At 60.6% G+C, this 53,573-nt stretch carries 48 protein-coding genes, 2 tRNA genes and 1 pseudogene; 24 read left to right on the top strand and 27 right to left on the bottom strand.

From position 1 onward, the window contains the following. Positions 1-458 precede the first annotated feature (458 nt). The 4 genes from PQR40_RS36455 to PQR40_RS36440 all read left to right on the top strand — a co-directional run bounded on the left by PQR40_RS36455 (position 459) and on the right by PQR40_RS36440 (position 2,736). Positions 459-1,397, top strand: coding sequence for a Rossmann-like and DUF2520 domain-containing protein (locus PQR40_RS36455; protein WP_408222551.1), 939 nt, complete (start codon positions 459-461; stop codon positions 1,395-1,397). Positions 1,398-1,474: 77 nt separating this feature from the next. Further along, positions 1,475-1,795 (top strand): EthD family reductase, encoded by a 321-nt coding sequence (locus PQR40_RS36450; protein ID WP_408333726.1) that lies wholly within the window; start codon positions 1,475-1,477, stop codon positions 1,793-1,795. A 218-nt stretch (positions 1,796-2,013) separates the two neighbouring features. Continuing rightward, complete coding sequence (locus PQR40_RS36445) at positions 2,014-2,577, top strand: YggT family protein (protein ID WP_408222555.1); 564 nt, start codon at positions 2,014-2,016, stop codon at positions 2,575-2,577. A gap of 85 nt (positions 2,578-2,662) precedes the next feature. Then, positions 2,663-2,736 (top strand) — tRNA-Gly (locus PQR40_RS36440). Positions 2,737-3,055: 319 nt separating this feature from the next. On the opposite strand, the gene PQR40_RS36435 is transcribed toward PQR40_RS36440, so the two are convergent. Then, the gene (locus PQR40_RS36435; protein WP_408511071.1) at positions 3,056-3,439 is read right to left on the bottom strand and encodes a hypothetical protein; all 384 of its coding nucleotides are present in this window, start codon (positions 3,437-3,439) and stop codon (positions 3,056-3,058) included. 384 nt (positions 3,440-3,823) lie between these two features. Between PQR40_RS36435 and trmB the strand changes: the two genes are divergently transcribed. Continuing rightward, a complete protein-coding gene (gene trmB, locus PQR40_RS36430) occupies positions 3,824-4,612 on the top strand; it encodes a tRNA (guanosine(46)-N7)-methyltransferase TrmB (RefSeq protein ID WP_408222559.1) in 789 nt (262 codons plus the stop codon). 85 nt (positions 4,613-4,697) lie between these two features. Here the strand turns inward: trmB and PQR40_RS36425 are convergent, their stop codons facing one another. The 3 genes from PQR40_RS36425 to PQR40_RS36415 all read right to left on the bottom strand — a co-directional run bounded on the left by PQR40_RS36425 (position 4,698) and on the right by PQR40_RS36415 (position 6,669). Then, on the bottom strand, positions 4,698-5,534 hold the full coding sequence (locus tag PQR40_RS36425; protein ID WP_408222561.1) for an undecaprenyl-diphosphate phosphatase: 837 nt from the start codon (positions 5,532-5,534) through the stop codon (positions 4,698-4,700). Positions 5,535-5,615: 81 nt separating this feature from the next. Then, positions 5,616-6,209 (bottom strand): DUF1439 domain-containing protein, encoded by a 594-nt coding sequence (locus PQR40_RS36420; RefSeq protein WP_408222563.1) that lies wholly within the window; start codon positions 6,207-6,209, stop codon positions 5,616-5,618. Positions 6,210-6,303: 94 nt separating this feature from the next. Next, on the bottom strand, positions 6,304-6,669 hold the full coding sequence (locus PQR40_RS36415) for a YkgJ family cysteine cluster protein (RefSeq protein WP_408511070.1): 366 nt from the start codon (positions 6,667-6,669) through the stop codon (positions 6,304-6,306). Positions 6,670-6,855: 186 nt separating this feature from the next. Between PQR40_RS36415 and hemN the strand changes: the two genes are divergently transcribed. The 9 genes and pseudogenes from hemN (at position 6,856) to PQR40_RS36370 (ending at position 16,530) form a co-directional block, all read left to right on the top strand. Then, positions 6,856-8,241: an oxygen-independent coproporphyrinogen III oxidase gene (gene hemN / locus PQR40_RS36410; RefSeq protein WP_408222567.1), complete on the top strand. Its 1,386-nt coding sequence runs from the start codon at positions 6,856-6,858 to the stop codon at positions 8,239-8,241. 106 nt (positions 8,242-8,347) lie between these two features. Further along, positions 8,348-8,432, top strand: a tRNA-Leu gene (locus PQR40_RS36405). 242 nt (positions 8,433-8,674) lie between these two features. Continuing rightward, positions 8,675-9,310, top strand: a pseudogene (locus PQR40_RS36400) (tyrosine-type recombinase/integrase); the annotation flags it as partial. A gap of 293 nt (positions 9,311-9,603) precedes the next feature. Then, positions 9,604-12,141 (top strand): type VI secretion system Vgr family protein, encoded by a 2,538-nt coding sequence (gene tssI, locus PQR40_RS36395; protein ID WP_408511072.1) that lies wholly within the window; start codon positions 9,604-9,606, stop codon positions 12,139-12,141. 185 nt (positions 12,142-12,326) lie between these two features. Next, positions 12,327-13,229, top strand: a complete 903-nt coding sequence (locus PQR40_RS36390) for a DUF4123 domain-containing protein (RefSeq protein ID WP_408511069.1) — start codon at positions 12,327-12,329, stop codon at positions 13,227-13,229. A 79-nt stretch (positions 13,230-13,308) separates the two neighbouring features. Beyond that, positions 13,309-13,758, top strand: coding sequence for a DUF3304 domain-containing protein (locus tag PQR40_RS36385; RefSeq protein WP_408222577.1), 450 nt, complete (start codon positions 13,309-13,311; stop codon positions 13,756-13,758). Further along, positions 13,758-15,254 (top strand): T6SS phospholipase effector Tle1-like catalytic domain-containing protein, encoded by a 1,497-nt coding sequence (locus PQR40_RS36380; protein ID WP_408511068.1) that lies wholly within the window; start codon positions 13,758-13,760, stop codon positions 15,252-15,254. The genes PQR40_RS36385 and PQR40_RS36380 overlap by 1 nt, the downstream gene beginning before the upstream one ends. A 27-nt stretch (positions 15,255-15,281) precedes the next feature. Then, on the top strand, positions 15,282-15,569 hold the full coding sequence (locus tag PQR40_RS36375; protein ID WP_408511067.1) for a PAAR domain-containing protein: 288 nt from the start codon (positions 15,282-15,284) through the stop codon (positions 15,567-15,569). A 250-nt stretch (positions 15,570-15,819) separates the two neighbouring features. Continuing rightward, complete coding sequence (locus PQR40_RS36370) at positions 15,820-16,530, top strand: hypothetical protein (RefSeq protein ID WP_408511066.1); 711 nt, start codon at positions 15,820-15,822, stop codon at positions 16,528-16,530. Between the two features lie 423 nt (positions 16,531-16,953). On the opposite strand, the gene PQR40_RS36365 is transcribed toward PQR40_RS36370, so the two are convergent. After that, positions 16,954-18,327, bottom strand: coding sequence for an amino acid permease (locus PQR40_RS36365; RefSeq protein WP_408337545.1), 1,374 nt, complete (start codon positions 18,325-18,327; stop codon positions 16,954-16,956). A 214-nt stretch (positions 18,328-18,541) separates the two neighbouring features. Here PQR40_RS36365 and PQR40_RS36360 point away from each other — a divergent pair, with 214 nt between their 5' ends. Further along, entirely contained in the window at positions 18,542-19,489 is a 948-nt protein-coding gene (locus tag PQR40_RS36360; RefSeq protein WP_408222587.1) for an alpha/beta fold hydrolase, read from the top strand. Positions 19,490-19,645: 156 nt separating this feature from the next. Here PQR40_RS36360 and poxB read toward each other — a convergent pair whose 3' ends face one another. The 10 genes from poxB to PQR40_RS36310 all read right to left on the bottom strand — a co-directional run bounded on the left by poxB (position 19,646) and on the right by PQR40_RS36310 (position 32,425). Continuing rightward, positions 19,646-21,370: a ubiquinone-dependent pyruvate dehydrogenase gene (gene poxB / locus PQR40_RS36355; RefSeq protein ID WP_408222589.1), complete on the bottom strand. Its 1,725-nt coding sequence runs from the start codon at positions 21,368-21,370 to the stop codon at positions 19,646-19,648. Positions 21,371-21,522: 152 nt separating this feature from the next. Next, the gene (locus PQR40_RS36350; protein ID WP_408222591.1) at positions 21,523-22,356 is read right to left on the bottom strand and encodes a M55 family metallopeptidase; all 834 of its coding nucleotides are present in this window, start codon (positions 22,354-22,356) and stop codon (positions 21,523-21,525) included. Between the two features lie 9 nt (positions 22,357-22,365). Then, positions 22,366-23,427, bottom strand: coding sequence for a DmpA family aminopeptidase (locus PQR40_RS36345; RefSeq protein WP_408222593.1), 1,062 nt, complete (start codon positions 23,425-23,427; stop codon positions 22,366-22,368). Beyond that, the gene (gene gsiD / locus PQR40_RS36340) at positions 23,424-24,329 is read right to left on the bottom strand and encodes a glutathione ABC transporter permease GsiD (protein ID WP_408222595.1); all 906 of its coding nucleotides are present in this window, start codon (positions 24,327-24,329) and stop codon (positions 23,424-23,426) included. Before gsiD ends, PQR40_RS36345 begins: the two co-directional genes overlap by 4 nt. A gap of 7 nt (positions 24,330-24,336) precedes the next feature. Continuing rightward, positions 24,337-25,257 carry a glutathione ABC transporter permease GsiC gene (gsiC, locus tag PQR40_RS36335; protein WP_408511065.1) on the bottom strand — a complete coding sequence of 307 codons (921 nt, stop codon included), beginning with the start codon at positions 25,255-25,257 and terminating at the stop codon, positions 24,337-24,339. A 101-nt stretch (positions 25,258-25,358) separates the two neighbouring features. Then, positions 25,359-26,921 carry a glutathione ABC transporter substrate-binding protein GsiB gene (gsiB, locus tag PQR40_RS36330; RefSeq protein ID WP_408222599.1) on the bottom strand — a complete coding sequence of 521 codons (1,563 nt, stop codon included), beginning with the start codon at positions 26,919-26,921 and terminating at the stop codon, positions 25,359-25,361. Between the two features lie 116 nt (positions 26,922-27,037). After that, positions 27,038-28,960 (bottom strand): dipeptide ABC transporter ATP-binding protein, encoded by a 1,923-nt coding sequence (locus PQR40_RS36325; RefSeq protein ID WP_408511064.1) that lies wholly within the window; start codon positions 28,958-28,960, stop codon positions 27,038-27,040. Between the two features lie 87 nt (positions 28,961-29,047). Next, positions 29,048-30,028, bottom strand: a complete 981-nt coding sequence (locus tag PQR40_RS36320) for an isoaspartyl peptidase/L-asparaginase family protein (RefSeq protein ID WP_408222603.1) — start codon at positions 30,026-30,028, stop codon at positions 29,048-29,050. After that, positions 30,025-31,002 carry a MurR/RpiR family transcriptional regulator gene (locus PQR40_RS36315; RefSeq protein WP_408394329.1) on the bottom strand — a complete coding sequence of 326 codons (978 nt, stop codon included), beginning with the start codon at positions 31,000-31,002 and terminating at the stop codon, positions 30,025-30,027. Before PQR40_RS36315 ends, PQR40_RS36320 begins: the two co-directional genes overlap by 4 nt. 163 nt (positions 31,003-31,165) lie before the next feature. Continuing rightward, entirely contained in the window at positions 31,166-32,425 is a 1,260-nt protein-coding gene (locus PQR40_RS36310; protein WP_408337532.1) for an MFS transporter, read from the bottom strand. 94 nt (positions 32,426-32,519) lie between these two features. On the opposite strand from PQR40_RS36310, the gene PQR40_RS36305 reads away from it, so the two are divergent. Continuing rightward, on the top strand, positions 32,520-33,230 hold the full coding sequence (locus PQR40_RS36305) for a pseudouridine synthase (protein ID WP_408511063.1): 711 nt from the start codon (positions 32,520-32,522) through the stop codon (positions 33,228-33,230). A gap of 168 nt (positions 33,231-33,398) precedes the next feature. Beyond that, positions 33,399-33,587, top strand: a complete 189-nt coding sequence (locus tag PQR40_RS36300; RefSeq protein ID WP_408206516.1) for a hypothetical protein — start codon at positions 33,399-33,401, stop codon at positions 33,585-33,587. On the opposite strand, the gene PQR40_RS36295 is transcribed toward PQR40_RS36300, so the two are convergent. Continuing rightward, on the bottom strand, positions 33,584-34,621 hold the full coding sequence (locus tag PQR40_RS36295; protein ID WP_408222611.1) for a Rossmann-fold NAD(P)-binding domain-containing protein: 1,038 nt from the start codon (positions 34,619-34,621) through the stop codon (positions 33,584-33,586). The genes PQR40_RS36300 and PQR40_RS36295 overlap by 4 nt on opposite strands. Positions 34,622-34,715: 94 nt before the next feature. Between PQR40_RS36295 and PQR40_RS36290 the strand changes: the two genes are divergently transcribed. The 3 genes from PQR40_RS36290 (at position 34,716) to PQR40_RS36280 (ending at position 37,770) form a co-directional block, all read left to right on the top strand. Beyond that, positions 34,716-35,747, top strand: a complete 1,032-nt coding sequence (locus PQR40_RS36290) for a CDP-6-deoxy-delta-3,4-glucoseen reductase (RefSeq protein WP_408394332.1) — start codon at positions 34,716-34,718, stop codon at positions 35,745-35,747. 352 nt (positions 35,748-36,099) lie between these two features. Further along, positions 36,100-37,284 carry an acetylornithine transaminase gene (locus PQR40_RS36285; RefSeq protein ID WP_408222615.1) on the top strand — a complete coding sequence of 395 codons (1,185 nt, stop codon included), beginning with the start codon at positions 36,100-36,102 and terminating at the stop codon, positions 37,282-37,284. An 18-nt stretch (positions 37,285-37,302) separates the two neighbouring features. Continuing rightward, entirely contained in the window at positions 37,303-37,770 is a 468-nt protein-coding gene (locus PQR40_RS36280; RefSeq protein WP_408222617.1) for a GNAT family acetyltransferase, read from the top strand. A 138-nt stretch (positions 37,771-37,908) separates the two neighbouring features. On the opposite strand, the gene PQR40_RS36275 is transcribed toward PQR40_RS36280, so the two are convergent. The 7 genes from PQR40_RS36275 to PQR40_RS36245 form a co-directional block, all read right to left on the bottom strand. After that, positions 37,909-38,625 carry an ABC transporter ATP-binding protein gene (locus PQR40_RS36275; protein WP_408511062.1) on the bottom strand — a complete coding sequence of 239 codons (717 nt, stop codon included), beginning with the start codon at positions 38,623-38,625 and terminating at the stop codon, positions 37,909-37,911. Beyond that, a complete protein-coding gene (locus tag PQR40_RS36270) occupies positions 38,625-39,425 on the bottom strand; it encodes an ABC transporter ATP-binding protein (protein ID WP_408192355.1) in 801 nt (266 codons plus the stop codon). Before PQR40_RS36270 ends, PQR40_RS36275 begins: the two co-directional genes overlap by 1 nt. Positions 39,426-39,443: 18 nt before the next feature. Continuing rightward, positions 39,444-40,613: an ABC transporter permease subunit gene (locus PQR40_RS36265; RefSeq protein ID WP_408222621.1), complete on the bottom strand. Its 1,170-nt coding sequence runs from the start codon at positions 40,611-40,613 to the stop codon at positions 39,444-39,446. A gap of 19 nt (positions 40,614-40,632) precedes the next feature. Then, entirely contained in the window at positions 40,633-41,583 is a 951-nt protein-coding gene (locus PQR40_RS36260; RefSeq protein WP_074282431.1) for a branched-chain amino acid ABC transporter permease, read from the bottom strand. Positions 41,584-41,813: 230 nt separating this feature from the next. Beyond that, a complete protein-coding gene (locus PQR40_RS36255; RefSeq protein WP_408222624.1) occupies positions 41,814-43,013 on the bottom strand; it encodes a branched-chain amino acid ABC transporter substrate-binding protein in 1,200 nt (399 codons plus the stop codon). Between the two features lie 542 nt (positions 43,014-43,555). Then, positions 43,556-44,515: a 4-hydroxy-3-methylbut-2-enyl diphosphate reductase gene (gene ispH, locus PQR40_RS36250; protein WP_408222626.1), complete on the bottom strand. Its 960-nt coding sequence runs from the start codon at positions 44,513-44,515 to the stop codon at positions 43,556-43,558. Positions 44,516-44,517: 2 nt separating this feature from the next. After that, entirely contained in the window at positions 44,518-44,973 is a 456-nt protein-coding gene (locus tag PQR40_RS36245; protein ID WP_408222628.1) for an FKBP-type peptidyl-prolyl cis-trans isomerase, read from the bottom strand. Between the two features lie 201 nt (positions 44,974-45,174). Here PQR40_RS36245 and radC point away from each other — a divergent pair, with 201 nt between their 5' ends. From radC to nadB, 4 genes are all read left to right on the top strand, one after another. Next, positions 45,175-46,041 carry a RadC family protein gene (gene radC, locus PQR40_RS36240; protein WP_408222630.1) on the top strand — a complete coding sequence of 289 codons (867 nt, stop codon included), beginning with the start codon at positions 45,175-45,177 and terminating at the stop codon, positions 46,039-46,041. Positions 46,042-46,280: 239 nt separating this feature from the next. Continuing rightward, complete coding sequence (gene rpmB / locus PQR40_RS36235) at positions 46,281-46,514, top strand: 50S ribosomal protein L28 (RefSeq protein ID WP_408206534.1); 234 nt, start codon at positions 46,281-46,283, stop codon at positions 46,512-46,514. Between the two features lie 10 nt (positions 46,515-46,524). Further along, a complete protein-coding gene (gene rpmG, locus PQR40_RS36230) occupies positions 46,525-46,692 on the top strand; it encodes a 50S ribosomal protein L33 (protein ID WP_006050116.1) in 168 nt (55 codons plus the stop codon). A 237-nt stretch (positions 46,693-46,929) separates the two neighbouring features. Beyond that, positions 46,930-48,528: an L-aspartate oxidase gene (nadB, locus tag PQR40_RS36225; RefSeq protein WP_408222632.1), complete on the top strand. Its 1,599-nt coding sequence runs from the start codon at positions 46,930-46,932 to the stop codon at positions 48,526-48,528. Positions 48,529-48,619: 91 nt separating this feature from the next. On the opposite strand, the gene nadC is transcribed toward nadB, so the two are convergent. From nadC to PQR40_RS36205, 4 genes are all read right to left on the bottom strand, one after another. Beyond that, complete coding sequence (gene nadC / locus PQR40_RS36220) at positions 48,620-49,519, bottom strand: carboxylating nicotinate-nucleotide diphosphorylase (protein ID WP_408222634.1); 900 nt, start codon at positions 49,517-49,519, stop codon at positions 48,620-48,622. Further along, entirely contained in the window at positions 49,519-50,658 is a 1,140-nt protein-coding gene (gene nadA, locus PQR40_RS36215) for a quinolinate synthase NadA (protein ID WP_408511061.1), read from the bottom strand. Before nadA ends, nadC begins: the two co-directional genes overlap by 1 nt. Before the next feature lie 143 nt (positions 50,659-50,801). After that, complete coding sequence (locus tag PQR40_RS36210; RefSeq protein WP_408222638.1) at positions 50,802-51,998, bottom strand: DesA family fatty acid desaturase; 1,197 nt, start codon at positions 51,996-51,998, stop codon at positions 50,802-50,804. Between the two features lie 203 nt (positions 51,999-52,201). Continuing rightward, positions 52,202-53,557: a mechanosensitive ion channel family protein gene (locus PQR40_RS36205; RefSeq protein WP_408394335.1), complete on the bottom strand. Its 1,356-nt coding sequence runs from the start codon at positions 53,555-53,557 to the stop codon at positions 52,202-52,204. Positions 53,558-53,573: the final 16 nt, after the last annotated feature.

The following is a 53,573-nucleotide window of genomic DNA, read 5'->3' as shown; positions in this document are numbered from 1 at the left end:
GAAAAATGCCCGGCGCGATCACGCCGGGCATCTCTTACTCGCGAGCAGACGGTATTTTCAGCCTACCTTCACGTAGGCGAATTCTCTGGAGACGTTGGGCGGGACATACGCGCCGCTGATGCGCACGCGTGGCTTCAAACGCTTCTTCTGCTCCCACCAGCGACGGCGCTGTGAATGAGTCAAGAACCGCAAGTGCTTTCGGTAAGAAAAAATATTCATCGTTACCTCCCGAATCTGACTGCGAGACGAAAAACCCAGAACAGCAACTGCCAAACCGACCCCTAGAGAAATTGTGAGCAGTTTTCGGACCCGCGGGGCGCGCGCGACCGGATAACCGACCGGACGCGCCATATCGTGCGCGAACTGATCAGAGGAATGCCGGTGCCGAGACGCGCCACTGCCGGGCGGATGCGATACTTCTGTTTCCTGTTCAAGTGTCCAGTCTGGAGCACGCAACCATGTCCCAGCCCTCTCTGCCGCGCCTCGGCTTCATCGGTGCGGGGCGGCTCGCGCGCTGTCTCGCGCTGAGCTTTTCACGCGCCGGCTATCCGGTCACGGCGGTGGCGAGCCGCACGGCGGCCTCGGCCAGCCGGCTCGCCAGTCAAATCGAGCATTGCGCGACATTCAACGACCCACAACAGGTCGTCGACGCCGCCGATATGGTCTTTTTAGCCGTTCCCGATGACAGCATCGGTACGACAGCGCACACACTGCGGTACGCGGCGGGCTCAGCGAGCGGCCCACAAGGCAAAGCACTCGTGCATTGCAGCGGCGCCTCGCCGGTCGATCTGCTGGCCCCGGCGCGCGACCAGGGCGCCTCGATCGGCGGCTTTCACCCACTTTACCTCTTTAGCGGCGATCTCGCCGACGTCGAACGGATCGCCGGTTGCTCGGTGACGATCGAGGCGGATGGTGCGCTCAAAGACGTGTTGACGGCGCTGGCTGTTGCCTTGCGCTGCCATCCGCTGTCGATTCCAGCGGGCGGCCGCATGCTGTATCACGCCGCCGCGCATTACGCCGCCAGCTTCGCACTGTGCAGCCTCGCCGAATGCGTAGCCTTGTGGCGCACTTTGGGCTTTGCTGAGGACGATGCGCTGCGCGCGCTGCTGCCGATGCTCTCCGGCACCATCGAAACCGCCCGCGACAAGGGCCTGCCCAACGCACTCGCCGGCCCGGTGTCGCGTGGCGATACGGGCGTCGTGGAGAAGCAGCTGGCGTTGCTGGAAGGCCTCGGCGGCGATCATGCCGCGCTGTACGGTTTGCTGTCGCGGCGCGCGGTTGGGCTGGCCGAACGCCGCGCCAAACCGCCCGCCGCGATCGAGGCGATTGCTGAGGCGGTGGAAGAATCGCTCAACCGGTCGCTGAATCAGGCCGCAGCAGGTGCAAGCGTCAAGTAAGCCGTGATAATGTGACGTCCGGCGCCGCGCGCAATCCGCCAGCGCCGCGCTTAGGGACCAACAGACGAGAACGCACAATGATCAAGGTCAGCATCCTCTATCCGTACCGGGAAAACGGCCACTTTGACGTGGACTACTACTGCGTCACGCACATGCCGCTTGCGGCGAAGCTGTTCGGGCCGTCGCTGAAAGGCTGGTCGGTCGACGTCGGCATCAACGCCGGGCCTCCGGGAACGCCGCCGCCGTACGTCGCCGCAGGGCACTTCCTGTTCGATAGCGCAGACGACTTCTATAAGGTCTTCAAGTCGGCCTCGGAGCGCCTGCTTGCGGACATTCCGAATTACACCGACGGCGGCAACGGTACGATTCTGATCAGCGAAATCAAGATTTCTGTGTGATGTCCCGTGGCCGGGTGCGGCTTGGCGGCATGCAGTTCGCCAATTAGCCTGACTCGAACATCTGGAAATTGATCCACTGCGTCCCCATTTGTGACGCGTAACGCGCCTCCTGCGGAAATGGCGCGGGCAATCCAAATGAACCCGCCGGTGCACCGATCGGTCAGCGCCGGCACCCCGCGGCCGATCGACGGCCGTCATCCGAAGGATAAGGACACGAGATGTTTGGCGATATCGCCCGTTTTCTGCTCAATACCGTTTTTACGCTGTTCGGCGCCGCGTTGCTGCTGCGCGCATGGCTGCAGGTCGTGCGCATGCCGCCGTACAACCCCGTCACGAACGCCGTGCTGCAAGCCACTAACTGGATCGTGCTGCCGTTGCGGCACATCCTGCACAGCACGCGCAACATCGATTGGGCAAGCCTGGTCGCGGCGCTGCTTGCGGCAATCATTTATGTGGTGCTGATGGTGGTGCTCACGGGCGCCGATCCGCTCACGCTCGCGCCGACCCTGCTGATCGTCGCGGTGCTGACGCTCATCAAGTGGGCGCTGAATCTGATCATCTGGATGACGATCCTGATGGCATTGCTGTCATGGCTCAATCCGCGCTCGGCGGCCATGCCGATCCTGTATCAGCTGACTGCGCCGTTCCTGAATCCACTGCGCCGCGTAGTACCGCAACTCGGCGGCATCGACCTCTCGCCGATTCTGCTGTTCGTGATCGTGCAGGTGCTGCTGATGGTGGTGACACGTGCGGCCGTTCAATTGACCTACTTCGTGATCTGAACGGCGCTCCGTGCGCCTTGTGTGTGAGGGTGGCGGCAGCGCGATTTGCGCTAACCGCCCCTTCCCGAGTAGAATCGTGCGCTCTGCGGGCGTCGTATAATGGTAATACCCTAGCTTCCCAAGCTAGAGCCGTGGGTTCGATTCCCATCGCCCGCTCCAGATTCTTTTTAGCCAGCCTGGCGATTGACCGGGCGTCAGGCGGGTTTGCGAAAGGATCTGAGTCTGCCGCGTTTTGCAGCATCCCCCCAGCTACATACTCTCCCGCCTGTCATCCAGGAAGATCCAGAAAGTCGCACAAAGGCGTGATAAGCCCGCGCGGTGTTCAACACACCATTGCGCTGATTGCCGCTATTTCTTCACAGCCTTCTCGACCGCCTTGACCAGCTCGAAGTCGTCTTCATCCAGCATCGGCGGCTTGCGCTGCACCCGTCCAGCACATGGCTGAAACGAAGCCCATCAATAGAAGCTTGTTCAATTCTCAACACCAGTAGTTTGCTTCCCACACCAGGCGCGCTGATGCAGCGGTGTGATACCGCCCGAGAATATAGCGAATCCCGCCCTGACATTCCTCGACTGCATTACCGAACGACTTTTCGCCATTCGGATTCAAGTCATACTGAGGTCGTAACAGTTGGTACATCCCGCGTGCGCACAACTTCCCGTTGCGCGTGTCCACCATGCCACCAGACTCCTGCGCCATTAACCACAGTAAATCGTTGAATTGCGTGAGCGCCACGCCTTCAATAGCCATGGCTTTACGAAGTGCATTCTGAGAAGTAATCGGAACCGCAGTTGGATCGACAGCGACCCAAGCGGTTTTGGCAGGTTTAGCCTGACGATGATCGTGTGCGTGTTTGCCCATAATGGATTTTCGTTTAGATAATCGTTGCAACGGGATGGCTTACAACGCGATTAAATCATACGAATGGCTGTCGCGGTTATGAAAACGTAATCTTTGGCCAATGTCAGGCCCTCTGTACGCCGACCATCGTCTGGACGCACCCTTTTCGGGTGTGCTACCTTACGCGCACTTGCAATGCCCGCTCCACCTTCCTGCTGAACCGTCAGCAGAATCCAGCACGAGCCGCCTCCCTTGAAGGCGGCTTTTTTGTAGTGGCAACGGCCGGGCATAGCGATTCGAGCGAACCGCGCCGGCGAGCAGCGGCTCATGCCACGCAAGCACAAACGGCGCCTCGCAACACCCCATGCAAGCCGCCAGGCCCTCACCCTTGTAGCAGTATCGACAATGATCCACGATCCAAACGACGCCGGCCTGCCGGACGAACTCCCGCCGGCTTCCATCGAAACCGAAGGCCAACCGGCCGACACCGGCTCCGACGCCCCGCAAGAAGAAGCTTTGCATCGACGCCGCATCCGCAGTTTTGTCACGCGTGCGGGCCGCGTGTCGACCGGCCAGCGCCGCGCGATGGACGATCTCGGTCCGCGTTTCGTCGTGCCGTTTGCGCCGCAGCAACCCGACTGGAATAGCGTGTTCGGCCGCGCAGCGCCGCGTGTGCTGGAAATCGGCTTCGGGATGGGCGCGACCACCGCGGAGATCGCCTCGCACCGTCCCGACGACGACTTCCTCGGCGTCGAAGTGCACGAGCCTGGCGTCGGCGCGCTACTGAAGCTGATGGGCGAGCAGGAGTTGTCGAACATCCGCATCATTCAGCACGACGCGGTCGAAGTACTCGAACAGATGATCGCGCCGGACAGCCTCGACGGCGTTCATATCTTCTTTCCGGACCCGTGGCACAAGGCGCGCCACCACAAGCGCCGGTTGATCCAGCCAAAGTTCGTCGCGTTGCTGGTTTCGCGTCTGAAGCCGGGCGCGTATCTGCACTGCGCGACCGACTGGCAGAACTACGCCGAGCAGATGCTCGAAGTGCTCGGCGCCGATCCCGCGCTGGAGAATACCGCCGACGGTTACGCGCCGCGTCCGGAATATCGTCCAGTGACGAAGTTCGAACGCCGCGGCCTAAAGCTTGGGCATGGCGTGTGGGACCTGGTGTTCAGGAAGCGCGTCGCGACGTAAAACCGCGCGCCACAACTCACTCGCAGCAAGCAAAAAGGTCCGCAAACGCGGACCTTTTTTCATGACTCGACAGATAAGCGGAGACTCAATCCGCCCAGCTCAATGCGCCGCTGTAGCCGACCAGCAGGATCAACAGACCGAAGCCGATCCGGTACCACGCGAACACGGTGAAATCGTGCGCCGCGATATAGCGCAGCAGCCAGCGCACGCAGGCGAAAGCGCTGATGAAGGCCGCCACAAAACCGAGCGCGAAACTGCCAAGCGCATCGGCGGACAGCAGGTGCCAGTCTTTATAGAGCTCGTAAGCCGTCGCGCCGAAGATGATCGGAATCGCGAGGAAGAAAGAGAACTCCGTGGCGACGCGCCGTTCGAGGCCGAACAGCATCCCGCCGATAATCGTCGAACCCGAGCGCGACATGCCCGGGATCAGCGCGAAACACTGAGCGAGGCCAACTTTCAACGCATCCAGCGGACTCAGATCGTCGACGTTCTGAACGCGCGCCGCCACGTCGCCTCGCGCGCGCTGACGCGCTTCCGCCCACAGGATTACCACCCCGCCCGCCACCAGCGCGAACGCGACCGGCACCGGTGAAAACAGCGCCGCCTTGATGGCCTTCTCGAACAGCAAGCCGAGCACGACCGCCGGAATCGTCGCGATGATCACATTCAGCGTGAAACGCCTTGCGTCGGGCCGGCTGGGCAAGCCGACCACCACGCTGCCGATGCGGCGGCGAAACTCCCAGCACACGGCCAGAATCGCGCCGAGCTGGATCACGACATCGAAGGTTTTCGCGTGTTCATCCGTGAAATTGAGCAGGCTGCCCACAACGATCAGATGGCCGGTGCTCGACACCGGCAAAAATTCCGTCAACCCTTCGACGACGCCCAGAATCAGCGCCTTGCAAGCCAATAGCCAGTCCATCCGTGACCCTCATCGCTGTAGATAGTCGAAACGAACAGGGTCAGCACGATATGCGCGCGGCCCTGCCGGCCGCGCGCAGCGTCATTTCTCGACGATTTGCACGCGTATGCCGTTTGTAAGGATGGTGATTGTACCGGGTTCGTAATTCACGCCGGCAAATTGCAGCTGTTCGGGCTTGAAGGTGTAGATCGGATAGTTGGTCAGCAACTGCGTGGCGAGCACAGCCGCAGCGGCATTGATCTGCTGCGTATAGGCCTGGGCCTGCCCGCTCACGCTGACGTTGTCGACGTTCGGCGACTTCAGCACGACCGACTTGCTGGCGGCGTCGTAGGCCAGTTCGCTCGACAGCGTGAATACACCGTCGACCGGTTGCGGCATGAACGGGCTTACGAGCCGCGCATCGAGCTTCACCGAGACGCGGTTCGCGTCCGGCAGAAAGCCGACCACCGGATTGGTCAGCGCGACGTCGAACACTTGCGAAACCGTGCGCTGATACGGGAATTTGCGCTGCACCGCGTCCTGCACCTGCTGCTGCGAGAACGTGTAGTGCGAGGGGATGAATGGAAAGGTCGGCGTCGCGCAGGCCACCAGCGACACGGTGATGCCAAGCGCGGTGCAGCTTGCCAGCGCTGCAAGCAGGAAGCGGCGCCGGGTCGGCGCAGCGGGTCGAGTCATGCGAAATCTCCTGTGGAAGCCTTCTCGAGCATGCGGTTGCGTTGGGTCGCTCTGATTCGGATCAATGGATAACGTGGCGGTTCGCTCACGCGCGCTATCGGCGCACCGTCGGCTGCGGTTGAGTCTGCGTTTCAAGCTGCATGAGCCACGCGAGCGCTTCGCTGCGGCTCGTGCCGCACATTTCCATCTGCGGTTGCAGTCCGGAGCAGCACGCCGGCCGCTCCGGCTGACCGAAGATCGCGCAGCGCAGATCGTCGCCGAGTTGCACGCAGCGCACGCCCGCCGGCTTGCCATTCGGCATGCCTGGGATCGGGCTCGAAATCGACGGCGCAATACAGCACGCGCCGCAATCGGGGCGGCACGCGTGACCGGCCACATGGAACGGGGACTCGCGCTTCACAACGCTGTTCGGCACATCACTCACGACATTTTTCCTGAACTCGACAACACACAACGTCATACCAGACCCGCATTGTGCCACCGCATCCCGTGCGACCTTTTTACACAATCCGGAAGAGGGCCGCTCACATAAACTTGATAGATACGAAAGGCCACGCTCAAGAGGCGTCTGCGCTGTTCGATCCGGTGGTGCGAACCGCCGCCAGCTCTTGCCTCTTCCGCGGTGGCCGTCAAACTTGAGCCCCTCATGACCACCGCCAACACGCTATTCCGCCCTGACCTTCTCGCGAAATACAACGCGAACGGTCCACGGTATACGTCCTATCCGACCGCCCTGCAGTTCCACGACGAGTTCGATCCCGCCGACTATGTGCGCGCCGCCGCAGATCCAGGCGCTTCCGCCACCGATCTCTCGCTGTACTTCCACATCCCCTTTTGCGACACCGTGTGCTTCTACTGCGGTTGCAACAAGGTCGCCACCAAGAACCGCGCGCACGCGCGTCCCTACGTCGAGCACCTGAAGCGTGAAATGGCTTTGCAGGCGGCATGTTTCGACACGCGACGCCCCGTGTCGCAATTGCATTGGGGCGGCGGCACGCCCACGTTCCTGTCGCACGATGAAATGGCGGAATTGATGGCCTCGGCGCGCGAGCACTTCACGTTGCTGCCCGATACTGAGGCCGAATATTCGATCGAAGTCGATCCGCGCGAAGCGTCGCCCGAGATCATTGCGCATTTACGTACGCTCGGCTTCAACCGGCTTAGTCTCGGCGTGCAGGATTTCGATCCGGTGGTGCAGCAGGCTATCAATCGCATTCAGCCGCTCGAAATGACCGCGTCGGTGATGCAGGCCGCGCGTGACACGGGGTTCCACTCGATCGGCGTCGATCTGATTTACGGGCTGCCGCATCAAACGGTCGACAGCTTCAGCCGCACGCTCGACACGATGATCGAACTCGCACCCGATCGCCTTTCGGTGTTCGCGTATGCGCATATGCCGCAGCTCTTCAAGATGCAACGGCAGATGGACGAGGCCGCGCTGCCTTCGCCCGCCGTACGCCTCGCGATCCTGCAACGGGTAGTCGAGCGGCTCACAGGCGCGGGTTATGTCTACATCGGCATGGATCACTTCGCGCTGCCCACCGACGAACTCGCGCGCGCGCAAGCGCAGCGCACGTTGCATCGCAATTTTCAGGGGTATAGCACGCGTGCGGAATGCGATCTGATCGGCTTCGGCGCGTCGTCGATCGGCAAAGTCGGCGACGTGTACGCGCAGAACGTCAAGGATCTGCCCGGCTATGCCGCGGCAATCGATGCGAACAAGCTCGCGATCACGCGCGGCGTGCGCCTCACCGCGGACGACCGTCTGCGTCGCGATGTGATCACGCAGCTAATGTGCAATCTGGAACTGCGCTTCGATGAATTTGAAGCCGCATATGGCATCCGCTTCGCCGATACGTTCGAGCCGGAATTGGAGCGTTTGCGCGGCTTCGAGCAGGACGGGCTGGTGTCGGTGAGCGGCAGCAAGCTCGAAGTGCAGATGGCCGGGCGCATGCTCGTGCGTAACATCGCGATGGTGTTCGACCGCTATATCGGTCAGCAGACGCTTGAACGGTTTTCACGCACGGTTTGACGGTTGAGCATACGAAGCAGGCAACCGGCTTGCCCGCCGCCGAATTTTCCGCCATAATCTGCGTCTTCGCCGCGCGGCCTCCTCTGGCGCGTGCGCTAGAAGACCTGCCCAGGTGGTGAAATTGGTAGACGCAGGGGACTCAAAATCCCCCGCCGCAAGGCGTGCCGGTTCGATTCCGGCCCTGGGCACCAAAAAGCATTCCGAGCAGATCCGAAGAAGTACTGAAACCCGCGACAGCTAAAGGCTTCGCGGGTTTTTTTGTCTTAGCTGGTCGGGCTTGTTCCGTGGACATCTGGTGATATCGGGTGATATCGGGTGATATCGGGTGATATCGGGTGATATCGGGTGATATCGGGTGATATCGGGTGATATCGGGTGGTATTTTTGGCGGTATCGGCCTCGCCAACGCTCCTCTCCACTCGGAGATACCACCATGCCGCTCGCCGACGCCCAAGTCAGAAACGCCCGCTACAACTCGGATGGAACCGGCAACCGCCTATCAGATGGTGGCCGCATGTACCTCCAACTCGACAAGTCCGACGGCAAATACTGGCGGATAAATTATCGTTTTACCGACAAAGATAAGACGCTCGCACTCGGCGCTTATCCGGCCGTGTCGCTGGCGGCGGCCCGCAAGAAGCGCGACAAAGTGCGCGAGAAACTGGCAGCGGGAATAGATCCTAGCGAGGCGAAGAAAACCGAAACTCGCGCTGCGCGCATCGCTGCAGCCAGCTCATTTGAAGTCGTCGCCAACGGCTGGATGGAGGAGCGCAAGACGGTTGTAGAGATAGGTCAGTACGAAAAGACGTCGGCCCGCTTCAAGAATGATGTGTTTCCGTGGCTGGCCAAACGACCGATCACTGATATTGACGCGCCAGAGACCCTTTCTGTCCTGAAGCGCATCGACGGCCGCGGCGCACGCTTTACAGCCCATCGGATGCGCAGTGAGATCAGCCGAGTCTTCCGCTACGGCATCAAGGAGGGGTTTTGCAAAACCGACCCAGCTAAGGATTTGATCGGCGCGATACCACCCTCAGTAGAAAGGCATTTCGCGGCTATTACCGAACCTAGAGAATGAAAGGGACTTCCCCTCTCGCTGGTGTTGATGAACGTTCGAAACTTCATCATGGCACGTCGATGCCGACTCGCGGCTTCCGCCGCAGCCTCGGGACGGGGAAGTCCCTTTCATTCTCTAGCAATTTATTTTACAGAATTTACAGATATGCCACTCGCATATTCGGGTTAAAAATTCATGCCGCTTCACACTTTCACACTTACTGACATTGATTAACTGGCCGATTCATCTGAAGTTTCGTAAAATCGCGCGAAGCGCGGTCGCTCGGCCAGCTAACAAGAAGAGACATAATCGGGGCAATAACTGGCGGACTCGTCCAGCGTGATCGCCTGCTGAAGCTGGATACTTCACTGGGAAATAATGTCCTGGTGCCCCAGCGGGTCGTCGGTCACTCACGAATCGGCCGTCATTATGAATTCACAGCGGATGTCGTTTCCACATCCGGCACCGTTGAGCTCAAAACGCTGATTGCCCAGCCCGTCACTTTGTGGATTCAGCAGACAGACAGGTCATATCTGCCCCATCACGGTTATGTGCACACGGCCCGCCGTCTTGGGTCAAACACCGGGCTCACCACTTACCAGATCGCGTTTGCGTCGTGGCTGCACTTTCTGCGCTTTCGCAAGGATGCGCGAATCTGGCAGGACAAACCGGTTGACGAAATCCTGACCGATGTCTTCAACATGCACCCGAAGGCTCAAGGTGCGTTCCGCTTCACCCTGAGCAAGCCGCTGGCCTCTCGCTCGTTCTGCATGCAATACGAAGATGACTGGAATTTCGTGCAACGGCTCATGGAAAGCGAGGGGCTGTTCGGCTATTTCGAGCAGACGAGCGACGGCAAGTCGCATACGTTCATCGTCACGGACAGCCTGGACACGTTCCCTTCACTTTCACCGCAAACCGTTGAGTTCTACCGCGCGGGCACGAACAGCGAAACAGATGCGCTGGTTCAGTGGTCAGGCACAAGAACATTGCAAAGCACGACGCTCACAACCCGCACCTTCGATTACAAGGCACCGGCTTCGCCCGTCAATCCGAAGGGCACAAACATTCCGACGCTTCCCACACAGGGAAACCTGCCCCAGCAAGCAGAAGTGTATGAATACACCGGGGCCTATACCTACGGCAAGCAGGACCGGGGCGATGCCCTTTCAAAAATCCGGATGGAAGAGTGGGAATCGCGGGCGAAGCGTTTTTACGGTTCGGGTGGTGTGCGAGGTGCGGATGCCGGCCGCTGGTTCGAACTGGACAATCACCCCGAGCACGCCACAGATAGCGAGCAGAACCGACAATTCGCCATTATTGAGACTACATGGTTCATTGAAAACAACCTGCCGGTGTCCAGTCAGGCCGCCGAGCTCCCGCATAGCCTTAAGGGCGACCTTGCGACGGTCAGAGCGAATCATGCCTCTGAAGACGGTCTGAAGGTCAGACACGCGGATGGCAGTGAAGGCTTCTTCCTCGTTGAAATCGAAGCCCAACGCAAGGTTGTGCCGTATCGCAGCCCGCTCGACCAGCACAAACCGGAAATGCACTTGCAGACGGCAATCGTCGTTGGCCCTGCAAACGAAGAGGTCTACACGGATTCGCTGAACCGTATCAAAGTGCGTTTCCACTGGGATCGGCTCAATAACGGTGATGAAAAAGCATCGTGTTGGGTGCGCGTCGCGATGTCCGATACCGGCGGCGGATACGGCGGCGTGCACGTGCCGAGAGTCGGCGAAGAGGTCCTGATTAACTGGGTCGACGGCGATTGCGACAGGCCGCTCGTAACGGGGCGCGTCTATAACGGCGCGACACAACCACACTGGCATTCCAACGGGTTGCTCTCTGGCTACAAGTCGAAGGAATATCAGGGAAGCGGCTACAACCAGATGGTAATGGATGACTCGACGGGTCAGAACCGCGTTCATCTATATTCCACGAGCTGCAATTCGCAATTGCACTTGGGTTACCTGATTGACCAGAGCGGCAACACGCGGGGATCATACTTGGGCAGCGGCTTCGATCTGAAGTCTGACGCCTACGGTGCAGTGCGTGCGGGTCAAGGTCTATATGTCGCCACCTATCAGGCGACCAGTCAGCCGCTGGATGCACGGCAAACGACCCCGCAACTGGTGAATTCCGAAAGCGTGCTGGAATCGATGTCGGATGCCAGCACCGCGCACCAGGCGGAAAGCCTCAAGGATGGTTACGATTCGCTGAAGTCATTCACCGACGCGACACAGAACAGTGTGTCGGGCTCATCGTCAGGGGGAAACACGGCAGGCGGCGGAACCGGCAATGCGAATGCGTTCAAGGAACCGGTCATGCTGTTTGGTAGCCCATCGGGCATCGCCCTGTCCGCGCAGAAATCGACCCATGTTTCCGCCGACCAGCACATCAACTTCGTGAGCGGTCAGAGCACGCACATCGCGACCGGCAAATCCCTGATCGCAAGCGTTGCGGAAAAGCTTAGCCTGTTTGTGCTGAACGCGGGGATGAAACTCTTCGCAGCGAAGGGGAAGGTAGAAATTCAGGCCCACTCGGACAACATCGAACTGACTGCACAGAAGACGCTGAAATTGCTGTCTGCGACCGAAACGATTGAGGCGGCGGCGAAGCAGGAAATTCTGCTCACATCTGGCGGCGCATATATCCGCATAGAGGACGGCAACATCGAGATTCACGCGCCGGGGAAGATCGATATCAAGGGCGCTCAGCATTCGTTCGCCGGCCCAGCAAGCCTGCCTTATCCGTTGCCCGGATTGCCGCAGTCCATTTGCGTCGAGTGCCTGTTAAAACGTGCCGCGGCCCGCTCTGCGCTTATCACGAAGGGAGTCTGACGTGCCTTTTGTAGCCACCGTGCCCGACGCAGGATCCGCGTCAAGCGCGCATGTTCACATGGTTGTGAATCAGGCACAGGAGAGGACGCGGGTTCAAAAGGCATCGCAATCGGCCTGTGCGGAATGCCTGCGACAGCGAGCAGCCACACGGGCGGCTTTCGTGAACAAGAAAGGATCATGAAGAAATGACAGCAGTAACCGTATTCGCGGCGGCACAGTCGCGACACGCACACGCGTATGTGCTGGCCGATCCGGCTCAGGACAAATCCCTGCCGGATGCACTGCTCTTCGAATCAGCAAACGCCGTGTGTCTGCTGGACGGTGGGGCCGATGTAAGAGCAGTCGCGCCGCACCTGACCCGAATCGACGCGGCAAATTATCTTCACGCGGGTGCGTGGTTGGATCGGCACGCCGCTAATGTACCGTGCGCAACGCTGCTCATTTCCACGATGCCGCTAGAGGCACTTGCGGCGCATTTGAGTTCGTTCGTCGATGTCGTTCTGCCGGATCATACGATCATGGCACTTGCGTTCTGGGACTCCAGCATTCTCGCGGTACTGAATGGTGCCCGGGAAGACGACACGCAGCATGTTCGCGGTCCGGTGTTGACGAACGGTCAGAAGCAGGCATTACTCGCTCCCGTTCTCGAATGGTGGTACTGGGATCGAGCCGGGCGTCTGCAATCCATAGACTGGAATGCAAACTCAATTGGGGATGCCTCGGCGTTAATACCGCCGCCGCTGCAACTCAACCAGCATCAGGTTGACGAACTGGTTGAAGCCAGTGTGCCGGATAGCGTCCTGTATTACATCCGGCTCAACATGCCGGGCCTGCTGCTTCGCATACCAGATTCGGCACAATACGCATTTGTACGCTCGCAGATTCTGAATGCGCGGCAATATGGACTAGAAGGCACCGGCGATCTCGTCAATTATTGCTGTATCGCGCTTACTTATGGGAACTCGTTCAACACCCTGCCGGAAGTCGCCGCTTTGCTCGAACAGGTGAAATCAAAGGTCTTGACCTTTGACGATCTCATGAAGAACTTTCCACGGGATGTCCCGACGGTTGATGTGGCGCATTCGTGATCCGTTCACCAGTCAAGCCGGGCGAATAATGTTGACTCTTCGAATTGTTGAAATCGACCGAAACACCAGAGACACCAGAATGAAGTCCAAAACTGAAGCTGCGGCCAATTTCATGATCGGCCGCCTGATCGTCGGGCTATTGTCCGTATTGCCACTCACTGCCTGCTTGGAGAGGCCCATGAATCTTGATGTCGCCGTTTACAATTACTGGCCCCGCGCGATTTACGATGTTGCCGTCAACGGTCAATACGCAGGTGGTGCGTTCATGGCGTATGAACCGGGCAACGCCGGAGGAAAAATTGTCTGCTGTGTGAAGGTCAAGCCGGGTCCGATATCAATCGAATATTCACTGGGAGGCCCGGAAGGCGCTCCAAGATTGGGCGAAAGAATTCATGCAACTGCCGTTTTGCAGGAATTGCCTGGCGACTCCAAAGTCCTCACTGTTCATGTGTACCCGAATGCAACGGCCATTGCTGAGGCATCCAAAGAATATGTCGACGAACGGCCAGAACCGGAGGAAAAAAAGTAATGAGTTCGCTTCCCCAACCTCCTTCGTTGATGCAGATCATAGGGGCCGCGACGCGTGACGTTCCCAAAGCTCCGCCAACGGCGAAGCAAGATTGTTCCGATGTGGTTCACCTCGCGTTCTTCTTTGACGGTACTGGAAATAACCGAGACGCCGACGCTGCAGGACAACGATGGAGCAACGTCGCAAGATTGTTTGACGCGTCGATAAATGCCCCGGGTAAAGGAATTTATAGCTTCTACGTCAGCGGCGTCGGCACACCATTCAACGGCGACGCGTCTTGGGTCGACAAATCTGATGTTTGGCTTGAAGACACCGTCTTGGGCGGCGCGTTTGGCGCAGGAGGCGATCGCCGATTGATTGATGGCGAGGACCGCATGAATCAGGCGTTACGCCAGGCTCTGGTTAACAACGCCAAGAAGATGGGGGGAGAAATCAAACAGTATGTCGAGAAGAACAGAAATGCAAGCCTGAATGACCTGAACAAGGCGATTGGGGCACATCGCCTTATCAAAGTCATGAATATATCGGTGATCGGTTTCTCTCGCGGAGCGGCTCTCTCACGCGCGTTCGTGAACATGCTGGTTGGACAGTGCAAGAAACAGGGAGACGGTTCGCTGACATTGAATGGCTTCCCAGTACGCTTCACGTTCATAGGTGTATTCGACACGGTTGCTTCGTTCGGTCTGCCAGCGCACAACTTCACGCTTCCCTTGGAGCAACGTGACCTGCGTATCCCCGCCTGTGTAGAGCGATGTGTGCATTTCGTCGCAGCCAATGAACTCCGCTACTCATTTCCGGTGGACTTGATTCGTGAAGGCGGCCGATACAAGGCAGGTTGGACCGAAAAGGTCTTCCCGGGTGTGCATTCCGATATTGGCGGTGGGTATGGGCCGAATGACCAGAATCTAGATGGAAATTATGCCCGGATTCCTATGACCGATATGCACCAGGAGGCTCTAAAGTCCGGCGTTCGTTTGCTGTCACTAGCGGAAATCAAGGCTACCCTCGCTCCCATCGCTGACCGCTTTACGGTCAAGCCAGAGACACAGAAGAACTATCAGGATTACATAAGCGCAGCCAGTCCTCCCGGAACATCTGTTGAGGCCGACATGACGTGCCACATGAAGGCGTACTACGAAAGCAACGGAACCCTATCGCGGAGAAAGCAGCCGGTCGTCGGTCAAAAATCGTTCAACGATAGCCCCGTTAAGCATGCGATGTGGGGGACGATTGATATCGAGGCACCGGCTTATGCTGAGGCATTGAAGACCCATCGCGATATCGTCGTGACCAATCGCGGAACCTCGGAGGAACGGGTCTTTTTTTATGCATTCAAGCCCGAACAATGGCGACTCGATGCCTGGATGACGAATGCACCCGATAGTATCGTCAACTTCTTCGCTCACTATGTTCACAATTCCAAGGTTGATTTTGTAGCCAACGTTGAACCGTTCAGCTATTTCCGGCCGCGCGGAGTCTTCGAGCAAAAATCATAGCCTGACAACCACGCCGCGAACCAAGACATGCAACGCTATCTGATACTCAACGGCGACAAGACGACAGCCAACGGCACGGTCCAGACTACGGCGACCACGATTCAACTGAGCGGACAGGACGTCACGCACGAGGGCGGTAGCGTGAGTTGCCCTGCCTGCAACACGACGGGCAAGATCCAGTGTGACGGACCCCGCCAGATGATGACTGCACCGGATGGAAGGCATGCAGCCCTCAGTGATGATCTGTGTATCTGCGGTTGCCGTCCACCGCCCAAGTTGATTGCGTCGCAGAACATGATGTCTACCGAAGCATAGTGTTGGGGATTCAGTGCGCGTGAATGGTGTTTCGTTGCGTCCGGGGAAATTTGCAATCTTTCCATAACAACTGGAATGGGTGGCCCGCCTCAACCATCATCGACCGATGGAAAAGCCCGGCTATAACTCCCGCCGAAGCTAAGGCAAACTGTGGGCAATTCGGCAACGCCGCTGACATGCCTGCATCAACTTAAACCAACCGCCATCTACAATTCCTGGGCGGTTCAGAATCATGGCCCGAAAGTCACGGATGAAATACATCAAATACCTAGCGATTTTTGCGGTTTGTTTTGTCGCTGCGTGCTATCTGGTTCCCGAGTTCCCGCAATACCCTCAGGTGAGCGGCGAATCTATTGACGAGTTGAAGCTCAACAGCACAGGGGACAGACTACTCGTACGCACAGAACAATACGACTACGACTTCGCGCTTCCCACCCGGACCTTGAGCCTGGCCTTGGCACCTTTGAAGCATTCGATCCCCATGAAGAGTTCCGATACCCCATGGTATGCCCATGGGGTGTTATCCGATCTACAGTTCAACACTGACGGCAGCTTGAGCTCGCGACTGCAGGTCACCTTCATAGGCTATGATCCGGAGTTACGCGCTCTGGATATCGGGCTTCCGAACAGGGAGATTGCCAGACTTGAGAAATACGGTTTTACGCCGTTTAAGAACAACTACACCGGTGATTTCAATGCTACATGGTCCACAGACATTACCGGCCATCGGCATGACCACAACAGCTTGGGCGCCTATTCTGGCGCAGACCTCCTGACCTGCTGCAGCAATGATATTAGGGTGATTCTGGACACTCCGGAGAAGATGGAGCACAACCACCGCCTTAACGCCATACTGCGGCCTTTGACCGTGGTCACCGATGCCGTAAAAAGCGCTATATCGAGTTTCCTCTTCCTCATATATTTATTGTTCGGCGGTAAGTTTGCGCTGCCCAGTGGCTGAGCGCCGCGTCCGAGGAGTCTAGGATGTCCGACGGTCCCGATTGGCGAAACGAAAACGGGACTTGTTGGCGGGCAGAAGGATGTCACTCGGGCGGTTACCGCAACTCGACAGTATCGTCATTTGAAATACGATGGCAAATCTCTGCTGGAACACCAAGGGGACGTGGAAGCATCTCAGCCCATCGACTCATGCTAAGCCGCGAGCGGACGGCCATGTGTCAGGTCTCGGCGGCCCAACAGAGCTGCTCAGCGTCGTTCGCCAGCAAGCATTACAGAGCGCGTGGAAGCTTCGCAGTTTTCGCAAAACCACAGACCGGGGCAACTTCCCACAATCTGCACACCGGGAACCGAACTGCCCCGCCAGATAAGGACGTTCGATTCCGGCCCTAGGCACCAAAAAAGATTCAGGCAGTACCGTATAAAATCAAAAAGCGCCGCCATGCATCGCTGCCCGCCGGCGTTTGAACACGTAGCCCGCCCACATCACGACCAGCCACGCCGGCACGAGCCACACCGACACCGACAAGCCCGGCGTCATCGCCAGAATCACGAAAATCAGCGCCATGAAGGCGAGGCAGATCCAGTTGCTGACCGGGAACCAGAACGACTTGAACACGAGCGTCTCGCCCGCCGCCACCATCGCCTTGCGCGACTTCAGATGCGTCAGGCTGATCAGTGCCCAGTTCAACACCAGCGCGGCCACCACCAGCGCCATCAGCAAACCAAGCGCTTCGGCCGGAATCAGATAGTTGACGATCACGCAGGTGAACGTGGCGAGCGCCGACAAACCGATCGCCATATACGGCACGCCACGCCGGTCCACCTTCATCAGTGCGCGCGGTGCGTTGCCTTGCTCCGCGAGACCGTAGAGCATGCGGCTATTCGCATATACGCCGCTGTTGTAGACCGACAGCGCCGCGGTCAGCACCACCACGTTGAGGATGTTCGCGGTCAGCGTCGAGCCGATCTGCGAGAAAATCATCACGAACGGACTCCCGCCGGCCGCTACCTGATTCCACGGATACAACGAGAGCAGCACCGCCAGCGAGCAGATGTAGAAAATCAGAATCCGGTAGATCACCTGATTCACGGCCTTCGGAATGCTCTTCTGCGGGTCGTCCGCTTCAGCAGCCGTAATGCCGATCAACTCGAGGCCGCCGAACGAAAACATGATGACCGCGAGCATCATGAACAAACCATGAAAACCGTGCGGGAAAAACCCGCCGTCGGCCCAGAGATTGGTGATCGAGGCTTGCGGCCCACCATGGCCGCTGATCAGCAGATAACCCCCGAACAGGATCATGCCGATCACCGCCACGACCTTGATGATCGCAAACCAGAATTCGGTTTCGCCATACGCCTTGACGTTGGCGAGATTGATCGCGTTGATGACGGCGAAGCACACCAGCGCCGATACCCACGTGGGCACCCCAGGCCACCAGTAATGCACGTAGGTGCCGACCGCGGTCAACTCGGCCATGCTCACGAGCACATACAGCACCCAGTAGTTCCAGCCGGACAGAAAGCCGGGAAAGTCGCCCCAATATTTGTACGCGAAGTGGCTGAACGAACCGGCGACCGGTTCCTGCGCGACCATTTCGCCAAGCTGCCGCATGATCATGAAGGCGATGATGCCGCCGATCGCGTAGCCGAGAATCATCGACGGCCCGGCTGCCTTTAACACGCTGGCGGAGCCGAGAAACAAGCCGGTGCCGATCGCCCCGCCCAATGCGATCAGCTGGATGTGGCGATTCTTAAGCCCGCGCTTCAGGCCGTCTTGCTGCTGTGCACTATTCAAAATTGCGCCCCAGTGTATGGATATCGATCACCCGATCAGACTTATGGTCCGCCCCGGCAGAACCTGAAATTTTACCGCGGCCGATATTACCTAAATACTGGGAGCAACCCGCGCTTGGTTCTGCGCCGCACTTAATAGCGAGGATAGTGATTGTCACTGGCGTGGGGCTTCTGTATGTTGCCCTAGTCGAGGTTTCAGCCTTCGGAGATTCAACATGTCGCTCAAACGTCTGCTTTGCGCCGCTGCTTTGTGTCTCTGCTTCGCTGGCGCGGGTGCCCTCGCGCAAACCGCGGCGCCCACGGCAGAACCCGCCGCCGAACCGGCCGACATGCCGGGCATGGAGTCGAGCGCGCCCGAAGCGCCAGCGCCGCCGCCCGCAGCACCCGCGACTCCTGCCGCCACAGCGCCCACGCCCGCCGCCCCAGGAGCAAGTGCCGCCACACCATCCGCAGCACCGATGACCGGCCCCGTACGCAACGTCGTGCTGGTTCATGGCGCTTTCGTCGACGGGTCGAGCTGGAACGGTGTCGTCGCGAAGTTGCAGCAGAAGGGCTATCACGTGAGTTCGGTGCAGAATCCGCTCACGTCGCTTGCCGACGATGTCGCCGCTACCCGTCGCGTTCTCGCACGCCAGGATGGGCCGACCATTTTGGTGGGGCATTCATGGGGTGGTGTCGTGATCACCGAAGCCGGCGCGAACGCGCCGAACGTCGCGGGCCTCGTCTACGTGGCGGCAATCGCGCCGGACCTGCATGAGTCGACGATGGACCTGATGAAACGCGCGGCACCGATGCCCGCGGGCCAAGGCATCACCGCGGACGCAACCGGGTTCCTGTGGCTCGACCGCAGCAAGTATCACGCCGATTTCGCCGCCGACGTGCCAGAGAATCTAACGCGCGTGCTCTCCGCCGCGCAACAGCCGATCGCCGCAAAGGCGTTCAGCGAAACGGTCAGTCAGGTAGCCTGGAAGGAGAAGCCGTCGTGGTACGTGCTGACCACCAGGGACCGCGCGGTGTCACCCGCCATCGAAAAATTCATGGCCGACCGGATGGGGGCCAAGATCGTGCCGATCGCCTCGAGCCATCTAGTGCCGGTGTCGCACGCGGGTGCTGTTGCGGATGTGATCGATCGTGCAGCGCGGGAGTTGAGCCGGCAACAGTAAGCAGCAGCGGGCTTGATACGTATGCGCGACGAGACGACTCGCGCATACGCTGCTGCAAGCAAACGCTTTGGCGCTTAAGCGCAATCAGGTTCACGCAAGCACCCTCAAACACCAAGGCGGATTTAAAGCACTAACGCGCTGCGACTCGCCCCCTCCTCAGCGCAGATTCGTATTCGCCAATTCGACCACCTCATCACCGCGGCCATTCAACACCGCCCGCAGCATATACAAACTGAACCCCTTCGCCTGGGCCCACTGAATCTTCGGCGGCAACGCGAGTTCGTGCTTCGCCGTCACCACATCGATCACCGCGGGTCCAGGATGTGCGAATGCCTCGCGCAACACGGGCTCGATGTTCTCCGACAATTCGACCCTCGCGCCATAGATCCCCGCACCGCGCGCAATCGCCGCGAAGTCGGTCGCGGCGAGATCGGTGCCGCTTTCGAGGTAGCCGCCCGCCTTCATCTCCATCGCGACGAAGCCGAGCGTGCTGTTGTTGAACACGACCACCTTGATCGGCAGATTCAGTTGGCGTGCGGTGAGCAGATCACCGAGCAGCATCGACAGCCCGCCGTCGCCCGATAGTGAAATCACCTGGCGGCCCGGCTCCGCCGCTTGCGCGCCCAGCGCCTGCGGCATTGCATTAGCCATCGAGCCGTGATTGAACGAGCCATGCAAACTGCGCTTGCCGTTCATCGTCAGATAACGCGCGGCCCAGAGGGTCGGCGTGCCGACATCGGCAGAGAATACGGCGTCTTCGTTCGCCACCTTGTCGATGATGCTGGTCAGATATTGCGGATGAATCGCCCGACCCGGATCGGATGGCCGGGCGAGATCGTCGAGGTCTTTGCGCGTGTCCGCATAGTGCTTGCGCGCGTTTTCGAGGAAGCGCCGATCGGTCTTGCGTTTGATCAACGGCAACAGCGCCTGCAAGGTCGCCTTGACATCGCCGACGAGGCCCAGTTTCAACGGCGCCCGCTTGCCGAGCGCGGAGCCGCGGCGATCGATCTGCACCACATTCCCGTGCGTCGGATAAAAGTTGCGATACGGGAAATCGGTACCGAGCATCACGAGTGTGTCGCACGACATCATCGCGTGATAGCCGGAGCTGAAACCGATCAGGCCGGTCATGCCGACGTCGAACGGATTGTCCCACTCCACGTATTGCTTGCCGCGCAATGCATGCACGGTGGGCGCGCCGAGTTGATCAGCGAAGGCCACCACTTCGTCGTGCGCGTCCGCGCAACCGCTGCCGCACAGTAGCGTCACGCCACCGGCCTGATTCAGCATATCGGCGAGCCGGTCGAGATCCGCGCCGGAGGGCACCACCGTCGAGCGTTCAAGCGTACCTGCCCACGCCGGCGTTTCGTCGGGTGCCTCGCCGAGCGCGACGTCGCCCGGCAGCACGATTACCGCGACGCCGCGCTCTTCGATCGCCGTGCGCATGGCGCGAGCCAGCACGCGCGGAAACTGCGACGGGTTCGTCACCAGCTCGACGTAGTGGCTGCACTCCTTGAACAACTCTTGGGGATGGGTTTCCTGGAAATAACCGAGGCCGATTTCCGATGACGGAATGTGCGCGGCGATCGCGAGCACGGGTTGATGATTACGATGACAGTCGTATAGGCCGTTGATCAGATGCAGGTTGCCGGGACCGCAACTGCCCGCGCAGACGGCGAGCTTGCCGGTGGCCGCCGCATCGGCGCCGGCGGCAAAGGCCGCGACCTCTTCATGGCGCGTATGCATCCAGCGAATCGAACCGAGCCGTTGCAAGCTATCCGACAGGCCGTTCAGGCTGTCGCCCGTCACGCCCCAAATCCGTTCGACGTCTGCTGCCGCCAGTGTTCTGGCCAGATAATCCGCGATAGTCTGCTTACCCATGCTGTACTCCGCTAAGTGAGAAAGACGGCACCTCTGGAATGCCAGAGAGTACCGCTTCCTCGCAAAACGTGTCACCGCGCGGGCAGCTTTTTATCGAAACGTAAGCATGGGGAACCGCCGCGTTTGCAGGGCACTCGTGCTCGTCACGCAGCTCAGCGCAGCATGAACGACATCGCCGAGAGACAGTTCAGCATGCGCACCGCATGTTCCGCCGATTCGGCACTAAAACGCAACGTGACGGCATCGACGCGTGTGAGCGTCGGCCATTGGCAGAACAGATCGGCAAGCGCGGTAGTTTGCACACGCAACTCGCAGTCGACGGGTTTCGCGGCCGCGCGCGTGGCTTGCGGTGCGTGACCCTTGTCGATGTAGTGCCGCACCACTTCGCGCGCGGCACTTTCAATTGCATCACGAGCGCTTGCCGGCGTTTGCGTGACACCGCTCGCATGCCCCGTCGCGTTCTTGGTGACGACAAAACGTGCGCCGGGAAAACGCGGTGCGGTTTCTTCCGCGAATACATCGTCGCCGGATAAAAGCGCTACCTGTGCGCCATATTCTTCAGCCAGCGCTCCATACAATCCTGCCTCGCCCACTTCGACGCCATTCAGCGAGACGCGCGCAAACGCGAAGCTGTTGATCGTATGCGAGAGAATGCCGCGCGTTTGCGACCTCGCGTGATAGCCGATCATGAAGACCAGTGCCGCGCCGTATTCGAGGCCGGCCATCATGCCGAGCGTACGCGGTTTGCCGAGTATCACCTGGGCGCGTGCGTCGAGCAGATCGGGCAGGAGATTGCGGAAGCCGCCATGCGAATCGTTGACCCACACATGCGTCGCGCCGCCTGCGAACGCGCCTTCAATCGCGGCATTGGCTTCGAGTGTCATCCAGCGGCGTGCGGCTTCGTATTCACCGTTGCCCGCGCGTGTTTGCTCGGAATGAAACACGCCGGCGACGCCTTCGATGTCGGCAGAAATCAGGACTTTCATCAGGGATGGTTACTTGAGAAGTTGAGCCAGGTCGGGTGCGGTGTCGCGCAGCGATAGACGTTGATGGCTGTCGCGGCCTGTGACGGAAGTCGCGCGCCATAGTGCATCGACGATTGCCTGCTCGACACTGTCCGCGCAGGCACGGAACAGCGGATCGAGGCGTGCGTCGGCGAGCACTGGCGGTAGCGCGACAAAGTCGGATTCCTGAGGCACGGTGTAGGCCGTGGAAAACGCCAACGCGATGTCGCCGCTGCCGTGGCCGTACACCGAACCGGTTCGTGCGAGACCGGCCGCGGCGCGTAATGACAGCCGCTTGAGCTGGCGTGCATCGAGCGGCGCGTCGGTGGCGACGATCATGATGATCGAGCCTTGCTCGGGTTGTGCGGCAGTTTTGGCTGCGCGTTCGGCCAACACGCGGCCAAGCGGCGTGCCGTCGATCGTCAGCATCGGCAAGCGACCGAAGTTCGCCAACACAAGCGCGCCAACCGTATAGCGCTGCCCTGCTACGTCGACCACGCGTGAAGCATTGCCAATGCCGCCTTTCAGATCGAAGCACGACATGCCACGGCCTGCACCAACCGAACCGCTTGCGACGTCAACGCCTGCTGCTTCACATGCAACAGTGAAATGCTGTTCGCTTACCGCCAACGCCTGAATATCGTTCAGGTATCCGTCGTTACATTCGAACACCAGCGGATTGACCGTCGACCATTCGCGCCCGATTTGCGGATTGGCGTGAATTGCAGCGCGAATCTGCGCTTGTGCAACGGCGGCGACGCCAAACGTATTGGTCAACGCAATCGGCGTCTCCAGCACGCCGAGTTCTTCGACCTGGACGAGTCCGATGCTTTTACCAAACCCGTTGATCACCGAAGCGGCCGCAGGCACCTTGTTCAGAAACGGATCGCCACGGTGCGGACGAATCACGGTCACGCCGGTTTGCACGGCACCTTCATCCAGTGTGCAATGTCCCACCGTCACGCCTTCTACGTCGGCAATCGTCCCACGCGGGCCGCTCGGCAACACACCGATATGCGGTGTGTTTTCAACTGCGGTTTCAGCAAAACTCATGACCGGTCGAGCTTCGGATCGAGCGCATCGCGCAAACCGTCGCCGAGCAGATTGAATGCCAGCACGGTGAGGAAAATCGCCAGACTCGGAAACAGCGCAATATGCGGCGCGGTGACCATATCGGCACGCGCTTCGTTGAGCATCGCGCCCCACTCAGGCGTCGGCGGTTGCGCGCCGAGTCCGAGAAACGACAGGCTCGCCGCCGTGATGATCGAGGTACCGATTCGCATCGTGAAGTACACGACGATCGACGAAATCGTCCCCGGCAGAATATGCCGCACGATGATGGTCCAGTCCGATGCGCCGATGCTGCGCGCCGCTTCGATATAGGTGAGTTGCTTGAGCATCAGCGTATTGCCGCGCACGAGCCGTGCAAACGCCGGAATGCTGAAAATCGCCACCGCGCAGATCACATTGATCATGCCGTTGCCGAGAATCGCAACCACCCCGATCGCCAGCAGAATGCCCGGAAACGCGAACAGCACATCGGCGACGCGCATCGTAATGCGATCCCACCAGCCTTCGTAGTAACCGGCCAGCAAACCGAAGAACGTGCCGATTACCGCGCCGATCGCCACCGACAGAAAACCGGCCTCGAGCGAAATACGCGAACCCGCCAGAATGCGGCTGAAAATATCACGGCCCAGCGAATCGACACCAAACCAGTGCGCGGCCGAGGGCCCAGCGTTCAACGCGTCGTAGTCGAAGAAATTCTCCGGGTCGTACGGCACGATATGCGGCGCGAGAATCGCAACCAGGATCAACAGCAGCACGAAAATGCCGGCGGCGAGCGCCACATGCTGCTTACGGAATTTGCGCCAGAATTCGCTCCACGGTGTGCGGATCGTGTTTTCTACGAGGGCGGCCTTGGCCGCATTCGCCTCGGTGGCTGAGATGCTCATGCGGGCCTCACTTGAAACGGATGGTCGGATTGATGACGGCGTACAGCACGTCCACAACCAGATTGATGATGATGAATTCCAGCGAGAACAACAGCACTTCCGCCTGAATCACCGGATAGTCGCGCATCGTAACGGAGTCCACCAGCAGGCGTCCGAGGCCCGGCCAGTTGAACACCACTTCGACCACAATCGAACCGCCCAACAGAAAACCGAATTGCAGCCCCATCATCGTGATGACGGGAATCATCGCATTGCGCAGGCAGTGTTTGACGATCACGAGCCACTCGGGCACACCTTTCGCGCGGGCAGTCCGCACGAAGTCTTCGTTCATCACTTCGACGAACGAAGCACGCGTGAAGCGTGCCATGACCGCCGCCACTGCCGCTCCGAGCGTGAGCGAGGGCAGCACGTAGCTCTTCCATGAACCGTCGCCGACGATTGGCAGCCAGCCGAGCTTTACCGAAAAGACTTCCATCAGCAGCATGCCGAGGGCGAAGGCAGGAAACGAAATGCCCGACACCGCCAGCGTCATGCCGAGCCGGTCCGGCCAGCGATTTCGCCACACTGCCGAGACGATGCCGATGCCCATGCCAAGCACCACCGCCCACACCATGCTCGCGAGCGTGAGCAGCAGGGTCGGCATGAAGCGCTCACCGATCTCCTGGCTGACCGGTCGCTTGCTGCGCGTGGACGTGCCGAAGTCGCCATGTGCGATCTTCACGAAAAAGTTGACGAACTGCTGCGGCATCGGCTTATCAAGACCGAGGTCGGCACGCACCAGCGCAACCGTCGCTTCATCCGCTTCGGGACCGGCAGCGAGGCGCGCCGGATCACCGGGCAACAGATGCACGAACAGAAAAACCAGCACGGCGACGATGAAGAGCGTCGGCAGCAGGCCAAAGATACGTTTGACGAGGAAGTTCAGCATGAAACCAATCCGGCAATAATGCGGGCAACGAAGAATCGTTAGAAAGCAGCCACCCGGCCGGCGTGCTCGTTGGGGACACGCCGCGCCGAACGGTCAGCTCATCACTTGATCGCGATCTCGTCGAAATTGAACGAGCCGTCCGGCGCCACATACGCGCCCGACAAACGCTTGCTGCGCGCGTACACAACCTTTTCCTTGACGAGGAAGATCCACGGTGCGTCGGCCCAGATGCGTTTTTGCGCGTCAGTGTAGAGCACGGCCTTCTTCGTGCGGTCGGTGGTTTCGAGCGCCTGCTTCAGATCGCTGTCAACGGTATCGTTCTTGTAATACGCGGTGTTGACCATCTTCGGCGGGAACGAGGACGACGCGAGCAGCGGCGAAATCGCCCAGTCCGCTTCACCCGTCGACGACGACCAGCCGATGTAGTACATCCGCACCGGTGCGGTCGCCGGGTCCTGCGCGCTTTCCACCTTTGCGACGCGTTGACCCGCTTCGAGTGCTTCGACCTGCGCCTTGATGCCGACTTGCGCCAGTTGCTGCTGCACGAACTGAATCACCTTCTGTGCGGTCGAGTAGTTATACCCGGACCACAGTGTCGTTTCGAAACCGTTCGGATAACCGGCTTCCTTCAGCAGCTCGCGCGCCTTGGCTGGATCGTACGGCCAGGGGCCGAGCTTCACGGCGTAGTCGACACCTTGCGGCACCACACCATCAGCCGGCGTCGCGTAACCGGCGAACGCGACCTTCGTCAGCGCGTCCTTGTTGACCGCATAGTTCAGCGCTTCACGCACCTTCGGGTTGTCGAACGGCTTCTGGTTGACGTTCAGGCTGATATAGCGCTGGATGATCGACGGCGATGCGATCAGATCGACCTTCGGGCTCGACTGCAATTGCGCCGCCTGTTCGAACGGCACCTGGAACGCGAAGTCCGCTTCCCCGGTGCGCATCAACGCAGCGCGCGTGTTGTTGTCGACCACCGGCTTCCAGTCGATTGCATCGACCTTCGGATAGCCTTTCTTCCAGTAGCCAGCGAACTTCTTCACCGTCAGGTCGCCTGCCGGGTCCCACTTCACCAGTTCGAACGGGCCTGTGCCGACCGGATGAAACGCGATGTCCTTACCGTACTTCTTCAGCGCATCGGGAGAAATCATGACCGCCGACGGATGCGCCAACACGTTGACGAACGCCGAAAACGGCGTCTTCAGGGTGATCTTCACAGTGTACGGATCGACCACTTCGGTCTTCTCGATACGGTTGAACATGTTGTAGCGCTTGAGCTTGTTCGCCGGATCGGTCACGCGGTCGAAGTTCGCTTTGACCGCAGCGGCGTTGAAATCAGTGCCGTCCTGAAACTTCACGCCGTGACGCAGCTTGAACGTGTAAACCTTCGCATCCGGACTCGCTTCGTAGCTATCGGCCAGCACATTGATCAGCTTCATGTCCTTGTCGAAACCGAACAGGCCTTGATAGAACGACTTGGCAACGGCTTGCGACAGCGTGTCGTTAGCATCGTACGGATCGAGCGTCGTGAAGGTTGATGCAACGGCCATCACGGCCGTCGTATCAGCGTGCGCCACATTGCCCGCGAGCATCGCGAACACCATCGCGCCGCCGCTGACCAGCGCGCGCAAACGAAACGGAGAAGACGGGACCAGCAGGTTCATGAGGTTGGCTCCAGGCTGCGAATTGAAACAGGGTTATGTGCTGCGAGAGAAAGTTCTTTAATTCAGGTTCGGTGCTTTGTTCAGTTCTACGTTCGGGCTTGTGTTCACGTCTGGTTCTAGTAAGCCCCGCCGACTCGATGCTGGGCCACGAAATGGTCCGGTCCCACTGCAACCAGCGGCGCCACGACCGGTTCGTCGTTCAGCGCGCGGATCGGGCTCGGAATCTCATCGGCGGCGAGCATGCGTTTCGCGTGACGGCGCGCCGGATCGGCAACCGGCACCGCGCCCATGAGTTTCTTCGTATACGGATGCTGCGGCGCTTCGAACACCGCGCGGCGCGGACCGATCTCGACGATCTGGCCGAGATACATCACCGCCACGCGATGGCTGACGCGCTCCACCACCGCCATATCGTGCGAAATGAACAGATACGCGACGCCCAGTTCGCGTTGCAGATCGAGCATCAGGTTAACGATTTGCGCCTGCACGGAGACGTCCAGCGCGGAGACGGATTCGTCCGCGATCACGACTTTCGGATTCAGTGCGAGCGCGCGCGCGATCGCGATGCGTTGCCGTTGGCCACCCGAAAATTCGTGCGGATAGCGGCGCGCGGCTTCGGGCGGCAAGCCGACTTTTTCGAGCAGCCACGCAACCCGTGCCTGGGCTTGCGCGCCTTGAGCGACGCCATGCACGAGCAGCGGCTCCATAATCGAGAAGCCGACCGTCAAGCGTGGATTCAGCGAAGCGAACGGGTCCTGGAAAATGAACTGGATATCGCGGCGCAGCGCTTGCAACGCCGGGCCGGTGAGCGCGCTGATTTCCTTGCCGTCGAATTCGATCGAACCGCTCTGGCTTTCCACCAGACGCAGCAACGAACGACCTGTTGTCGATTTACCGCAACCCGACTCGCCGACCAACGCGAGCGTTTCGCCTGGCCGCAGATCGAAGGTGACTTTCTCGACCGCATGCACGCGACCGGTCACGCGTCCGAACACACCGCTCTTGACCGGAAAGCGCGTGATCAGATCACGCACGCGCAGAATCGGCGGCGTGCTGTCAAGGATCAACGGTTGGCTTTCGTGCGCGACAGCGGCTGCTGGACGAACGGGTTCGTCGACGCCGGTGAGCGCTGCCTGCTCGACGGTCAGAATCGGAAACTTGGCGGGCTGATCGGTGCCCTGCATTGCGCCGAGGCGTGGAACCGCAGCGAGCAAGGCCTTCGTATAGGGATGCGAAGGCGCGGCAAACAGCGTATCCGACGCACCCTCTTCCACTTTCTCGCCGCGATACATCACCAGCACGCGATCGGCCACCTCGGCCACCACCCCCATGTCGTGCGTGATGAAGATCACGCCCATGTTCATCTCGTCCTGCAGGCCGCGAATCAATTGCAGGATCTGCGCCTGAATCGTTACGTCGAGCGCGGTGGTCGGTTCGTCGGCGATCAACAGTGCGGGCTTGCACGACAGCGCCATTGCGATCATTACGCGCTGACGCATGCCGCCAGATAGCTGATGCGGAAAACGAGCAGCCACCCGGCGCGCTTCCGGAATGCGCACGAGTTCGAGCAGACGTAGCGTTTCGGCGTGTGCGGCCGAACGACTCTTTCCCTGATGCAAGGCAATCGCCTCGCTGATCTGGTCGCCAACCGTGAACACCGGATTGAGCGAAGTCATCGGCTCCTGGAAAATCATCGCAATGTCGGCGCCGCGAATCGAACGCATCGTGCCGGACGGCGCTTTCGCGAGGTCGATCACGCTGCCGTCGCGGCGCCGGAATGCGATGCTGCCACCGGCAAGGCGCCCACCGCCATGCTCGATCAGCCGCATCAAGGCAAGCGATGTCACCGATTTGCCCGAACCCGATTCACCGACGATCGCCAGCGTCTCGCCACGCTCGACCGTCAACGAGAGATTGCGCACTGCGTTGAAAGTCTTGTCGCCACTGCGAAATGCAACCGACAGATCGTCGACCGCAAGCACGCGTTGCGGCGGCAGGGTTTCGGTAAGCGGGCGAGCGGTGTGCGATGAAGTCGGCACGATGGTTCCTTTGGATTCGGACGCAGCTAACGGTGATTCAAACGAAAATTCAAGCGGCAGTTCAAGCGACAGCGCAGCGAGAAAGCATTAGCGATAAATCGCCGTCACCGGCGCCTCGCCGACCCGCGCAAATCCGCGATACATGCCCTCGGTGTTGAACGGCAGCGTGACGTTGCCACGCGCATCGACGGCGATCAGTCCGCCGCGTCCATCGATCTTCGGCAGACGATTCATCACCACGTCGTGCGCCGCGTCTTCGAGCGAGACGTTGCGGTAGGCCATCTGCGCCGCGACGTCGTACGCAGCGACCATGCGCATGAACATCTCGCCGGAGCCCGTGGTCGAGACCGCGCAAGTTGCATCGTCTGCATAGCAGCCGGCGCCTATCAGCGGCGTATCGCCAACCCGGCCGACCTGCTTGTTGGTGACACCGCCCGTCGAAGTCGCAGCGGCCACGTGGCCATGCTGATCGAGCGCGACCGCGCCCACGGTGCCGAACTTACGATTCGGATCGATCGGCTCGTGCGGGGTGGGGTCGTCATTTTCTGAGGCCAGTGTCGCGCCATCGTGATCGAGCATCGCGCGCTGCTGACCACGCGCGAGTTGCCATTGGCGATGACGCGCTTCGGTATGGAAATACTCCGGCTCGACGAATTCGAGTCCCTGTGCGGCCGCGAAAGCTTCCGCGCCCTCGCCCGTAAACAGCACGTGTTCGCTGCGTTCGAGTACGCGGCGCGCCGCCAGAATCGGATTGCGTATGCGCGTCACGCAGCAGATCGCACCGGCGTCGAGCGAGCTGCCGTCCATAATGGCCGCGTCGAGTTCATGCGTGCCGGCCGCGGTGTAGACCGCGCCACGGCCCGCGTTGAAGAGGGGGCAGTCTTCGAGCAGACGCACGGCTTCGCTGACAGCGTCGAGGGCGCTGCCGCCGTCGTTGAGGACGCGCTGGCCCGCGCTCAGCACGGCGTGCAAGGCTGCGTGATAGTCGGCTTCGGCGCTGGCCGACATCGACGCGCGCAGGATCGTGCCTGCCCCGCCGTGAATGGCAATGACTGCGTTGGTGTTCATTTTTTGGCTTTCGTAGTGCGGGTGGTGCGAGTAGAAGCGCGCGCGGACTGCTCAGCAGTGCTGGACGGTGCGGCTTGTGGGTCGGCTTGTGGGTCGGTAAGCCAGGGCAAGACGAATTCGCTGACGCCGGCGGCGGCCTTGACCGAGCGTTGGGCGCGATACGCGACCGCGTCGCAGAGGGCTTCGATCACGGCCAGCACGGCGGAATCGGCATTGGCCGCAAGCCGCCGTTCCGAGCGGATATAGAGCGCGAGATCGGCGAATTGTGCGAGCGGCGAGCGCGGACTGTCGGTTAGCGCAAGCACGCGCGCGCCGCGTCCTGCCGCACGCCGGGAAAGTTCGATGGTGTCTTCGACATAACGCGGAAACGCGATGCCGATCACCAGATCGCCGTCGTCCGCGGTGAACAGACGCCGCGCGGCATGCGAAGGTCCGCCGATCAGCGCGAGCGACTGCACGTTGTCGTGATACGGCATCAAGCCGTGTTCCATCAAACCGGCGAGAAACGCGCTGGCCCCATAGCCGAGCACGAACACGCGGCGCGCAGCGATGATCGCTTCAACGGCTGCTTCGGCTGCAGCGCTGTCGATCGCGGTGCGTGTGGAATGGAGATTGGCCGCCGCCTGTTCGAGCAGCGCATCGAGCAGCGCGTCACCGGAGGCGAGCGACTCCTGCGCGCTTCGCAGCCGCTCAACCGGCGCGAGCGTCGCTTCGAAGCCGCGCACGAGCGCTTCACGAAACTGCGGATAACCGTCGAAGCCAAGCGCGCGGGCAAAGCGATTCGCTGTCGCCACGGACGCCCCAACCACGCTCGCCAGCTCGTCGATCCGCATGGTCGCCGCGCGGAACAGATTCGCCAGCACGTATTCACCCATGCGCCGATGGATCGGCGTGAGGGTTGGCATTGCTACGGCGATGCGCGCGGCGATAGCCTGCTCGGCGGGGTTCGAAGCAACGGACGAGTGATGGATCATGCGAGCGAGCCGGCGCGGTGGCGCGGCGACTGTAATCAAAATGAATGAAAGTATATTTACATAGAAATCCCATCAAAAAAAATTCATTTTCATTTTCGAGGGTTTTCACGGATGACCGGCGGTGCGGCGGCGCGCCCCATTGCCATCCGATGAAAACCAGTTTTCATTGCGCGATCGCGGCCCCCGCGGGAATGTGCGCAAGCCGTGCCGCCGGCGACATGACAATGATCAGCGCCTGCACAAGAAAAGCTGCGGCAGCCGCGACCAGACACGCGTCCATCCCCCAGCGCGCGCTGATCGCCGCACCGAGCAACGCGCCCAGCGGCCGCGCCCCATAGGTCGCCGTGCTGTTGAGCGCCGAGACGCGGCCCATCATCCGTTCGGGCGTAATCGCCTGGCGCAGCGTGGTCGAACCCACCACCCACAAAATCGGTCCGGCGCCGAGCAGGAAGAAGCTGAGCATCGCCAGCCAGAACGACGGCACGAGGATCGTCGCGACCATCACGAGCGAGGCAAACAAACCGCACGTCGGCCCGATGATCAGCACGCGTCCGAACGCGAGGCGCCGCGCGATAGCCGGTGCGGCGAGCGCGCCGCACACCATGCCGACGCCATAAGCGCCGAGCGTCACGCCGACCATCGACGCGTTCAGTCCCAAACGATGGACGGCGTACGGCACATACACCGCTTGCAGCACGAAGAAACCGAGGTTGAAGAAGATCGCGGTGGCGAGCATCGGACGCAGCAGCGCGTCGCGCAGCACGAAGCGCGTACCGTCACGCAGTTCCAGCAGGAAGTGCCGCTGGGAAGCGGCCGCTCGCGGCGGTTCGCGCAGCCCCGCCAGCAACGCGACGGCCAGTGCCGATAGCCCGGCCGCGCAGCCATACGCCCATCCCGCGCCGATCCAGCCGACCAGCACGCCTCCGAGCGCCGGCCCCGCCGAATACGCGACGCTGCGTGCCAGTTCGAGCCGGCCGTTGGCCTGGGCGTACGCCTCGCGCGGCACGATCGACGGCACCAGCGAAGGCGCGGCAACGTTGTAGGCCACCGTGCCGGTTGCAGCAATGAAGCCGAGTGCGGCGAGCAGCGGCAAGCTCAGCGAATGCGTCATCACCAGCAGCAGCACGCATAGCATCGCGACCACGCGCACGCTTTCGGCAAGCGTCATCAACGTGCGGCGCGAGCGGCGGTCAGCCCATACGCCGAGTGGAATCGACAGCAGGAGAAACGGCAGCGTCTGCGCGGTTTGCAGCAGGCCCGTCTCGCGCGCGCCGGCGCCGAGCGCGAACACGGCGACGAGCGGCGCAGCGGCCAGGCTGATCTGCTCAGCGGATTGTGCGACCAGATTCGACCAGGCGAGCCGCTGGAATGCGGGCGGCAGACGGATCGCGGATGAAGACGGGGAAGAGGAAGCGGCGTGCATCGATGAACTCCTGCGACGGGATGTGGGAAGACCATCGTGGTCGCTATGACGCCGCGCGGCGCTCCGCTTCTTGCGGTGTTATTCTTCGCTCGCCATGAATCTCGAAAGCATCCTCTTCACTCAAGGTTTCGGCTCGCGCCGCCAATGCCGGGCGCTGATCCGCGACGGCCGCGTGAGTATCGGCGGCTCGGTCTGCGCCAATGCCGACGCCGATTTCCCAACCCATGACAGCACGTTCTGCTTCAGCGTGGACGAGGTCGTCTGGCCGTATCGCGAGCACGCCTATCTGCTTCTGAACAAGCCCGCCGGCTACGAATGTTCGCGCGACCCGCAGCATCATCTGAGCGTGTTCAGCCTGCTGCCGCCGCAGTTCGCCGAACGTGGCGTGCAATGCGTGGGCCGTCTCGATCAGGACACGACCGGCCTCCTGCTGCTCTCCGACGACGGCAAGTTCGTTCACATGTTCACGTCGCCGAAACGCAAAGTGCCGAAGCTTTACGTCGCGACCACGCGCCATCCCATCGACGACGTCCAATTGAGTGCCTTACGCGACGGTGTCTTGCTGCACGGCGAGCCCAAACCGATCCCCGCCGTCGACGCCCGGGCGCGCGGCGAGCACTCGCTTGCCCTCACCGTGATGGAGGGCAAGTATCACCAGGTCAAGCGAATGATCGCGGCGGCCGGCAACCGTTGCGAAGCGCTGCATCGCGAGCGCATTGGCGGGCTCGCATTGCCCGCGACGCTCGCAGAAGGTGCGTGGCAATGGCTCGGCGAAACCGACCTCGGATCTTTACTGAGCGGGTAAACCGGTAGGTCCCTTTTAAAGCCTTGATGCGTCAGGAGAATCGTGTGCGCGGCCTCACATAGGCGCTGCGGGACGCCCGATTACACGTTGCATCGCAGCATGATCTTCCTTACAACTCGCCCTATACTCGTTTAAACAAAGACTACAAAGGGTTCAAGGAGGGGCGCCATGGTCATCCACGACACTATTGAAATCTCGTCCACGATGATTGCTTTCACGTGTCTCGGGCTGGTTCTGGTCGGCGGACTGCTGGTCACAATGCGGCTGCGGCACAAATATCATCCGAACCTGATCGGCGCACTGATTGGCGCAATGCTGTGCTTCCTGTTGCTGGAGGCGTTGCCGGCACTAACCTAAGGCTGTGAAGCTGCGCGCAGGAAATCCTCAACGCTCGGATACCGCAAGCTCACGCGCAACTCTTCCTTGAGGCGTCGATTGACGAGCCGCCTCGATTCACGCATGAAGGACAGCAGGGTCGGCTCGATCTGCTGCTCCGCCGCCGCGCGCGTGATGCGCGGCGCGCGCTCGAGGCCGAACGCATCGGCCACCACATCGAAGTACTCGCCCATTTTCAGCGACGTATCGTCGGACGCGTGAATCGCGCGCCCCGGGCGCCCGCGCGTGGCGAGACGCACCAGGATCGCGGCGAGGTCGTCGGCGTGAATATGGTTGGTGTAGACGTCGTCAGCGTCGATCAAGGCCGGCGTGCGCTTTTCCAGTCGCGCGAGCGGCAGACGGTTGCGCGCGTAGATGCCCGGAATCCGCGCGATGCTCGCAGCAATCACGCCTCTCGCAGTGGCGCGCCGCAATTGCCGCTCGGCCGACACGCGGCGTTTGGCACGCGCATTGGCCGGCTGCGACGCGCGCGTTTCGTCGATCCACGCGCCGCCGCAATCGCCGTAGACGCCTGTCGTGCTCGCATACACAAGCCTCACAGGCGCGTGCGGAGTGGCGGTCCAGCGCACCCTGTCGGGTACAATATTGGCTGCTTCAGATTCCGCCCACGAGGCACTCATGTTGCGCAACCCGCGGCGCAGCCGCCCGACCGGTGCCACCGCGCCGCGCGCGGCACGCAGCGCGCGATCGCGGCGCGCGCTCAGCGTAGCAAGCAAGGCACGGGTGCGGCGGTCGTCATCGCCGGTCTTTTGCGGCGGCGCGAGATGCAGTACCGTCGGCGCGAGACCCGCAAGCCGTTTCAGGCTGCGGCGCGCGTCGAGGTCGCCGACCAGCGGCGTGACGCCAGCGGCGCGCAATTCGGCGCTGCGCCCGGCGTGGCTGGTGAGCGCGAAGACATGCGCGCGCGGCCGCAACAAGGGCACGCAGCGCATGCCGACATCGCCGCAGCCTACGATTAACACGCGTGGTCGGCGTAAATTTCGTGTCGCTTTCATGGTGGACGCATTGTAGCCGTCAAGCGCGGCAGGTACCGCACAGTTGTACAGCGGGTCCGATAACGATTACCGACTCTTCGATTTCGAACACTCTATGGCATTTAACGTCACGCTCCGGCAAAGCGGCCGGCAGTTTCAGGTAGAACAGGACGAACCGGTCCTGATCGCGGCCCTGCGGCAAGGCATCGGCCTGCCGTATGGCTGCAAGAACGGCGCCTGCGGCTCCTGCAAGGGCACCGTGGTCAGCGGTCAGATCGAACAGCGTCAGCATTCGTCGTCGGCCTTGTCGAACGACGAAAAGACGCGCGGCATGGCGCTCTTCTGCTGCGCGACGGCATGCTCCGATCTCGAGGTGGATATCCGCGAAGTGGCCGGCGTGGGCGACGTGCAGGTCAAGAAGCTGCCGTGCCGCGTGAACGCAATCGAGCGCAAGGCCGACGACGTCGTCGTGCTGAAATTGCAACTCCCCGCAAATGAACGTCTGCAATATCTGGCCGGCCAATACCTCGAATTCATTCTGAAGGATGGCAAGCGCCGCAGCTATTCGATGGCGAACGCGCCGCACGCGGAAGGTCCGATCGAATTGCATATCCGTCACATGCCCGGTGGCGCTTTCACCGATCACGTCTTCAACACGATTAAAGAGCGCGACATCCTGCGCTTCGAAGCGCCGCTCGGCACGTTCTTCCTGCGCGAAGATTCGGACAAGCCGATCGTGCTGCTGGCCTCGGGCACCGGCTTCGCGCCGCTGAAGGCGATCGTCGAGCACGCGGTGTTCAAGAATCTCAACCGGCCCATGACGCTTTACTGGGGCGCGCGCCGCAAGAAGGACCTGTACCTGCTCGATCTCGCCGAGCAATGGGCTCGCGAGATCCCGAACTTCAAGTTCGTGCCGGTGCTGTCGGAACCGGACGCGAGCGATGCATGGACGGGCCGCGTCGGCTTCGTGCATCGCGCGGTGATCGAGGATCTGCCGGATCTGTCGCCGTACCAGGTGTACGCGTGCGGCGCACCGGTGATGGTCGAGTCGGCGCAGCGCGATTTCACCCAGCACCACAGTCTGCCGGAAGACGAGTTTTACGCGGATTCCTTCACGAGCGCGGCGGATCTGGCGAACGCGGTTTGAATGAGTGAACGGCCTGATCGAAACGCGACCGGGCCGTTCGTGAGCAACATGTCAGCATTGAGGCCGATGCGCAAAAATCCTGCTTGACGCCAATTTGTGCAAATTCATGGTTTACACCAGCGCTTTCCTTGTCGTATTCTTTGGCGCATGAACCGCATCCAGTCCGAACTTCGACGTCGCCGCTCGCCGCTCCCCTAGGGACGCCGCTGGCTTCGTCACGGATTCGCGCCGCACAAAGGCGCAAGCAGTTCGAATCATGAAAGCCACGGCACGCCGTGGCTTTTTTGTTTGCTTTTTTTGCGTTCCCCCAACCGCTCATTAACCCCTCACCCGCTGTCTGGAGTCTGCCGTTATGAATTTCAATGAGTACCCGATCGAGTCGCTGATGTACATCACGAACCGGCCCGAAATCGTTTTCACGCACGGCAAGGGCTCGTGGCTCTACGACAATAACGGCAAGCGATATCTGGACTTCATTCAGGGCTGGGCAGTCAACAGCCTCGGCCATTGCAACGACGGCATGATCGAAGCGCTGAACAAGCAGGCGCAACTGCTGCTCAATCCGTCGCCGGCCTTCTACAACGGTCCGATGGCACAACTCGCCGGGCTGCTGACGCAACACAGCTGTTTCGACAAGGTGTTCTTCGCGAACAGCGGTGCCGAAGCCAACGAAGGCGCGATCAAGCTCGCGCGCAAGTGGGGCAAGAAGTTCAAGGACGGCGCGTTCGAAATCATCACGTTCGATCACAGCTTCCACGGCCGCACACTCGCGACCATGTCCGCAAGCGGCAAGCCGGGCTGGGACACGATCTACGCTCCGCAAGTGCCGGGCTTCCCGAAAGCGGATCTGAACGACATCGCGTCGGTTGAAAAACTGATCAACGCGAAGACAGTCGCGGTGATGCTGGAGCCGATTCAGGGCGAAGGCGGCGTGATTCCCGCCACACGCGAGTTCATGCAGCAACTGCGCGCGTTGACCAAACAGCACAATCTGCTCCTGATCGTCGACGAAGTGCAAAGCGGCTGCGGCCGTGCCGGCACCCTGTTCGCGTACGAACTGTCTGGCATCGAACCGGACATCATGACGCTCGGCAAGGGCATCGGCGGCGGCGTGCCGCTCGCGGCGCTGCTCGCAAAAGCTGAAATCGCCATCTTCGAACCGGGCGACCAGGGTGGGACGTACAACGGCAATCCGCTGATGACCGCGGTCGGCTACTCGGTGATTTCGCAACTGACTGCGCCGGGCTTCCTCGAAGGTGTGCGCGCGCGTGGCGAATATCTACGCGCCAAGCTGCTCGAACTGTCGGAAGAGCGCGGCTTCGAAGGCGAACGCGGTGAAGGTCTGCTGCGCGCCCTGCTGCTCGGCAAGGACATCGGCAACCAGATCGTCGAGAAGGCGCGCGTGATGCAGCCCGACGGCCTGTTGCTGAACGCAGCGCGTCCGAACCTGCTGCGCTTCATGCCGGCGCTGAACGTCACGAACGAAGAAATCGACCAGATGATGGCGATGCTGCGTTCAATTCTCGACACGCTGTAATCACCTGGGAAAGCGCGTATGACGACGACCACAACGCTATCGATCCGTTGCTTCGAAGCGCGCGACACCGATGCCGTGGTCGCGCTATGGCAGGAAGCGTTCCCGGAGTACCGGGACGTGACAAGGCCGCAGCGCAACCCGCATCTGTCGATCGCGAACAAGCTGGCGACACAACCGGAACTGTTCTTTGTCGCAGGGCTCGACGAACGTATCGTCGGCACGGTGATGGGTGGCTACGACGGGCACCGAGGCTGGCTGTATTCGCTCGCGGTGGCTGAATCGTTGCGTCGTCACGGCATCGGCGCGCGTCTGGTCGCACACGTCGAAAACGCGTTGACCGAACGCGGCTGCCCGAAACTGAATTTGCAGGTGCTGTCCGCGAAGGCCGACGTGCGCGCGTTCTATGAGACGCTCGGTTATCGCGCGGATGCCGTGGTCAGTCTCGGCAAACGCCTGGGAGAACTCGCGGAAGCGCCGGCGGCTTAGGCACAGGCACGCGCTTGAATAGAAAAAGGCCGCATGCCTGAAGGCATGCGGCCTTTTTTACGGCTAACGCAAACTGGGTCCGGGTTATTCACCCATCACTCATTCGCCCTGCTTATTTACCCAGCTTATTCACCGAGCTCATTCGCCGAGATAAGCCGCGCGCACCTTCGGATCATCCAGCATCTGCTTCGCGTCGCCCGACATCGTCACCAGACCCGAGTCCATCACGTAGCCGCGGTTCGCCGCCTGCAACGCGAGACGCGCGTTCTGTTCGACCAGCAGGACGGTCATGCCTTCGGCCGAAATCGCCCGCACCACTTCGAAGATCTTCTCGACCATGATCGGCGACAGACCCATCGACGGCTCGTCGAGCAACAGCAGCTTCGGTTTGCTGATGATCGCGCGCGCCATAGCCAGCATCTGCTGCTCGCCGCCCGAGAGTGTGCCCGCATACTGCGTGGCCCGTTCCTTCAAACGCGGGAAAAAGCCGAACATACGATCCACGTCCGCCTTGATGCCGTCCGTGTCGGTACGCAGATAAGCGCCCATCTGCATGTTCTCGACGATCGACATGCGCGAGAAAATGCCCCGACCTTCCGGCACCATCGCCAGACCGCGCTTGAGCAGTTCGTGCGCCGGGATGCCCTTGATCGACTGGCCCATGTACTCGATGTCACCCGCCGAATACGGCTTCAGCCCCGTGATCGCCTTCATCGTCGTGGTCTTGCCCGCGCCGTTCGCACCGATCAGCGTGACCAGTTCGCCCTGCGCAACTTCGAGGTCGATGCCCTTGACTGCCTGGATGCCGCCGTAATTGACCTGCAGGCCCTTGATTTTCAACATTGCCGTTGCCATTAGTGGACCCCCGCACCCAGATAAGCCTCGATCACCTTCGGATCCCTCTGCACGTCATGCGGCAGACCCTGGGCAATCACCTTGCCGTAATCGAGCACTGTCATCTGGTTGCACAGGCCCATCACCAGTTTCACGTCGTGCTCGATCAGCAGGATCGTCTTGCCGTCGCTGCGGATCTTGTCGAGCAGCTTGGTCAATTCGACCTTTTCCGTTGCGTTCATGCCGGCAGCCGGTTCATCCAGTGCGAGCAGTTTCGGATCCGTTGCCAGTGCGCGGGCGATTTCCAGACGACGCTGGTGACCGTACGACAGATTGCGCGACGTGTAGTCCGCGTACTGCGCAATGCCGACGTACTCCAGCAGTTCGATTGCACGCTCCTTGATCTCGCGCTCTTCCTTTCGCTCAGCCGGCGTCTGGAACACTGCGCCGATCAGACCGTGCTTCGTGCGCACGTGCCGGCCGACCATCACGTTTTCCAACGCGGTCATGCCACCGAACAGACGGATGTTCTGGAACGTACGCGCAATCCCCGCCTTCGCCACCTGGTAGACGGCCGTAGGCGTGTATTCCACGTTGTCGAGCTTGAACTCGCCCGAATCCGGCGTGTACAGACCCGTGATCACGTTGAAGAAGGTCGTTTTGCCGGCGCCGTTCGGACCGATCAGGCCATAAATCTGGCCCGACTTGATCTGCAGACCGACGTCGGACAATGCCTGCAGGCCGCCGAAGCGCTTGTTCACGCCTTTCACCGACAGGCGGATCTGGTCGCTGCCTACGCTGTTGTTTACGTTATCGCTCATATGATTTCTCCCCGGGCCTTAAGCGCGCACCGGCTTCTTGCCGCTGCGCTTCGCCAGTTTCGCAATCTTGTCTTCGTGCTTCGGCGCCGGCCATAGGCCTTCCGAGCGGTACAGCATGATCACGACCATCGCGAGGCCGTACAGCAACTGACGGATCACTTCCGTATCGACGATTTCGTGGCCGAAGATCGCGTTCTGCAGCGGACCCATCGTCGAACGCAGGAATTCCGGGAACACCGAAAGCAGCACCGCACCGAGAATCACACCCGGGATGTGGCCCATGCCGCCAAGCACCACGCACGCCAGCACCACGACCGACTCCCAGAACGTGAACGACTCCGGCGACACGAAGCCCTGGAACGAGCCGAACATCGCACCCGACAACCCGCCGAACGACGCACCCATCGCGAAGGCCAGCAATTTCACGTTGCGGGTGTTGATGCCCATCGCCTTGGCGGCGATTTCGTCTTCGCGGATCGCGGCCCATGCACGGCCGATACGCGAGTGCTGCAAACGCGTACAGACCCAGATCACCAGCAGCGAACACAGCACGAACAGGTAGTAGTACAAGTACACCGACGGGAACTGCATGCCGAACAGTGAATGCGTCTGCGCGAGGCTGAAGCCACCCACCGACACTGGATCGATCCCCGTGATCCCCTTCGGCCCGTTGGTGATATTCACCGGACGGTCGAGGTTATTCATGAAGATCCGCACGATTTCCCCGAAGCCCAGGGTCACGATCGCGAGGTAGTCGCCACGCAGACGCAGGGTCGGCGCACCGAGCAGGATCCCGAAGGTCGCGGCGAGCGCCATGGCTATCGGCACGATGATCCAGATCGGCGCATGCAGGCCGCCCGGGAACAGATGCGCAATCCACTCGAACTGCGAGGTCAGGTGCGGCGAACTCAGGAGAGCCGCGACGTAAGCGCCGATTGCATAGAACGCGATGTAGCCCAGGTCCAGCAGGCCGGCGAAGCCGACCACCACGTTCAGGCCCAGCGCGAGCATCACGTACAGCATCGCGAAGTCGAGCACGCGGACCCAGTAGTTGCCGCCGGCCGCGCCGATGATCATTGGCGCCGCGATCACGAAGATCGCGGTGATGATGCCGACCGTCAGCGTCTTCGTCAGGTTCTTTTCAGGGATGAGCGTCGTGGACGGCTCGATCGGTTGAATTGAGGTCATGTTTGCTTTCTCCCAGGGATCAGGCGCGATCCGCAACACGTTCGCCGAGCAGACCCGACGGACGGAACACCAGCACGATGATCAGCACGATGAACGCGAACACGTCCTGATAGTTACTGCCGAACACACCGCCCGTGAGGTTGCCGATATAGCCCGCCCCCAACTGTTCGATCAGACCGAGCAGCACGCCGCCCACCATCGCCCCTCCGAGATTGCCGATCCCACCTAGCACCGCCGCGGTAAAGGCCTTCAGACCTGGGATGAAGCCCATATAGAAGTGTGCGTTGCCGTATTCGGACGCGATCATCACGCCGGCCAGAGCGGCAAGCGCCGAGCCGATCATGAAGGTCGCCGAAATCACGAAATTCGGGTTCACGCCCATCAGGCTCGCGACGCCCGGGTTTTCGGCAATCGCACGCATCGCACGGCCCAGCTTGGTCTTGTGAACCAGCAGCAGCAGACCGCCCATCACGAGGAACGCCACCACGATGATCACGATTTCGGTCATCGAGATCACGGCGCCGGGCGTCGTGTCGGTGGCCTTGATCACGTTGATCGGGTCAGTGGGCAACAGCTGCGGGAACGGCAGCGGATTGCGCGACCAGATCATCATCGCGAGGGTTTGCAGCAGGATCGACACGCCGATCGCGGTGATCAGCGGAGCGAGACGCGGTGCTTTACGCAACGGCCGGTAGGCCACGCGCTCGATCGTGTAGCCGACCAGCGAGCAAACCACTGCCGCGATGATCAACGCGATGATGAGCGTCGGCACATTGCCGAGGCCGGGGAAGTGGTTCTGAAGCACGCCTATGGCTGAGAGCGCAACCATCGCGCCCACCATCAACACATCGCCGTGCGCGAAGTTGATGATGCCCAGAATGCCGTAAACCATCGTATAGCCCAGTGCGATGATGGCGTAAACGCTGCCAAGCACCAGCCCGTTGAGGACCTGCTGGATGAAGATATCCATTTAATGCTCCTTAGCCCGTGCGACTGGATTCGCGTTCTTCATCAGCCGGTGGGCGGTGATGCGGTACGCCAATCTCAACGGCACTGCGGGTACTGATGTAAAAGACCGGTAAGGGTTATCCGCTGCCCGGTTCGTCTTACGACTGTGATGCAGCCGCGAACTTACCGATGGCGGATGCAAAAACGGCACCGTTGGGTGGTTTCGGTGCCGTCAGGCTAAACGTCCCGTCATCACATCTTCACGACGTCGAGGACCGCTTTTTTGCCGTCCTTGAAGTCGTAAAGCGTAATGGCGCCCTCTTTCAAATCACCCTTGTCGTCGAACGCGATGTGGCCGATTACCCCGTTGTAATCGGTGGACGGCATCGCAGCCAGCACCTTGGGCGCCTCGATCGAATTAGCGCGCTTCATTGCATCGACAATCACGTACACAGCGTCATACGTGAACGGTGCGTAAATCTGCACCGGTGTGTGGAAGCGGTCGACGTACTTCTTTTCGAAGTCCGCTCCCTTGTCCATTTTCGAAAGCGCGAGTCCCGCCTCCGAACAGACCAGGTTTTGCACGGCGGTTCCCGCCAGCTCACCCACCTTGTCGGTACACACACCGTCGCCGCCAAGGATTTTTGCCTTGATGCCGAGCGCCGCCGCCTGTTTGGTAAACGGCCCGCCCGTCGCGTCCATTCCGCCGAACATGATGACGTCCGGTTGAACACTCTTGATCTTTCTAAGGACGGCCTGAAACTCCGTAGCCCTGTCATTCGTGGCTTCGCGCGCGACGATCTTCGCCCCGCTCGCCTGTGCTGCTTTCGCGAACTCGTCGGCGAGTCCCTTGCCGTAGACGGTCGAGTCGTCAACGATCGCGATGCGTTTCGCGCCAAGCACTTTCGTCGCGTAATTGGCAAGCGCCGGACCCTGCTCGGCATCGGTCGCGACCACCCGATAAGTCGTCTTGAAACCTTGCTGTGTGTACCCCGGATTCGTCGACGACGGCGAGATCTGCACGATCCCGGCATCGCTATAGATCTTCGAGGCCGGAATCGAGACGCCCGAATTCAGGTGCCCGATCACGGCAACGACATGATCGTCGACGAATTTCTCTGCGACCGCCGTTCCCGTTTTCGGGTCCGCGGCATCATCCTGCGCGTCGAGCTCCAACTGGATCTTGTGGCCGTCGATCGTCAAACCCTGTGTGTTGATCTCCTCGACCGCCAGACGTGCGCCGTTTTCATTGTCTTTACCAAGATGCGCAATGCTGCCCGTCAAAGGGGCCGCATGGCCGATCTTCACGATAGTCGCCTCGCTTGCCGGTGCTGCAGCCGCTGCGGCAGCCGATGCACCTGCTCCCGCCTCGCCTTCCGGTTTTTTGCCGCACGCGGTCAACATCGCAACCGCGGTCACGATGGACACGGCGTAAGCAAATTTGACTCGCATTAAGTAGGTCTCCTGCGCCTTGCAAAATCCATTGTTCGGGACCCGGAGGCCTTGAGAACGCGCGCATTGTAACTCCAATTATGCGACGCGCAATATTGTTGAAACGGTGGGGTTTTCCTGCATTGCAACCTTATTTTGAGAGAGAAATTCGACAAGAGGCGCAACCCGGTTGCGACTATTTTTCGTGCATCAGTTGCACCAGCGCCGCACCCAATGGCATCAAGTGTTGCAGCGATATGGCCCGATCCCTGATTGCACCGTGCTTCGCGTTAAGTATTACGTTTCTATTGATATCAGAGCGCGCGCACTATTTTAGTGCGTCAAAAATCGACGCAACGCGTTTGTCATGTTTTAATTGGGGCCATATCGTCAGAAATTTGATTAAAAGGCCAATCACAATTCAAAGGAATTTGTATGGGAGAACACTAAAAAGCATCTTTTCTAATGATCTGGCACTTTATTAACGAAGCGCCCTGAAATCTGCGGACGTAAAAAAAGCGCGCCCGTAGGCGCGCTTTTCTTTCAAAAACGTCGGCTGATTGTCAGGCAGGCAGACCCAACCCGCGCGGCAGCGGAAACGCGATGTTTTCCTCGATGCCTTCAAGCGCGCGCACATTGCGCACGCCGAGCTCACGCAACCGGCCGATCACCGCTTGCGCGAGCGCTTCCGGTGCCGAGGCCCCCGCCGTCACACCGATCCGGCGCTTGCCTTCGACCCAGACCGGATCGATCTGATCCGGCGAATCCACCATATAGGAAGGCACACCGAGCTTTTCGGCCAGCTCGCGCAGCCGGTTCGAGTTCGAACTATTCGGGCTGCCGACCACAATCACGACGTCGCATTGGGGCGTCATGAACTTGACCGCGTCCTGGCGGTTTTGCGTGGCGTAGCAGATGTCCTGCTTCTTCGGCTCGCGGATCGCTGGATATTTCGCCTTCAGGGCGCCGATGATCTCGGCTGCGTCGTCGACCGACAGGGTGGTTTGCGTAACGAACGCGATCCGGTCGGGATCGGCCAGCTGCAGGGCCTGCACGTCTTTGATGTCTTCCACCAGATGCATGCCTTCGCCCGCCTGCCCCATCGTACCCTCGACTTCAGGGTGCCCCTTGTGCCCGATCATCACGATGTCGAAGCCATCCTGGCGCATCTTCGCGACTTCGATATGGACCTTGGTGACGAGCGGACAGGTGGCGTCGTACACCCGCAGGCCACGCGACTCGGCTTCCGAGCGCACCGCTTTCGACACGCCATGCGCGCTGAAAATGACCGTATTGCCGGCCGGCACTTCTTCCAGCTGCTCGATGAAAATTGCGCCTTTTTTGCGCAAATCCTCGACGACATAGGCGTTATGGACGATTTCGTGGCGCACATAGATCGGCGAGCCGTGCAGCTTGATGGCCCGCTCCACGATTTCGATGGCCCGATCGACGCCGGCACAGAACCCACGCGGCTGCGCCAGCAGGATCTCGGCTTCGGCAAGAGTCGTATCCGTGATGCTCATGTTTACAGAATCCCGATGATTTTCACTTCAAACGCCAGCGCCTGGCCGGCAAGCGGATGGTTGAAATCGAACAATGCCGACGTTTCGCCGACCTCCTTCAGGACGCCAGCGTAGCGGCCACCACCCGGCGCGTTGAATTCGACCAGGTCACCCGGCGAAAAGTCCTCGCCAATCATGCTGTTTTCGCGCAGCGTGGCCAGCGAGACCCGCTGGATCAACTCCGGATTGCGCGGACCGAACGCCTGACCCGGCGTTAGCTGAAAGGTCGAATGGTGGCCCACCTTCAAACCCAGCAGAATGTCTTCCAGCGGCGGTGCCAGTTGGCCCGCGCCGAGTAGCAGCGTGGCCGGCCTGTCGGCAAACGTGTTGATGACTTCAGCGCCATCGGCAAGGGAAAGCCGGTAGTGAAGCGTGACGTGTGAACCGGGCTTCACTTCGGAAATGTCGATGATGCTCATGCAATGCTCGCTCAGTCGAAGCGCGCTGCACGCGTGCGCCGCGGGCGCAGTCGACGCGTGTGGCAAACCCGTCGGGGTGCCGTGCGCAAAGTGTCTATTGTAAGCCACATAGCGGGCGGCGGCTTGGGTCCGTCGCGCGCATCGCGGCACGGCCACGCACCGCGCGCTGCCCCAAACCCGAACTGGAGGACCCATATCCACATGGCCGACTATGCCTGCACAGTAGACAAAGCAACACTCGAAACGGCCTTGCCGGGGCCTGCGGCACCCGCCGCTCCAGCACCCGCCCTGACGTTGCCGCACGCTGGCGTCGTAGCTGGCGATCCCCTGGCCGGTAATAGCGTCAGCACCGTCGACGCCACCGCGAACGCCGGCGCATCTGCAACTCGACCGCTCGTACGAGGCAAATGGCATAAAAACGACATGCCGCGCGAACGCCTGATCGAGGAAGGACCCGGCGTGCTGTCGGATACCGAAATGATCGTGCTGGTACTCGGCTCGGGCCTGCCCGGTCACGATGTGTTCAATGTCGCGCGCACTCTGCTCGAGCGGTTCGGCTCGATGCGGGCGATGCTCGACGCAACCTATTCGGACTTCGACGGCCTGCGCGGCATCGGCCCCGCTAAAAAGGCGCAGCTGCTCGCCATCATGGAGATGGCGCGGCGCTCGCTGGTCGATAGAATGCGGGGCCGTTCGCTGATGAATTCGCCTGAAGCCGTGCAAGACTATCTGCGCCTGCGCATAGGCGGTAAGACGCAAGAGGTTTTTGTGTCGCTCTTTCTCGACGCCCGGCATCGGTTGATCCGCGTTGAGGAAAGCGCACGCGGCACGCTAACACGCATGGCGGTGTATCCTCGCGAGATCGTGCGGCGGGCGCTGAGTCTGAATGCCGCCAGCCTGATCGTCGCGCATAATCACCCTTCCGGCGCCGTCCAGCCGAGCGCAAGCGACTGCCGGCTGACGCATACGCTGCGCGAGGCCCTTGCGCTGATCGACGTGCAATTGATCGATCATCTCGTGATTGGCGCAGATTGCACGTACTCGTTTGCCCGCGCCGGCTGGCCGTGACACAGCGTGAACCAGGGTCGCCGCAACGTTGCGCCGTCTTCGGCATCGCAAATAAGGTTTGATTTTGCGGCTTTTTTTCCGCTATAATTCCGGTTTGCCTATTTCCAACCCCCTGTTCCGAAGCCACCAAGGCGTTCCGGAAAGGAAAAGCGACTGAAGTTCCAGAAACTTAAGCGCGGCTCTTTTCGGGAAACTTTCACGGCGTTCGAACTCAGAATTAGCGTATTAGGAGTGCTCTCATGGCACGCGTATGCCAAGTAACTGGGAAAGCGCCGATGAGCGGCAACAACGTTTCCCACGCGAACAACAAAACCAAGCGCCGGTTCCTGCCGAACCTGCAAAACCGCCGTATTTGGGTGGAAAGCGAAAACCGTTGGGTGCGTCTGCGCGTTTCGAACGCCGGCCTGCGCCTGATCGACAAGAACGGTATCGACGCTGTGCTCGCAAATCTGCGCGCACGCGGTGAAGCCTAAGGAGTAAATCATGGCGAAAGGCGCACGCGACAAGATCAAGTTGGAATCGACCGCAGGCACGGGTCACTTCTACACGACGACGAAGAACAAACGCAACATGCCGGAAAAGATGCTGATCAAGAAATTTGATCCGGTCGTCCGCAAGCACGTTGACTACAAGGAAACCAAGATTAAGTAAATCTTGGCTCCTGCCTGACGAAGGCAAAACGATTTGCAAAAAAGCCTCGCATTTATGCGAGGCTTTTTTGTTTTCTGCGTGCCATTTTCGCGCAGTTTGACTGCCCTTTGCCCATCAGAACAGTCTTATCCCATTCGGCCAGCTTTCCCTCATTCGTCGCGACGCGTATCCTTTCTCGTTTTAGCGGCATGCACACAGCATGCCGCCACGGCAAAACGAAAGACGGAGATGCAGGCGATGGAATTCGATGTGGCGATTGTCGGTAGCGGTCTGGCAGGTTTGAGCGTCGCGCTCAATCTCGCGGAAACCCGGCGGGTTGCGGTGGTCGCCAAGCGATCGATGACCGAGGGTGCAAGCGATTGGGCGCAAGGCGGGATCGCCGCCGTACTGGATTCAGCGGACAGCATCGAAAACCACGTGCGCGACACGCTGATCGCCGGCGGCGGCCTGTGCGATGAGGCAGCGACACGCTTTATCGTCGAGCATGGGCGTGCCGCGATCGAATGGCTGATCGAGCAAGGCGTGCCGTTCACCAAAGACGACGCTGCCGAGCTTGGCTTTCATCTGACACGCGAAGGTGGCCATAGCCATCGCCGGATCATTCATGCTGCGGATGCGACGGGCCATGCAGTGGTCGCGACGCTCAGCGAGCGTGTACGCCGTCATCCGAACATCACCCTGCTCGAAGACCACTACGCGATCGATCTGATCACGTCCGACCGTCTCGGTCTGCCAGGCCGTCGCTGCCACGGTTTATATGCGCTCGATCTGCAAAGCGGCCGCACCGTGACAATCGAAGCGCCGCATACCGTGCTCGCCACCGGCGGCGCCGGCAAGGTCTACCTGTACACCACCAATCCCGACACCGCGACCGGTGACGGCATCGCCATGGCCTGGCGCGCGGGCTGTCGCGTCTCGAACATGGAATTTATCCAGTTCCATCCGACCTGTCTGTTCCATCCGTATGCGAAGTCGTTCCTGATCTCAGAAGCAGTACGCGGCGAAGGCGGCATCCTGAAGCTGCCGGACGGCACGCGCTTCATGCCGAACCACGACGAACGCGCCGAACTCGCGCCACGCGACATCGTCGCGCGTGCCATCGACTTCGAGATCAAGAAACGCGGCATCGATTGTGTATATCTCGACATCAGCCATCAGCCGCCTGAATTCCTGCGCGAGCATTTCCCGACAATTCTGGCCCGCTGCCTCGAATTCGGCATTGACATCACCAAAGAGCCGATCCCGGTTGTGCCTGCCGCGCACTACACGTGCGGCGGCGTCGTAACCGATCTGGCAGGCCGGACCGATCTCGCCGGTCTCTATGCGGTTGGTGAGACCTCATGCACAGGCCTGCACGGCGCGAACCGGCTTGCCAGCAACTCCTTGCTCGAGTGTCTCGTGATCGGACGCTCCGCTGCGCAGGCCATCGAGCAAGAAGGCTTCAGCGCCGTTGTCCATGCACCACTGCCGGACTGGGACGAAAGCCGTGTGTCCGATCCGGACGAAGAAGTGGTGGTCGCGCACAACTGGGATGAACTGCGCCGCTTGATGTGGAACTACGTCGGCATCGTGCGTACGGACAAGCGGCTCGCACGAGCCAAGCATCGGCTTGCCCTGCTCCGCGACGAGATTCACGAGTATTACGCGAATTTCAAGGTGAGCCGCGATTTGCTCGAGCTGCGCAATCTGGTCGACGTGGCGTCGCTGATCGTCGAAGGCGCTCGCTCACGGCGTGAAAGCCGGGGCCTGCACTTCAGCCGCGATTGGCCGGCCACGTTGCCTAAAGCGCTGCCCTCGGTGCTGTCGCCGGAGCATGTGCGTAACCGCAACGTGTGATTTCCAGAAACTGAAATGAAAAGGCCATCGCCGGTTATCCGGCGATGGCCTTTTCACTGATTGCGAAAGCTTAAGCCTAGACGCGCGCGACTCAGACGATCCGCATCGAGTAATCCGCTGCCCGAACATCTTTGGTCAGCGCACCGATCGACACCCGATCGACGCCCGTTTCCGCGATAGTCCGCACCGTCTCGAAGTTCACGCCGCCGGACACCTCCAGCACTGCCCGCCCTGCCGTGATACGCACGGCCTCGCGCATCGCATCAAACGAAAAGTTATCCAGCAGAATGGACTGCGCGCGGTGTGCCAATGCGGTTTCCAATTGCGCCAGCGTTTCGACTTCGATCTGGATCGACACGCCCGCGTTCAGCCCGAGCGCCGCGTCCATTGCCGCGCCAACGCCGCCCGCTGCAGCGATGTGGTTTTCCTTGATCAGAATGCCGTCGTACAAAGCGAGTCGCTGATTCGCCCCGCCGCCGACGCGCACTGCGTATTTCTGCGCGAGCCGCAAACCCGGCAAGGTCTTACGCGTATCGAGGATACGCGTTTGCGTGTGGGCAATTGCGTCGACATAGCGGCGCGTTGCGCTTGCCACGCCCGAGAGCAGTTGCAGGAAATTCAGCGCATTGCGTTCAGCAGTCAACAGCGCACGCACAGGACCGCGCAGCTCGCAGACCGACGTATCCGCTGTCATCCGATCGCCCTCGCGATAACGCCACTGCACGTCGATACGTGGATCGACCTGGCGCATCACCGCGTTGAACCAGGGCACGCCGCACAGCACGGCATCTTCGCGCACGATGATGCGTGCATCGCGCATGTCGTCTGCGGGGACAAGGCGGCCAGTCTGGTCGCCTGCGCCAATATCTTCGGCCAGCGCGTCGGCCACGTTACGCGCCAACGCAGCATCGAATGCGGCGCCGTACTGCGCATGAATCTCCGCGAACAGCGGCGAGACCGCCTCGATCTGATTGCGTTCCACCGCTCCCATTACGCTGCTCCCACGTTCGAATACAGTTGCGCGTCGCGCGCGAGATCACCGCTGGCTTGCACCCGCTTCTTGTGCCGCGCCGCGAAGTCGAGCATCCGGTCGATCGGCAAACGCGCCCGCTCGCCGATCGCTCGATCGACGAAGATTTCGTTGTGACCGCGTTCGAGCACCTCAGCCAGATTGGCGAGGCCGTTCATCGCCATCCACGGGCAATGCGCGCAGCTCTTGCAGGTCGCGCTGTTGCCAGCCGTCGGCGCGGCGATCAGCGTCTTGCCGGGCGCGGCGAGCTGCATCTTGTGCAGAATGCCGAGATCGGTCGCCACGATGAAATGCGTCGCGTCGAGTTTTTGCGCAGCGTCGATCAACTGGGTTGTCGAACCCACCACGTCCGCTTGCGCGACTACGTTAGCCGGCGACTCCGGATGCACCAGCACTTTCGCGCCCGGATATTCAGCGCGCAGCAGATCGAGTTCAATGCCCTTGAATTCGTCGTGCACGAGACACGAGCCCTGCCACAGCAGCATGTCCGCGCCGGTCTTGCTCTGGATGTAGCTGCCGAGGTGCCGATCCGGCGCCCAGATGATCTTTTCGCCGCGTGAGTGCAGATCGGCAACGATTTCCAGCCCGATCGACGACGTCACCATCCAGTCCGCACGAGCCTTGACGGCCGCGCTGGTGTTCGCGTACACAACCACCGTGCGATCCGGGTGTGCGTCACAGAAAGCCGAGAATTCATCGACAGGACAGCCCAGGTCGAGCGAACAGGTCGCGTCGAGATCGGGCATCAGAATGCGCTTGTCCGGACTGAGTATTTTCGCCGTCTCGCCCATGAAGCGCACGCCCGCCACCACCAGCGTTTGTGCCTCGTGATCGCGGCCAAACCGCGCCATCTCCAGCGAGTCGGCCACGCAGCCGCCGGTTTCGTCGGCGAGCTCCTGCAATTCCGCGTCGACGTAGTAATGCGCGACGAGCACCGCTTTCTCGCGCTTAAGCAATGCGCGGATGCGCTCCTTGAGCGCCACCTTCTGTTCCGCCGACGGCATGTCGGGCACTTTCGCCCACGCGTGCCCGATCCCGCAGGTTGTGCCCTGCGCCTGTGGCCGGTCGTATTCGACGGTCCTGATCGCCTGCTGATCCATGATCTCCTCTGCCCTCGCTCTGCCCGCTGCGGACTGTCAATCGTGGGTCGTTGACATATCCGCCGCCCAAAAAGCAAAACCCCGCCAACGCGGGGTTTTGTGACGTAACGAAATTTTAAAGGATTTCGCGATCAGGCATACGATCAAGCATAACGGCGCAGGCGCATCGCGAAGTCTTGCAGCGCTTTGATACCGCTCTGTTCCGCGCGGTGACACCAGTCTTGCAACTGAACCAGCAGTTGATCGCGCGACGCATTCGAGCGCTCCCACATCGCCGCCAGTTCATTGCGCATGTCGATGTAGGTCTTGAGCTTCTGGCTGTTCGCGAAGATCTGCGGCAACTGGCGCTTCTGCGGCTCGTCGAGACCCGCTTCTTCCTTGTGGAACCAGCTACGCGCACCGCGCATCACCTGATACTTCTCGCGCGCGCCGACTTCCTTCAGATGTGCAAGCTCCTGGCGGTAAGCGCGCTTGAGTGCCTTGCCGTAACGCGCCATCACTTCGTAGCGGTTCGCCAGCACGGCTTGCAGCGTGTCCTGATCGAGGACCAGCTTGCCGGAGGTCAAACGCGGCGTAGGCGCGATCTTCTTCACCTTGGCCAGACGGAACGCCGACATGATGCGGATGTACATCCAGCCAATGTCGAACTCGTACCATTTGTTCGACAGCTTGGCCGACGTCGCATACGTGTGGTGATTGTTATGCAGCTCTTCACCGCCGATGATGATGCCCCACGGGAAGATGTTGGTGCTGGCATCCGACGAATTGAAGTTGCGGTAGCCCCACCAGTGCGCGAGACCGTTCACCACACCGGCCGCCCAGAACGGGATCCACACCATCTGCACGGCCCAGATGGTCAGACCGACGACGCCGAACAGCGCGACGTTCAGCACCATCATCAGGCTCACGCCGAGGATCGGGTACTTGGTGTAGACGTTGCGTTCCATCCAGTCATTCGGCGTGCCGTGACTGAACTTGCGCATCGTTTCTTCATTCTTGGCTTCGGAACGGTACAGTTCCGCGCCTTCGAGCACCACCTTCCAGATGCCGCGCGTTTGCGGGCTGTGCGGATCTTCTTCGGTCTCGCACTTGGCGTGGTGCTTACGGTGAATCGCGGCCCATTGGCCGGTCAGCATGCCGGTGGTCATCCACAGCCAGAAGCGGAAAAAATGACTGACGACCGGATGCAGCTCCAGTGCGCGGTGCGCCTGGCAGCGATGCAGATAGACCGTCACGCCAATGATCGTGATGTGCGTCGCGACCAGGGTGTACAGCACAAGTTGCCACCACGAGAAGTGGAGCAAGCCGTGGGCAAGGAAATCAAGCAAGGAATTCAACAAGGCAATTTACCTGTGGAACAAGAGACGCCAGACACACGCAAAATGCGCGTGTCAAGAAAGTGAAAGCATACAGCGGGATTGGACGATATTCTACTTGAAGCGTTCCAAGTGTTTGTAACAAATAGGGATTTTTTGTGTGACATCAACAGGATGGAACGCGCCGGAGGTCATTTTTAGACCGGCCGGCGGGTTCGAAGTGCCCGTCAGCGGGCGCTGTCGGCCTGATTTGCCGCGGGAGCGGTCATTGTTACCGCCTGCGGCATCGCGTCGCCCACATTGCCGACGATTCGCACTTCGCGTTGCGCGAAAGGAATCGAGATGCCGTGCTCGGAGAACAGACGCCAGATGTTGCGATTGACGGCCGATCGCACACTTGAGGTACCTGTCGCTGCGTCTTCGATCCAGAAGCCCAGTTCGAGATTGATGCCATCGGCACCGAAGCTCGCGAGATAGGGCGTGGGAGCTGGTTCCTGCAGTACTCGTGCGACATCTTGCGCGGCTTGGGCGAGCAGCGCCATCGCCTGCTCGACGTCCGAGGTATAGGCGACCTGCACGGCCACTTTGGCGTAGCCGCGCGTCAGATACGAGGACTGGTTCTGCACCACGTCCGTAATCAGCTTTTCGTTCGGAATCAGCGTTTCGATGCCGTCCAGTCCGCGCACCACCGTATAACGCGTACGGATCTGCGTGACCATGCCCTGTAAGCCGCTGACGTTGATCGTGTCGCCGATGCGCAGCGAGCGGTCGATCAGGATGATGAAACCCGAGACGTAGTTGCTGGCGATCTTCTGCAAGCCGAACCCGAGCCCCACACCCAACGCGCCGCCGAACACGCCCAGCACCGTGATGTCGATGCCGACCAGCGACAGGCTGATCAGCACCGCCGCCAGCACGAACGCCGCACGGCCGACACGCGCCACCACCACTTTGAGGTTGGCGTCGAGCGTCTTCGAGCGCATCAGGCGGTCTTCGAATGTCGCGCCGAGCCACATCGCGACGATCATCGTTACGCACACCCATAGGAGGCCCGTGGTGAGCGAGAGCAGCGTCATGTGCGCGTTTGCGACCCTGAAGCGCACGCTGCCCATCCAGTCGATAACGTCGTCCTGAATGCCCATCACGGTGAGCACCATGCCGATCCAGACGATCAGCGAGACGATTTTCTCGACCAGGAACAGCCAGGGATGGTTCGCGCCGTCTTGACTGAAAACCCGCCGCGCGAAGAAAAACACGATGTAAATCAGGCCAATACCGAACAGCGGCACCAGCGCCAGATTGAGCAGCGCGGTGTGCATGAACTGACCAGTGATAGCCTGTGCCAGCCAGACGAGCGCCGCGCCGATCAGGGGAAAGAACGCGCGGTTCAGGCTTTCCGCGCCGAAGCGCAGGGTCTGATAACGCGTCTGGCGCCGCAGATCAAGCGTCCGGCGCAAGAGACGCGCGAGCAACCACGCGACGGCGAGCGTCCCAAGCAGCACGCCGACCTGCCACAGCATGACCGGCTGGCCGAAGTCGCGCGCGAGGTCGCCGAACATGTGAGGAAAAATGCGGTTTTGCATGATGTCGCCGAAATCG

The organism is Paraburkholderia sediminicola (assembly GCF_046026855.1).
Lineage (GTDB): Bacteria > Pseudomonadota > Gammaproteobacteria > Burkholderiales > Burkholderiaceae > Paraburkholderia > Paraburkholderia sediminicola_A.
Note: the sequence above shows the minus strand (reverse complement) of the source record. Positions and strands in the feature narration are given on the sequence as shown.

Bases quoted from the DNA above. Each gene is read 5' to 3' on its own strand.
- PQR40_RS36455 (WP_408222551.1), top strand. From the start codon at position 459: ATGTCCCAGCCCTCTCTGCCGCGCCTCGGCTTCATCGGTGCGGGGCGG.
- PQR40_RS36450 (WP_408333726.1), top strand. From the start codon at position 1,475: ATGATCAAGGTCAGCATCCTCTATCCGTACCGGGAAAACGGCCACTTT.
- PQR40_RS36445 (WP_408222555.1), top strand. From the start codon at position 2,014: ATGTTTGGCGATATCGCCCGTTTTCTGCTCAATACCGTTTTTACGCTG.
- PQR40_RS36435 (WP_408511071.1), bottom strand. From the start codon at position 3,439: ATGGGCAAACACGCACACGATCATCGTCAGGCTAAACCTGCCAAAACC.
- trmB (WP_408222559.1), top strand. From the start codon at position 3,824: ATGATCCACGATCCAAACGACGCCGGCCTGCCGGACGAACTCCCGCCG.
- PQR40_RS36425 (WP_408222561.1), bottom strand. From the start codon at position 5,534: ATGGACTGGCTATTGGCTTGCAAGGCGCTGATTCTGGGCGTCGTCGAA.
- PQR40_RS36420 (WP_408222563.1), bottom strand. From the start codon at position 6,209: ATGACTCGACCCGCTGCGCCGACCCGGCGCCGCTTCCTGCTTGCAGCG.
- PQR40_RS36415 (WP_408511070.1), bottom strand. From the start codon at position 6,669: ATGACGTTGTGTGTTGTCGAGTTCAGGAAAAATGTCGTGAGTGATGTG.
- hemN (WP_408222567.1), top strand. From the start codon at position 6,856: ATGACCACCGCCAACACGCTATTCCGCCCTGACCTTCTCGCGAAATAC.
- PQR40_RS36390 (WP_408511069.1), top strand. From the start codon at position 12,327: ATGACAGCAGTAACCGTATTCGCGGCGGCACAGTCGCGACACGCACAC.
- PQR40_RS36385 (WP_408222577.1), top strand. From the start codon at position 13,309: ATGAAGTCCAAAACTGAAGCTGCGGCCAATTTCATGATCGGCCGCCTG.
- PQR40_RS36380 (WP_408511068.1), top strand. From the start codon at position 13,758: ATGAGTTCGCTTCCCCAACCTCCTTCGTTGATGCAGATCATAGGGGCC.
- PQR40_RS36375 (WP_408511067.1), top strand. From the start codon at position 15,282: ATGCAACGCTATCTGATACTCAACGGCGACAAGACGACAGCCAACGGC.
- PQR40_RS36370 (WP_408511066.1), top strand. From the start codon at position 15,820: ATGAAATACATCAAATACCTAGCGATTTTTGCGGTTTGTTTTGTCGCT.
- PQR40_RS36360 (WP_408222587.1), top strand. From the start codon at position 18,542: ATGTCGCTCAAACGTCTGCTTTGCGCCGCTGCTTTGTGTCTCTGCTTC.
- poxB (WP_408222589.1), bottom strand. From the start codon at position 21,370: ATGGGTAAGCAGACTATCGCGGATTATCTGGCCAGAACACTGGCGGCA.
- PQR40_RS36350 (WP_408222591.1), bottom strand. From the start codon at position 22,356: ATGAAAGTCCTGATTTCTGCCGACATCGAAGGCGTCGCCGGCGTGTTT.
- PQR40_RS36345 (WP_408222593.1), bottom strand. From the start codon at position 23,427: ATGAGTTTTGCTGAAACCGCAGTTGAAAACACACCGCATATCGGTGTG.
- gsiD (WP_408222595.1), bottom strand. From the start codon at position 24,329: ATGAGCATCTCAGCCACCGAGGCGAATGCGGCCAAGGCCGCCCTCGTA.
- gsiC (WP_408511065.1), bottom strand. From the start codon at position 25,257: ATGCTGAACTTCCTCGTCAAACGTATCTTTGGCCTGCTGCCGACGCTC.
- gsiB (WP_408222599.1), bottom strand. From the start codon at position 26,921: ATGAACCTGCTGGTCCCGTCTTCTCCGTTTCGTTTGCGCGCGCTGGTC.
- PQR40_RS36320 (WP_408222603.1), bottom strand. From the start codon at position 30,028: ATGAACACCAACGCAGTCATTGCCATTCACGGCGGGGCAGGCACGATC.
- PQR40_RS36315 (WP_408394329.1), bottom strand. From the start codon at position 31,002: ATGATCCATCACTCGTCCGTTGCTTCGAACCCCGCCGAGCAGGCTATC.
- PQR40_RS36310 (WP_408337532.1), bottom strand. From the start codon at position 32,425: ATGCACGCCGCTTCCTCTTCCCCGTCTTCATCCGCGATCCGTCTGCCG.
- PQR40_RS36305 (WP_408511063.1), top strand. From the start codon at position 32,520: ATGAATCTCGAAAGCATCCTCTTCACTCAAGGTTTCGGCTCGCGCCGC.
- PQR40_RS36300 (WP_408206516.1), top strand. From the start codon at position 33,399: ATGGTCATCCACGACACTATTGAAATCTCGTCCACGATGATTGCTTTC.
- PQR40_RS36295 (WP_408222611.1), bottom strand. From the start codon at position 34,621: ATGAAAGCGACACGAAATTTACGCCGACCACGCGTGTTAATCGTAGGC.
- PQR40_RS36290 (WP_408394332.1), top strand. From the start codon at position 34,716: ATGGCATTTAACGTCACGCTCCGGCAAAGCGGCCGGCAGTTTCAGGTA.
- PQR40_RS36285 (WP_408222615.1), top strand. From the start codon at position 36,100: ATGAATTTCAATGAGTACCCGATCGAGTCGCTGATGTACATCACGAAC.
- PQR40_RS36280 (WP_408222617.1), top strand. From the start codon at position 37,303: ATGACGACGACCACAACGCTATCGATCCGTTGCTTCGAAGCGCGCGAC.
- PQR40_RS36275 (WP_408511062.1), bottom strand. From the start codon at position 38,625: ATGGCAACGGCAATGTTGAAAATCAAGGGCCTGCAGGTCAATTACGGC.
- PQR40_RS36270 (WP_408192355.1), bottom strand. From the start codon at position 39,425: ATGAGCGATAACGTAAACAACAGCGTAGGCAGCGACCAGATCCGCCTG.
- PQR40_RS36265 (WP_408222621.1), bottom strand. From the start codon at position 40,613: ATGACCTCAATTCAACCGATCGAGCCGTCCACGACGCTCATCCCTGAA.
- PQR40_RS36260 (WP_074282431.1), bottom strand. From the start codon at position 41,583: ATGGATATCTTCATCCAGCAGGTCCTCAACGGGCTGGTGCTTGGCAGC.
- PQR40_RS36255 (WP_408222624.1), bottom strand. From the start codon at position 43,013: ATGCGAGTCAAATTTGCTTACGCCGTGTCCATCGTGACCGCGGTTGCG.
- ispH (WP_408222626.1), bottom strand. From the start codon at position 44,515: ATGAGCATCACGGATACGACTCTTGCCGAAGCCGAGATCCTGCTGGCG.
- PQR40_RS36245 (WP_408222628.1), bottom strand. From the start codon at position 44,973: ATGAGCATCATCGACATTTCCGAAGTGAAGCCCGGTTCACACGTCACG.
- radC (WP_408222630.1), top strand. From the start codon at position 45,175: ATGGCCGACTATGCCTGCACAGTAGACAAAGCAACACTCGAAACGGCC.
- rpmB (WP_408206534.1), top strand. From the start codon at position 46,281: ATGGCACGCGTATGCCAAGTAACTGGGAAAGCGCCGATGAGCGGCAAC.
- rpmG (WP_006050116.1), top strand. From the start codon at position 46,525: ATGGCGAAAGGCGCACGCGACAAGATCAAGTTGGAATCGACCGCAGGC.
- nadB (WP_408222632.1), top strand. From the start codon at position 46,930: ATGGAATTCGATGTGGCGATTGTCGGTAGCGGTCTGGCAGGTTTGAGC.
- nadC (WP_408222634.1), bottom strand. From the start codon at position 49,519: ATGGGAGCGGTGGAACGCAATCAGATCGAGGCGGTCTCGCCGCTGTTC.
- nadA (WP_408511061.1), bottom strand. From the start codon at position 50,658: ATGGATCAGCAGGCGATCAGGACCGTCGAATACGACCGGCCACAGGCG.
- PQR40_RS36205 (WP_408394335.1), bottom strand. From the start codon at position 53,557: ATGCAAAACCGCATTTTTCCTCACATGTTCGGCGACCTCGCGCGCGAC.